The organism is Balneolales bacterium ANBcel1, from assembly GCA_029688905.1.
Lineage (GTDB): Bacteria > Bacteroidota > Rhodothermia > Balneolales > Natronogracilivirgulaceae > SLLW01.
In genome coordinates this window covers 173,015-230,685 of the sequence record JARULB010000005.1, presented here as the reverse complement: position 1 = coordinate 230,685, position 57,671 = coordinate 173,015, and the positions used below count along the sequence as shown (strand labels likewise).

Sequence of the window (57,671 nt, the reverse complement as noted above, 5' to 3'; positions counted from 1 at the left end):
CCCGGGCCGAATGGATCCTGACCAGGTACACACCCGCCGGAGCATCGGACAGGCGGATCTGCGTGCTGTTGCTGTTTACTTCCGTAGTGTAAAGCCGCTGCCCAAGTACCGAGAAGATGTCAATACGGTCTATGACCGCAGGAGACGTGACCGTGAAATTGCCAGGGGCGGGATTGGGGTAGATGGAAGCGAATCCTCTGCCGGTGGGCTGTCCTTCAACACGGAGCGTTACCCCGACCGGATCCGACCAGTTGGCCCCGGCCCTGACCCGGTAGCGGAAACCGTCAATGCCGCTGAACCCATCATCCGGATAGTAAGTAAAACTGCCGTCCTCCTGCAGCAACACAGCCCCGTATTCCGGCGGATGTGACATAACTGCCTGCATTCTGGTACCGTCCAGTGAAAGGTCATTGGCCAACACACCTGATTCAGCGGGAATAATGGTGGGGCCGCCGACCCCTGCCTCATAGATATCGGCATTGGCAACAGGATTTCCGGGAAGTACGGGCAAATACTCCTTCATGATACGATAGGACTCTTTCTGGTACGGCTCAGCCTCCAGAGCGTGATTCCACGGCGCCCATTTAAAACGGCCGGATGTCTCGGCGAAAAAATCGCCATATGAAATGGAAAGGGCGACACCATCGGAGGTACGGGTTTCGGTTTCTGCCGTATTGCGATCGTCGTGAAGTACCTGATGCCGGCTCGGATCTGTAATATTCAGCAGATGCCAGGGAAGCCGTATTTCGATACGGTCGTCAAAAAGCCGGACTCCGTCGTTGCTGGCGCGGGGAAGGTCGAGGCGGTTTATCCTGAGACTGCCAATATCCTGCACCTCATGCCCGGGATCATCGTTTTTCCAGCGTACAAGATTCCAGTGGCCGCCGTCCGATACCACAGAGCGGTACAGCTGATCGTCACCTGATACCCCATGCCAGATTCCGAACGTGTCGTAGGCTCTGGCAACAAGCAGCTCCGCCTTGTAATTGGTGATCATCAGGACAAATTCCGCCCGGTTTTCAACAGATACTCCATTGGGCAGCAGGGATTCGCCCAGGGAGCGTTCGTAGGTGTCCAGCCCCACCCATACAGTGTCGGATTCACCAATATGTGCCGGGATATTGAGCTGCAGCTTCAGGTAGGCGAAATCGGCCCCCGCATCAACACTTTCGACCGGACAGCCGTCGCAGAACGTTTCCAGTCGCGACAGCGGCGCATCCGGCTTGCGATACCCGATCAGCCCGAAATTTTGCTCGGCGGCAGCGGCATTGTGCCAGATGATCCGGCGTTCAATATCAAAGTCTAATGGATCGGTGATCCATGTTCGTTTGAACCACTCGTCTATCCAGGCAAACTGGATACCGCCGCCCGTGCCAGCCTGCGCGATATTCTTCAGGAGCCGCACATTCGCTTCTCCCTGCTCCCGTTCGGAATACCCTCCGTGGTGGATACCGTTATGGGCATACTGTGCCACTCCCCAGCTCGAAGAACCGCCGAATTCGGCAATAATAAGTGGAAAACGGTCATAATGACGATTCAGATGGGTGAGGTAGCCGAGATAGCTGTTCTGCCCCATGTGATCGTGAAACGGTGTGTATTTGGGGTCGCGGCTGATGTAATTCGGGTAATAGGGATAGGCGTGATAGGAAGCGAATACTCCGGCGGGAGCAGCACTGAAGTCCAGGTGGCGCAGCCTAATGGAGGCCATGACTTCGTGCTCGTTCCGCTCGAACGGATGGTTAAGCGGATCGAGTGTCGGCCAGCTTGAAACCGATACCGGCCGCTGTGTCTGGTAGTGATCCCACTCGAATCCGAGCAGATAGTCCATGCGCTCTACAATCCAGGTTTCGGAGGCATTCACATCTTCGATGGAGAGATATGTGCCACTAAAGGCCGTGTTTGAAGCATGGTTTTCGTTGGTGTAAAGAATTTCCTGCGGATGAATTTCCCGGCCGATGATATAGCCGATCACCCATTCCGATACATCGGCGGTGTAGTTGCCATAGGCTTTTCCCCGGCGCTCCGCGATCACCGTATCACCATGTACGCTGCGGATGTTTTCACGAATCTCCCCGTCAAACCGGTCGGTTAGAGTATAAAGGTCATTATTGTAGCCGGCCACCTCCTCTTCCAGCCATACGCCCTGAAACAGCAGCAGCGGATGGTTCGGATTGGCCTCATTGAAAACCTTCAGTTCTTCGTAGAACCTTGGAAAATGAAGAGTGTATATCCGCAGGGTATTGAACCCCGCATCGCGGATCTGCCGGAACCACTTTCGGTAATCCTGGCGGGTGGCGGCAAGCTGACCCGGAAAGGTTCCGGGCACGGCAACACCGAGATTGATTCCCTTGATGAAAAGCGGCGTATAGCTCTCGCCATTCCAGATCGTAATGTGTGTACTGTCGGTGGAAAAAGGAAAGCGCTCTCCCTTTTCGGTTTCTCCGTGATATGACCATGCCGGTTTCGTCAGTATCAAAAGGAAAAAGCACAGCGCGGGTACGAAGGAAACGGATTTCATAAAGCGATTGATAATCGTTGTAAGTGGCGGGTATGGTACAGCCACAAATGTAATGCCGGTTTGATGAAAGAAATCGGATAGCTGTAAACCAGACGGGAAATGGTTCAAAGCGGCATGGTTCCTGTGAAACGGATACAGTTATGGACTTGCAGGTCATGAAGAGTTTCCCGGGCAGGCTGTTCGAGCGGACTGGCTTCAGGAAGAATGTCCGAATCGCGAACGAAGATCCGAAATAATAACATACACTCCCGGCAGCAGGATCAGAGTGAGCAGGCTTCCGACGAGCAGCCCGCCGATGACCGTCAGCGCCAGCGGCTGAAGCAGTTCGGATCCCTCACCGATTCCAAGCGCCAGCGGAAGCATGCCGAACATGGTGGTGAGGGTGGTCATCAGTATCGGACGAAAACGTACCTCGCCGGCATTGATCACCGCCTCGATTACACCGGTCTCCTCACGGTTTGCTTCGATGAACTCGACCATCAGGATGGCGTTATTGACGATGATACCGACCAGGAAAATGATGCCGAGCAGCACCGGAGCGCTCAGCGTCAATCCGGTCAGCCATAGCATCAGGGCCACGCCAATCAGAGCGAACGGCAGTGAGGTGAGAATTACCAGCGGACTGGACAGCTTCTCGTACTGAACCGCCATCACAACAAATACAAAGAAAATGGCCAGCAATATGGCGAGCTGAAGGGATTGCGACGCCTCTTCGATGGCCTCCTGATCCCCTCCGTAGATGAGGCTGTACCCATCGGGTAAATTGTAGCCCTGCAGTTCTGCCCGGATGCGCTCGGCGACCTCTCCCATGGTGGCTTCATCCATATTAACGGTCGTATTAACCCAGACCACACGGATCTGGTTGAACCGCTCGATGTGTGCCGGACCGGTGGTCTCTTCAAACGACGCCAGACTGCCGAGCGGCATTGACCGGCCGTCGACATTGAAAACAGGTATGCGCGAAAGCCCGCTCGTGGTTCCGGTAACCTCGCGCGGCATACGTACCCTGACATTGTATTCAAATCCGCCTTCAACAAACCGGGTCGGTACCACACCGTCTACGGCATTGTGAATTAGTCCGGCGACCTGGTCTTCGCTCATACCGTGATTGGTTGCACGATCTTCATCCACCCGAATGAGCAGTTGCGGAATCCGGCCTTCGCGTCCAATCTGGATACTTCCGATTCCTTCGAGCCCCTCAATCTGCCGGTAAATCGACCGGGCCTCGGATTCCAGTATATCGAGATCCTGTCCGACCACACCAACAGCGATGTCCGTATCCAGCAATCCGGTTTGAACGCCCGGCAATCGTGGCCCCCGGATACGCTCCTGGACAAACGGCAGGCCGAGATCACCCGTTTTCCCCGAAAACTCCGAAACCCATTGCTCCGCCGAGTAGCCGCGCCGTTCGGATAACGGCACCAGTTGTACCGCCAGATCGATCATCCCGCCGCGAATGGAAAGCTGGCCACCGCGGAAATATCCACCGATGGTCATGTAAAGCGTCTCCACATGTAGCATGTCCATGATTGCCTCTTCTATGATATCAGCGGCTTCGTTGGTCGGTTCGATGGAGGTTCCCGCCGGCAGCACAAAACGCATGGTAATGCGCCCGTCATCAACCGGTGGAAGAAACTCCGTGCCCAGTCCGCGGATGACGTAAATGCTTCCTGCCAAAAGAATCAGGGCGGCGAAGATCAGCCAGCCACGACGGCGGATGGTAAAGCGAAGGAAACGGGTATAGATGCCGCGCAGCTTGAGAAAAGCACGGTTGAACAGGCGGATGGGGAGGGAGTTCGACAACCCGCTGCGCAAGTTACTACCGCCGAAGCGGGCCGACAGCGCGGGGACCAGGGTTATCGCGGCGAGCAGCGAAGCCAAAACGGCGAACGCGATGGTCAGGATCAGCTCCCGGAACAGAAGCGCCGCCAGGCCGGTTACCAGCAGAAACGGCAGAACGGCGGCCAGGTTGGTCATGGTACCGGCGGTGACGGCCGAAAGCACCTCCCGGGACCCTCGATGTGCGGCATCATCGGGTGAATCCCCCTCCTCGTGCTGCCGGCGATAGATATTTTCCAGCACCACAATGGCGTTGTCGATGAGCAGCCCGACGCCAAGCGCGAGTCCGCCGAGGCTCATGACGTTGAGGGTAAGGCCACTAATCGCCATCAGCAAAAACGTTGCGATAACCGCGATCGGAAGAGTCAGCGCGATGATGAGCGACCGGCGCAAACTGCCGATGAAAAAGAGGATGACGGTGATCGCGAGAATCCCGCCCAGAATGGCAGCAATACTGACTGAGCGAATGGAAGCGTTGATGAAAAACGATTCGTCGCGTGTAACCCGGTACTCCATGTCGGGGGTGATGAATCCGGACTCCTCCAGTTCACTCAGCCGGGATTTCAGCTGCGCGATAGTGGCCGATGTATTGGCCAGCGGTTGTTTCATGATGGAAACTTGCACGGCATCCTCTCCGTTGAGGCGTGCAAAAAGCCGCTGCTCGCGGTGGCTATCGCTGACATCTGCAATGTCGGAGAGCCGGATGTGCCCCGCGTCGCCCAACCGGATAAGGGTGTTTGCCACATCATTGGCCGACCGGTAGCGGGTTTCGGTACGCGCCATAATGTCGTATTCCGGTGACGTGATGTTTCCGGCCGACCGGTCCACGCTGCGCCCGCGAAGCAAATCGCTGATGTCGGTCAGGTTCAGTCCGTAGGATCGCAGCCGCTCCGGTTCCACGACAACGTCGATTTCCCGCTCTTTCCCGCCGGCGATGTCGATGGTTCCAACTCCGGGGATGGAAAGCAGTTGCGGCGCAAGCTGCTGGTCAACCCAGTCGCGCACTTCGATCGGCGAACGCACCGGTGAGCTGATGGCGAGCTCAAAAATCGGATCCTGCGACGGGTCCATCTTCATAATTCGCGGCGGATCGATTCCATCGGGCAATTCGGTTCGGGCCCGTTCAAGCTGACGCGATGCATCCTGCAGCGCCAGATCAATATCGGTGCCGTACTCGAAGAACATCTCGATATAGCTCCGTCCTTCCGATGCCCGACCGTGGATTTCGGTCAGGTTTTCGGTGGCGGCAAGATTGCGTTCCAGCGGACGGGTTACCTGCTCCTCAATCACTTCCGGAGTTACCCCGGGATAGTTCACGACCACCCGTACATGCGGGTAATCCACCTGGGGCAGTAAATCAACCGGCAGGCGACCGAAGAACAACAAGCCGAGTACTAAGACAACGGCCGAAATCGCCAGCGTACTGATGGGCCGCCGTATGGCAACCGATGAGATGCCGCCATAAGGGGTATCGGGCGAGGATGAGCGGTTTTCAGGCATGAACAATAAGTTTTGCTGTGATCAATGTTGCAGAGTTGAAAACGAAAATCAAAACAGAATCTTTAAGTGCGGTTTTGGAGTTGAGAGAATCCAGGAGGCCGGGGATGTCATAATCAAACCTTCCGGGACGGGGCCGGACGTTGCGTCCGTACAGCGCACGGGCTTACTGCCGAAATCCATGGCGTCGAAAGGTTCCGACCACCCTCACAGGCAATTCATCTTCCAGGGCATCGATATTGGCGGCGGCAACAACATCACCTTCTTCCAGGCCGGAAAGTATCTGCGCATAGCCATCGCGACGTATTCCGACGTCAACGGTTTGCAGGTGAACGATCTCTTCGCCCTCGTCAAGGACGAAGACCACATCCTCGCCGTTACGGTCAACTACGGCTTCGGTCGGTACCACCAGTGACGATTCCTGATGATCCGTGACGAAGGGGATGCGCGCAAGATATCCCGGCCGAACAACAGGGTCGCCGTCCTCCCGAAGTAGTTGCACTTCCACGGTAAACAGCCGGGACTCGGCATCGATGTCCGGGTAAATTCTGCGTATGCGGCCGTCAAACTCATGACCGGGGTAAACATCCAGCATAATATTGACACTCTGACCTGTTTCAAGCCCCTTCAGATCCATTTCCGATACGCCGGGACGTATCACCAGGTTGTTCAAATCCGCGATCTCAAACAGGCGTTCGTTTTCCGAAACACTGTTTCCGTTTTCCACCAGGCGGGAGGTGACAACGGCATCTCCGGGCGCGGTGATGCGGCCATAGTCAATGAGCAGCTCCAGGCGCTCGACATCGTTTCGGGCAAGTTCGTAATTGCGCCGGTCCGACAGATATTCGGCTTCGCTGATCGCTTCCCGCTCAAACAATCGCCGGGAGCGCTCGTATTGATCACGCGCTTCGTCAAGGGTCACCTCCGCCCTGCGAAGTTCATTCTGCTGCAGCCGGGTGTCGATACGTGCCATAACGTCACCTTTTTGCACCCGGTCTCCCTCCTCAAAATGGACCTCATTCACCAGGCCAGAAACTTGGGATGCAACGTAAATTCGTTGATAGGGCACTACTTCAGAGGAGGCTCTGAATGTGTGCGACAGATCTCGATATTCTGCGGTTGCTGTGGTGATGGAAGCGGGTCGAGCCTCTCCGATGCTGTTATTCGTGTCACTTGTACAGGAATGGAAAAAAAGAGGAACAAGTAACGCCATAAGGAACAGGCGGCTGCTATGCACGATTTTATGTGGTGCCATGTTTCGTGTTTCGAAATAGTTTGAAGGGTCTAAATCAGATTCTTCGTGAGTCATACCAATTGCAGAGCCGGGGCTTCTGGTAGATGTAAGGCTTCAAACCTGTTAACAAAATCGGCATGGATATAAATCCGTAACGGGCGAAAAAGACAGGGATGCATCGGTTTGCCGAATCCAAAGAGAAGGAGGCCGGATACAGGGACGAGAGAGAAGTGATGGCGTGAAGATTCGGCTTCCCAAGGTGCGAGGCCGGGGACAACCGGGGGGATGCGGTGAACAGTGGAGCCGTGTTTGCAGGCAGCCGCTCCGGGTAAAGTCAAATCAAAGCAAGCCGTACTTCATCAGCTCCTGGAGGGGGCGCTTGCGGATGTGCTCGCGGGGTTTAACCGTCAGCATTTTCAACACAAATTGAGGAAACACCGAAAGGTTCAGCTCCTCTCTGAGCCACTTGCGGCAACAGTTGGAGCTGATTACCGGCAACGCCATCAACCCGACCCGGTCACAGTTTCTGAGATGAATCATCATCTTCCCGAGAATATCGCCCGCCCGAATCCAGTTGTACCGGCTGTCTGTTTTGGTAGCAAGGATCAAAAAACGGTTTTCAAGGTCAAATGGCAGCGGCGTGGCCGGATCCGGCTCATGATTTTTAGTGAAGAAACGATCGGAGAAGAGTACTTCATCTTCAAATATCGTGTCATTTTCCACCGGATGTGCCCGAAGCAACAGGTTCAGGTTTTTGCGATGGTATTCGCTATCCAATTTCCTGCCGCAGCTTTCCGTGAAATAATTTTGAAATTTGCGATCCGGTCCGTCGTCGTGAACCAGTAATTCCGACTCTGCGGAGGTAGCTATTGAGGTTAAATCCTTCTGGATTTTCTTGATGCAGGTATCGGGATCCGGATGATTTGTGCTCTCCGGTTCGGATCCGTGTTGCGGCAAGCCATTTTTTTTGTTTCTGGACAACTCCACATAGGCGACCAGATTCTCTTCCTCGAAACGGGGAAAAAAGTCAAATTTCGGAACCCAGTCGTTACTGATAACAGCTTCGGCAAGATGGGAGACCAGCATGCCGCAGCTGGCGAGTTGCAGGCGGCCAAAGGGGTCGATGCCGGCCAGTTCCGGTTTTTTTTCCAGGTACACTTCGATGGTGTTTCCGCAAACCCTGAATTTCCAGGGCTGGGTGTTCAGCACCGAGGGAGCCCGACTGGCTTCATTTAATATGTTGGTGATTGCATGTTTCATTTCATGGACATGCGAACTGTTTTCCGGGGTGTTATTTCAACGTGACAACCGTTTGTGTCGGAGTCATTATCATGTTGAAAATACGGGTGAAATGTTATACTAATGTGAAGCGGTGCTTTCCGGCTCCTGAAGCACGAGAAGGTCAAAAAACACGGTTAGGTCTTCACGGGCCCTGATTAGCCCCCGAAGTGCGGTAGGGGGTTCTATGTCGAAATCGGGCATGGAGATCTCTTTGTGTCCCCTGACCCGATACCTGCCCTCTTCCTCTTTTCGGCCTTGTGTGACAAGAGAGACCTGCCGGTCTACACCGGCCACATTTAATACGCCGTTGATCATGAACGGGCTATAGCCGCCGTCAAAAAGAGAGTCGGGCATCGCCGACCCCTTTTCAATGGGTTCCGCCTGCTCAAATTCGAATGTGATGTAATCGTAGGTGTCCGATCTCAGGGCTTCGTACATATCGCGGTTCATGCGGGAATGGCCGCAATCAAAACTTTCTATAGGAATTTTCAGGTTAACATGCAGCCTGGCGGCATTTGGAGCCGCGTCGTTTCGGGTTGCGGAACCGGTATGTGACGGATTGATTACGACGCCGGATTCAGCTGCGGGTCCGGCCGGAGCGCTGCCATCGTGATCCCGGTTGTCGGGGAGATCCGGAAGTGATGGATCCGACGGGTTCTGCTCTTCCTCGGCTTCCATGTAGGCGGTACCCTGTATGGATCTGGCGACACAGTCGAACCGGTGCACAGAAGAGGAGCCCTCAATCCAGAGCCGGCTGCTTACATGTGTGTCGAAATGTATTTGGGATTGGGCCAGCCCTCTTGCATCGTATGAAAACCCGGATATCAGCACAAAGCATGACACTGCAATCACAAGGTGGGATATGCGGCTGGATAGACTCATAATCCGTCAGATTATTCGAGTACAAGTTCAAACTCTATGGTCATCTCGTCCCGCGAGCGGATGGAGCCAAGCACTGCGGTCGGTGGATCAATGCCGAAATCGGTCATCTTAAGATCCTGCGATCCGGTAACGGTAAACCCCCCGTTCTGGTTGGGCGTGATTACCACATCATGTTCCAGCTCAACCGATTCGCCGGCGGCCGATACGGTCCCCAGTACGGTGAGCTTGAATCCGGGATTATCGAGGACGACCAGCTCTTTTGCCTGAACAAGGCGGTAGGTGATTTCAGGATAATCGTCTTCTTTCAGGTAATCGTGCATGTTTCTGTTCATACGCCGGGAGTCGGCGTCGATATCCCCGACCGGAATACGAATGTCCACCTCATCGAACCAGGAGGCTTGCGCATCCGACCAGTCCGCGTTTTCCGGGATGGTTACGGTGATGTGACCCGTGATGGAGGTGACTTCTGCCTCCCAGTCTGTGACATTGGCAGAGCCGAAGATCGTCATGGACGACGCATCGGAGACGGTAAACGTTTGAGCCATAGACGGGGAAAGAAGTCCGGTGACGATGATCAGGAGGCCGGTCAAAGAGAAGCGGTATCGGGCTGAAGTGTTCATGGCAAAGAGTGTTCTGAAATGAGAAATGCGTAGTCGTATTAAAGTTGTTGCAGGTAGATAAAACAGGAAAGAGTTGGAGGGGAAATCCCGTTCCGTACTCTTTCCTGTTTCAAAGCAGATAATTCCAGTTAGAAGCTGATGACAGCTTCGAGCATTACGCCGCTGAATTCTGCATCCTGGCGCGGACCGAAGCTGAACCCGTCGTACTGCTGATTGACGTATTCAAGTTTGGCGAGGATGTTGTTGGTCATGAACCAGCCGCCACCGATGTTGATACGGCTGATTTCGATATCGTCACCGTTAGCCATTTCTCCGGTGACCAGGTTGTAGCGCCCACCCAGATAGAACTCTTCGGTGGGACCAAAGCGGTAGAGCAGCTCGGCGCCATACTGATTGAAAGTTCGTGTATCGGCTTCTGTTTCCCGTTTACCCGAAATGTTCTCGAACTTGCCGAAGAATTCCAGTCCTCTGTACTTGACGAAGGGGTTGATCATTATAGCGGTCATTTCGCCGCCAAGCGGTCCGCCGGGTGCAAAACCGGAAAGAGCATAGCCGGGATCAAGACGGCCGGTGTAATCATTATCCGGACCTTCGATGACGTTGTAGTAACGGCTTCCTGCGCGGTCGCCGGCATAGAGGTAAATTCGCTCGGCCTGGGAAGTGTGATAGATGGAGCCGGTGAGGCGAACCCGCAAGTCCGTGTCGATCTGACGGTCAAAGCCGAGTTTACCGACCAGTGAAGGGTTCGTTTCAATATCGGACTTCACGGTGCTTTGGTTCAGTTTCCCGTTGGTAACACCGATCATACCAATAAACCCGCGGTCGCGGTAGTAAATTTCACCACCGACTTCCGTTGTGAAAGAATCCATGATGTAATTGCCCACAAAGGGATTGTGAATGGCGGCACCGTTATCGGTTCTGCGGAAGTGGGAATCACCGTAATTGATTTGCATGTGCCCGACCCTGACAGTGACTTTATCCATCAAATCAGAAAGGAATCCTTCCTGGATGAAGTCGAGCCGGTCTATCTGCAGGTAACCGCCTTTAACCCAGGCTTCTGAGTGATGGCGCGAGGAGAGATACGTGCGCAGATGCATCCGAACACCGTTGTGCAGCTGCACATCAATGTCCAGGTTGGATGTGGCAAGATTAAAGTTGGATCCCAGGTCCACCAGCTCATCGGACGCGCCGCTTTGGGTGAGCGCCTGGAACTGCAAAGTGTTGGCACCGCCTATCCGGACGCGCAGCCCGTCAAATTCTACATCTGTTTCGGCCGGAGATTCAAACTGATTGACCCCGGTACGGTCATTGGGTGTGTAGTATTGGAGCGGACCCATATTCTGGGCTATTACTCCGGACGCGGAAAAAGTGAGAGCAAGCAGAAGAAGTAGCAATAGTTTCATGACATTCAAGTTTTCGTTAATTGAAAAAAGTGGAGATCTGACAACCCAACAGAAACCCGGGAAGGCGTTTAATGGCAGTACGCATCCTTCCCCGTCAGACTGTATTCAAGGTATATTGCAGCCCGCCAAGTTGTAATAGGCATTCTCCTGAAGTTTCAATAGGAACTAACCCTACGATGCATGTAGGGAAATTCCTTACAACTCTTTCACCCACTGAACGGCTTGCTGCAACAGGGTTGATCGGTCGTTGATATGCAGCTTTTCGCGGATTCTGGTTTTATAGGTATCCACTGTTTTGGTGGAAATGTGCATCCGCTCGGCAATTGTCCTGGTGGATTTGCCCTCTCCGATCAGTCGAAATACCTGGAGTTCCCGGTCGCTTAACGCATCCGATGGAGATGCGCTGGAAGCGTCGTGTCCAAGCGACAATCCCATCAGCAGTCTGTTGCTGATTTTTTCACTCAAATACAGTCCCCCGTCGGCGATGCGGCGAACGGCTTCGACGACCTGATCGCCGGCATGCATTTTCATCATGTAACCTTGCGCTCCTGCCCGGATGGCGCGTTCGGCAAAAAGTTCTTCTTCGTGGCGGGATACCACCAGCGCTTTGAGGCCGGTGAATTGTGACCGCAGGTTTCGGATCAGCTCCAGCCCGCTCATCCCCGGCAGGGATATGTCAATTATGGCCAGATCCGGGCGTTTTTCCTCCACCATCCCGATGGCTTCTTCAGCCGATGAAGCGATACCGACGACCTCGAAGTCGGCCTCTGCCTGCAGGGTCATTTCCATCCCTTTTTGCATCAGGGGGTGGTCTTCCACAATTATTATCTTAAAGGTCATGGCAGATGTCGGCTGAGGGTTGATGCTACCGGAGTTCGGTGTCGAATTGATACATGGAAACAGAGCGGGAAAGCATGCAGATCAATGTAACTCCTCCGTCGCTCCGGCTCTGTACTTCCAGTTTCGCGCCAATCAGCTGTGCCCGGAACTGCATGATATCCAAACCGGATCCCTTTTTCCTGCGCCAGTCATCCGAAAAGCCTTTTCCGTTGTCGGTAACTCGCAGTGTGGCATACTCTTCATTGGATTCAAGCTCTAGGGAAACAGTGTCGGCCAGGCCGTGTTTGACCGCGTTGCTGATGGCTTCCTGCGCGATACGGAACAGGTGCTCCACCACAGAGTTTTCATGGAATACCGGCGGAGTGGATTCCCGGAAGGTGCATTTAATGCCAAAGAGCCGCTCGGCATTGGCCGCCAGCCGTTCCAGGGATGTCACCAGTCCACGTACCTCGAAATCTACCGGCAGCAATCCCCTGGAGAGGTTGCGGGCGTATTCATCCGCCTCCCGGATCAATTGTGTGATCTCTTCAGCCTGTCGGATAGCCGACGAGTTCTCCTTTTGAAGCGTTGTTATCAGGCTTCGGCTCATCAGTCCGATGCCGGTCAGCATCTGGCCCAATCCGTCATGAAGATCCTGTCCGATGCGCCTGCGTTCATGATCGCTCGTTTTGAGAACTTCCTGTTCCAGCCTGCGTTGATCGGTAATATCCCGAACAATACCCGTAAACTGCCGGTGTCCGTCCGTATAAAACTCGCTAACAGCCAGATACAACGGGAACGTGGAACCGTCTTTACGGATGCCGGCCACTTCTCTGCCGCTTCCGATAATTTTTTTTATGCCGGTGGATTGATAACGGGACATGTGCCGGTCATGTTCCCGGCTGTAGTCATCGGGCATCAGCATGTTGATGCTGTTTCCAATCATCTCCTCCTGCCTGTAGCCGAAAATTTCCAGCGTGGCCTGGTTGACCAGGGTGATTCGCCCTCGTTCGTCGGTGGTGATGATTCCATCCACGGCGGTATCCAGAATGGCTTTTGCCCGCGCCTCGCTCTTCTTCAGTTCACGGTCTTTGGCAGCCCGGGAAAGGGCTCCGGCGAGCATATCTGAGATGGTTTTCAGAAAATCTATCTCCTGCCGTTTGAACTCCCTGGGTGAGCGGTCGTAAACGGCAAGGATTCCGCGCGATTGCGACTCGCCATGGATTCGGATGCTCATCCCCGACCGGAACTCCCGAAAGCATTTGCGGTCGAGTGGCGAGAAACGGGTGGATGTCTCATAATCGGCAACAGCAATTACGCCGGTCTGCTCGAGTGTCGCCTGAAGCTGCTCGTTCTCAATCCAGTTGGTGGATTCCAGCTGGTTCAGATCACAAAAACCGCATGCGGAAAAAAGCTGCCAGGAATCGGTTTCGGGCGGATTTTCCAGAATCAGGCAGCCGTCAACCTGAAGCACTTCCCTGATGAGCTCCGACAGAGTGCCGTATAGCCGTTCTGTTTTTTCATTTCGTAAAAAAAACTCGGCAAGTGTAGCCAGGGTCTTCTGCTGACGGCTTAACACTTCCATTGCGGAAATACCCTGAACAGTGTGATCCGTGGGTTGGATATTGCAGGAACTCATCGGGGTAAATGCGTGTGACAGGCGTGATGTTGGCAACGAGTCGCCGGGTCAGTCTCAGACAGATGCTCACAGTAATAGCAAGATAGGGCTATCCTGTTATTATTAAAAACGACTAATGAAATATGGGCGTCAATGCGCCCCATGCTATTTGACAGGCTTCAGAACGAACTGTCGGGTTTTCTGTTACGAGGTTTCCATTCGGCGGCACTCTCCGGCATGAAGGACTTTTATTGAAGAGTAAATTGGCTTATTATGGCACAATTATCGCTTAGAACGATCGGATCTTGTCATTATGGTACTTTCCAAAGCCTGCACTTATGGGATTCTGGCATCTCTTCACATCGCCCGGGAGCTGGACGGGAAAACAGGTTATGTCTCCATCGGGAGGATGAGCGACAATCTGCGCATCTCCTTTCATTTTCTCACGAAAATTCTCCAGCAGCTGACATCGGCCGGAATTCTGACCTCCATGAAAGGCCCCAAAGGTGGCGTGGCGTTGAAGCGCGATGCCGAGGAGATTACCCTGCTGGATATTATCATCGCCATTGACGGAATGAAAGTGTTTACCGAGTGTCTGCTGGGAATGCCCGGATGTGGAAGCGAAAAACCGTGTCCGGTTCACGACGAGTGGGCGGAGATCCGGGAGGATCTGTACAAGACCTTTCAGTCCCGGACCCTTGGAGAGACCGCACGCCGCATCAACGAACTCGACCTGCGGATTGCCCTTCCGGAGTTGTACGACAGTTGATTTTCATTCAAGTGAGCGAAGTTACCGGAGATTAGTACCCGGACTGTTTGGGAGAATGCTCGAGGCTTATTATTTAAGACTAACTTGTCCTATATTGTCAAAACATTATTTTTCTAAAGCAGAACCTGCCATGAACACCATCAGGAAAACCGAGGCAGGAAACCGACCAATTTTTAAATATTAGCGATATGATTGCAGCAGATAAGGAACTGGATGTTCGTCAAATGGAATGCGAAGAGAAGTTTCAAAACATTTTCGGAGCTTTCGATGCGCTGGAGGCGGGTGATTCATTTGTACTGATTAACACCTTCGACCCCAAGCCGCTGAAACAGCAGATCGAAATCCGCCGGGGAAATGGATTCAGCTGGGAGTATCTCGACAATGAACCGGGATATTGCCGGATTCGCATCGGAAAAACAGCGTAATCGGTCAACAGAATGAGTGAGCCAATTACCCTGAATCAGGAAAATCATGTTACTTCTGAGTATGATTCAGGTATAGAGCGCAATTCAGGCACAGCACGTAATTCTGGCAGGTCGCACAATTCCGGCACTTTACACAAATCCGGAGCAGCACTCAACTCCGGAACAGCTCACATTGCGGAAATCCGCAAAATTGTGGCCGGACGCCTGCGCGAAATCATCGATCCGGAAATCGGAATCAACATTGTGGATCTGGGACTCCTGTATGACATCCGGCTTGATGACGGTGTTCTGACCGTCAGTTACAATACTACAACCCCGGGATGTCCACTCCGTCGTTTTATTGAACAGCAAATTGTGGTCGCCGTCGCGAAAGTGCCCGGCACGGAAACATCCGAAGTGATTTTTTCCAACAATCCGCCCTGGAGTGTGGACATGATCGCCGAGCACATCACCCTGTTTCGAAAGCAGGCCTGACCAGTCTGTTCTCGTCATTGCCATTATTTTCTGTTCGCCTCAACTACCAATTTGTGCTTCATTCTGCCGCATCCCGGTCTTGCAACGTGACTTCGTTGCAGCGGCTGTGTGCAGTTCAACTACATCCGAAAAAAAATTATGAAACCGGCCTATACCAATCTGCTCTTCGGTTTGCTGATGGCCGGCGCGGCGGCGGGACTCCTCTCCGGCCTCTATAGCGGCCTGATGCTGTTCGGACTCCCTGTCCCCCAACCTCCCGTCCTCACCGGCCCGGCACACGGTCCGCTCATGATCAACGGATTTCTCGCGGCACTGATATCGCTGGAGCGGGCGGCTGCGATGGAACGCAAATGGACATACGCGGCACCAATCTCATTTGTGCTCTCAACCGGGCTGTTCATCGCGGGCCATATCCTCTGGAGCAGCCTCTTTCTGCTGACCGGCTCCTTCCTGCTGGTGGCGGTTCTTTTTCTGCTATGGCGACAGCATCCGTCCACCTGGCATATGATCATGTTGCTGGGCGGCATTTCGTTACTGATTGGAAACGCCGGTTTTGCACTTGGACTTTCCATTCCCGAACTGGTCGGATGGTGGATCGCATTTCCGGTACTCACGATTTTCGGCGAGCGCCTGGAACTGAACCGGCTGATGCGCCCTCCCGAAAAAGCACAGTGGATTTTTACAGGCCTCATTTTTCTGTGGATGGGTACGCTGGCCCTGGTTCATATCACGCGTTACACCGCCTGGATCGCCTCCGGAATCCTCCTGATTGTGATGGCCGGATGGCTGCTGAAATACGATATCGCGCGCCGGACCATCCGCACGGTGGAATGGACGCGTTTCAGCGCACTGAACATGCTGACCGCCTACGGCTGGATCATCCTCGCCGGCATCTTCGGACTCATCTACGGTCTGCCGTGGGCCGGCCCGATTTACGATGCCATTTTGCATCTCTATTTTGTCGGATTTGTTTTCAGCATGATTTTCGCCCATGCCGCCGTGATCATTCCCGCCCTTACCGGGCTCATCGTACCCTGGAGCCGGTATTTTTATCTGCCGTATGCGCTCCTCAACCTGTTTTTACTGGCCCGTGTGATCGGTGACATATTTTGGCTGCCGGAGCTTAGATCTGCCGGTGCGTACGGAAACGTTGCTGCCATATTGCTATTTCTGGGTGGGATACTGTCCCAGGGTGTAAGGAAAATAAAGGAACAACGTTGAAGCGAGTATGGTGTTGACAAATATATCATCCCTATTATGCGGATACTGTTTTGGAGCATACAATGAGCTTTATACAGGATACGGTTTCGTAAGGGATTATCCCTTTTAGGTTGAAAAATTTGATTTTGCAAGTCATTAAATGTACAATCATAATAACAAGCCGACTGGATTGCTGTACTACATGGACCAACGATTATAGTACACGATGGTTGCTGAAACTCCCATTGATGAGTAAGAGAGTCGATGCTTTGGGATGTTAAGCACACCGGTTACGTTTGGAATCTAGGCATCTACCAGTATCAAAGAGAAGTCAACCGGTATACAGGTAGATGTTTTGTGCATGATGGCGTTAAAGGGAAAAGTAGAAACGCCGAGAGTGAATACCTGGGGAAGCAGGTAACCAGCCGGAATACCGGATGATTCAGAAACCGTCGAAAATTTCCATCTTTTTGTGGAAATGCAGCAAAGTGGCCCGGACGTCACTAATCCTGTTGGTTTTTTTGACAGTGACTTCGGCGACAAGTTGGGCACAAACGATTTCAGAGCAGGACTCCCTCGCACTGGTTGCTTTATATGAACAATTGGATGGTGAAAACTGGAATGAACAGTCCGGATGGCTTGATGATCCGGTTAGCCAGTGGTATGGCATTGCACTTGAAGAGTTTGATGATGAATGGCGTGTTACAGGTATCCAGCTCTCGAACAATAACCTGAATGGGGATGGCGTAAGTTGGTTTGACCGGTTGTATACTGAGTCAATCGAGGTATTACAGTATTTAAAGCAGCTGGACTTATCCGGAAATCAAATATCCAACGATCCGGAGTATATCACGGAAAATTTAAGCGGGGTGACAAACCTGCAATATCTGGAGGAGGTCAAGCTTAGCGGGAACCGGGATCTCTACGGCGTAGCGCTATTATTTTCGGAATCGCCGGATTTGAACACTTTCTGGTTTGAAGAGACCCATATCTACGAAATTGATTTTGGTTCCTATTTTGAATGGGTCGAAGGTGTTGATGATGTGCGTCCGAGCGGATTGGTGGACGGGTCACCACCGGCACCCCGTCTAACACAACCTGCCAATCATGGAAGCAGTGTACCACAACCGGTTATGTTTCGCTGGCAGGAACTTATTGCACATCCACACATGGTCCCGATGCAACCGGCCGAAACATTCAGGGTACAATTGGCCGATGATGATCAGTTCGAACAGGTGCTGGCCGATACCATTGTGGACGGCTTGTCTGTCACGATTGACGTTTCACTGGAATCCGAGCAGGAATATTTCTGGAGGGTGCAGGCACAAAATGAAACGGGACCCGGAATTTGGTCACACACATTTCAGTTTCAACCGATGGACGACATGGACCTGACGGTCATCGAGAAGACCTGGGACGGATCGTCGGTTGCTGGGCTCAGCATGATTGGTGACAACTGGTTGTATTCCTTTAATAAAAACGGAGCTCCAATGTGGAATACTGCCACCGGTGGAGCCGTAAGCACAACCCCTGTAGTTGATGAGCTGAGCGGCCTGGTCATTGCAGGGATTGAAAACAGAAATGTGCTGGCACTTGATCGTTACATTGGCTCTACTGTATGGAGCTTTTTTGCGGATGCACCCGTGCGAAAATCTCCGGTCGTAAGTGCCGACAGGATTATGCTGGTTGTTTCTTCTGATGGCACGATATACGGTTTTGATCTTGAGTCAGAAGAAGATCCACCCCAAATCTGGGAGTACAGCCTGGACGATACGGTCACCGCCGGCCTTTCGTTGGGAGTGCCGGGTGTCGCGTATGCCGTGACCGGTCAGAATTTGATACAGCTGTTCTTTGACCATCAGGGGATGGTGGAAGGTTGGAGTCAGGAATTTGATGAGGGCCTTTCATCTTCTCCGGTAATTGATGCCTATAACCGTTTATACCTGGCCGATGAAAACGGTATTCTGTATAGTCTTGATGGCGAAACGGGTGAAGAGCTCTGGCAGGTAATGCTGCAAAATCCAGTTGTATCGACAGCAGCGCTGGGTGATGGTAAAGTTTTTGTTGTTGACAGTCAGGGCGAGGTTTATGCTGTCGATCAGAATGACGGAACAATCGATTGGCAGTTTTCCTTTACTGAAAATCCGTCGGAATCCATTCTATATGCCAACGGCGCAGTTTACATCGGAAGCGAAAGCGGGCCTGTGATCAGGGTTCAAATTCCGGAGTCAGTAGAAAAAGAACAGGGGCAGGCTACTGTATCTGCGGTAGCCCACTCTCCTTTATGGGCTACCGATAAAGGGAACAATCGCAGAACCGGAGTTCAGTCTTCGGATAATTTGATTACTTCCATCGATGAACCGGGACGTGCCGAGATACCGGAAAAGCTCAGTCTTCGACAAAACTATCCCAATCCGTTTAACCCGGTTACGGTAATTCGTTATGATCTCCCGGAAGCCGGAGAAGTCACCCTGGAGGTGTTTGATATGCTGGGCCGCCGGGTGGATGTACTGGTGAATCGACATCAGGATCCGGGGACGCACAGAATAAGCTGGGATGCGTCCCATCTGAGCAGCGGAGTTTATCTTTATCGACTGAATATTGGTGATGAGGTGCTATCGCGACGTATGACACTGATTAAATAGTTTTCGCAATAACCCCATTGAATCCTCACTTAACTGAAAGGCAGAAACAATGTGTGTTAACCGGGACGCGGAGGCTCCGCTTGTCCCGGAGTTTCTGCTATTTTCAATCTCACCGGCTATTCGCTCAAAATCCCCGCATGGTTGAGTTAGATTGTGAAGCCGGGTTTTCAAAGATGAACCGCTGAACGATTATGCGCTTGCATTGTTGTTACATATAAATATCTATATTTGTATTTAGTGATAACCAGCCTCAGTCAGTGAGCCAAACAGGAGCAGCAAGATGAGAGAGTTTTGGGATGAGCGATTTCTGGAAGAAACGTATGCATATGGCGAAGAACCCAACCGGTTTTTCCGGGAGCAGTTGGATACCCTGACTCCGGGTATGTTGCTGTTACCGGGAGAGGGTGAAGGTCGGAATGCGGTATATGCGGCAAGAAACGGATGGCAGGTGGATGCTGTCGACTGGAGTCGCTCCGGTAAGGAAAAGGCAGATAGATTGGCGGCGAAGCATGGAGTTGATATTCGCTATCATGTCACACCTTTTGAGGGTTGGGATACCAGGAATGATCGGTTTGATGTTTGTGGCGTGATATTTTTTCATCAGCAACCCGAAGATCAGGCACGGTCCGTTTGGAAAATGATCAATAGTCTCAAACCCGGTGGATTGCTGCTTATGGAGTTGTACGAAAAGGATCAGCTGGGGAGATCATCTGGTGGGCCTCAAAATGACGAACTGCTCTATACAAAAGACCAGGTGGCGGCGTGGCTCGACGGTATGGATGTCAGGCTGCTTGAAAAGCGGGAGGTTACGCTGAATGAAGGACGATACCACAACGGTCCGGCAAGTGTGATTCGAGTTATTGCCCGGAAGTAAAAGAAAGGCCGAAAACCTGTTCTACGTGTCGTCAATCCGTATCCAGCAGCTCCTCCATCTCTTCCATCAATTCACCGTAACGCGACCAGTTGCCGTCCTGCATGGCCTGGCGCATATCACGCCACAGCGACCGGAGCCGGTCAAACTGATCCACACTCACCATCCGGGCCTGGTCCTGTACAGGGAGCGGCTCTTCCATCTCGGCAATCAGCGCCTCTTCATCCGGAATGGTTTCCGGGGCGATTGACGGACCCAGGAAGTCGGCTTCATCACCAAAAAGATCCACAAGGGCGGCTTCGATGGTGGGTTGCATGGAAATATCGTCCCCGATGGCAACGATAACCCGTTGCAATTGCGGGATGTCGTCCCGGTCGGCGAGCAGAAATACGGGCTCCACGTACATGAACGAGTTGGCAACCGGAACCACAAGCAGGTTGCCGCGAATCACCCGGGAGCCGCGCTGATCCCACAAGGCGAGTTGCCGGGAGATCTCGGGATCCTGGTCGATCCGCGATTCGATCTGGGCCGGGCCGTAAATCAGGCGGTCTTTCGGCAACCGGTACGTCACCAATTCGCCGTAATGCTCGGGATCCGATCGGGCCGCCATCCAGGCGATCATGTTGTTTCTGCCCTCCGGGGTAAACGGGCTGATCAGCTTGAACTCCAGCTCTTCGTTCTCTTCACCCGGCAACCGTCCCAGAACGTAATAGGGCTCCATGAGAAGCCGTCGCCCTCCGTACTGTTCAAACGGCCTGCGCCAGCGATCCTCGTCATTATAAAAAACCCGCGGGTTGGTCATGTGATAGCGGCTGTACTGCTCCATCTGCACTTCAAACAAATTGACCGGGTAGCGGAAATGGTTATCCAGGCCCGGCGGGATGCTGTCGGCCCGCTGGAACAGGTCGGGAAAGATCGCCATATAGACGGCGATGACGGGATCCTGTTCGTCAATTACATAATAATCGACGGTACCGTCGTAGGCGTCGACCACGATCTTGACCGGGTTGCGGATGTAGTTGATTCTTCCGAAAGGTTCGGAATAGGGGAATTTGGAGGATGTGGTGTAGGCATCCTGGATCCAGACCAGCCGCCCGTCGTACACCACCAGATACGGGTCTTCGTCAAGTGTCAGAAACGGGGTGATGCGTTCGATACGATCCTGAACGCTCCGCCAAATCTGCAGGCGGCTTTCCGGGTGGATGTAGTCGGAGAGCAGGATATTGATGTCGCCCAGCTCCCATGCAAATAAAAGCCGGTAGAACCAGGAGCGGAACGGAATGCCTCCTGTGCCTTCATAATGGTGATAGACATTGCCGGCTCCGGCGGGGTAATGGAGCTCCTCGGTTCCGGAGTTGACGATCACATACCCTTCGCTCTGCTTGCCGTAGTAGATGGCGGGGTTGTCGATGGGGATGTCGGGATGGGTCACCGGCGGAAGGTCACGGGCCAGCATGAGGGGTTCGCCCTGCCGATTGGCGCGGGTAACCGGGCTCATCGCCACACCGTAGCCGTGTGTATACTGCAAGTGGCGGTTGACCCACGTATTGGATCCGTCGGGAAGTTGCGGGGCCAGTTCCCGTCCGGCCAGCATCACCTGTTGCTTTTGTCCGTCGATGATATAGCGGTCGATACCGATCGTATTAAACTGGTAGTAGGGCCGGATCTCCTGCAACTGTCGGTATGTCTGAATAAGCAGGCGCGGATCCCAAAGCCGGATGTTTTCGATAAGCGTTTGATTCTGACGGATATCGCCGGCACGCAGCGTATCGTCTGCGGGGTAGTCGACTTCGCGAATGCGGTCGAGCCCAAAAGCCAGGCGGGTCATTTCGATATTCTTCTCGATGTACGGGCGCTCGATCTCCAGTTCGTTGGGGTTAACGCGTAACTGCTGTACGGCGGAAGGCAGAACCAGGCGTCCTCCGATGAGTACCAGAACCAGCAGGATGGCGGTTCCGGCGATGACTTTGGTCATACGAACCCATCGGCTCAGCAATACCAGCAGCGCAAGCAGGATGGTCAGTATCGTCGCGATCCAGAGGGCGGGAAGCTCGATGGCCAGATGCGTGTATCCGGCTCCGAAGACGACCCCGTCCTCCCGGAAGAGCAGTTCGTAGCGTGAAAGATAGAAGCTCGCGGAAAGGGAGAGCAGCCACAGTCCGAGATTGACTTTAATGTGGCCCAGAACTCCGGGCTCGGCGCGCAGGCCTTCGTTGGGGCGGGCGCTCACCATATCGGTTGCAAAATAGGCTACGGCAAGCAGCAGTGTTGTGATGAACGTGAGAGCCGTAATCGATCCCTGCAGCAGTGAGAGCAGGGGAAGCTGAAACATGTAGAAGCTGATGTCCCTGCCGAAAACCGGATCAACGGAGCCGAACGGCTGGGTCCAGAGGAAGCGAAGCGCATCGTCCCAGCGGAACATGAACGCAAGAGCGAAAATTAAAGCGATAAACAGGGCCAGAACAGTTGCGGCGTTACGTATCCATTTCTGTTGCCGCTGAGCGGGAATGGCGAGATTGAGGCCTGCGATGATGGTACCGAGAAACCGGGAATCGCCCAGTTTTCGGGCCAGGTAGCGGAAGTTGATCACCAGATACACGGCGGCCAGCAGAAACGCGGCGAAGAACAGGAGGATCCGGGTTCCTTTAAGGACCCGGAAGACCTCGGAATACCCGAGCTCCCGCAGCCAGAGCCACTCCATGATCCAGCTGGACGAAATGATCAGCAGTATGACGGGTATCAGTATGAACAGGGCAATACGAAGGATGCGCATGGGGTTATGTAGATCTAATGGAATCTGTAATGGCCGCGGACCGATGACCCGGTATGGGCGGAATCCGGCGGTATCGCCAATGCGTTCCGGCCATATTGTTTACATGCCGGACTCAGATGGCGCAAGATGCGGGAATACGTACCCAAGTTACGGGGATTTACGGCCGGATCAATGATATACCGTACCGGTAAAATACGTGACCTATGACGGTGAATGCAAGGTTTTCGGCAGGTCAGGGATTGCCTTTCTGCTTTTCCATGGCCTCCTTGAGGGAGGTTTCATGCGTATAGAAGCGTCCCCATTTGGATTGTGGATCGTGTGGTGTCAGCAGTGAGACTACAATCAGCACCAGAATGGACGCCGAAGCAGCAGGCAAAATAATGTATTGTTCATTGAGCAGTTGTTCGCCGGTCATATTCACGAGCACCGCGTTGGCAATGGTAATAAACAGGGTGATGCCCATACCGGTAGCGATGGAGGCAACCCCGCCGGCCACCGTCACCCGTTTCCACAGAAAAGCGGCCAGCAAGGCGGGTGTGAGTCCGGCTCCGACCATCGTATACGCCGTAAGGGCCATGGCCAGAATGGTTTCGAACTGGGTAAGCAGCAGGTAGGCCAGCAGTCCGAGCAGCACGACCATCGAGCGCTGCACAACGATAATCAGCTTGCCGTCGGCCGAGGGGTTGATAAACCGCTGGTAAATGTCACGGGTCAGATTTGTCGAGGGCGTAAGCAGAAAGCTGTTTCCGGTGGAGGTGATGATGGCAACGGAGGCCATGATGAGCAGGAGTCCGACCACAAGCGGCAGTCCGACCTCGGTTCCGTAACGGGCCGTGTGGAGAATGATCCGCTCCGAGTCGCCACTGGACAGGAAAAACTCAGAGGCGGCAGGCAGCGCGTTGAAGTGGCTGAATGCGAAAATGGCCAGCGATGCCAGGGCGGTTTCCACGATGATGGTTCCGACAACCCACCACATCACCGCTGATTTTGCTGACTTCTCATTGCGTGCCGAGAAAAACTTCTGGTACATGTTGGATTCACCCAGAAGCAGGAAAAACGTCGGGAGGAAAATCCCCATTGCCCACCAGAAATTATTGTTGCCAAATACGGTGAAATAGGAAGGATCCAGGGTGGCGGTGAGGTGTTCGGCGCCACCAATATGGATATAGACCAGGGGTACGGCAATGATTACGGCCACGGTGATCACCGCGCCATTGATGATATCCACCGAGACAATGGAGAGCATGCCGGCGAAAGCGGTGAAAATGACGATGAAGCCCGCGGTAAGCAAGACCCCCTGCCATTCCGGTACACCGGCAACCAGGTCGAGTACAAAGCCCCCCGCACGAAACTGATAGCCTACGATGGTCGTGTAGGCGATGACAATCACGATTGTTCCGAGAATTCTGGCCCACTTGTTATAGCGGAGCTCCAGAATGTCGGGCACGGTAAACTCGGCGATGCGCCTGACACGGGCGGCCAGGAAAAAGACGATGACGATCGCGACCCACGCTCCCGCCGCCATCCAGAGTTCGGAAAAGCCGATGTTGGCGGCCAGGCCCGCGCCTGCCAAAAGGCTTCCGGAACCCATCCAGGTGCATAGCAGGGTTCCGACCAGTTTGGGCGTCGAGACCGAGCGGCCGGCTACCATGAAATCCTCCTGGTTTTTTACCAGGAAACTCTTCCATATCGATATGGACATGAGCAGTATGAGATAGCCGATTACGACAAAGAAAAAAATCACAAAGACCTCCGTGTGTTCGTCAGGCCGGATACGTTCCGGCGTTTCGCCTGTTGAAATGGTAGAGGATGACACATTGGTACCCCCGGCTCGCGAGGCAAGCCCAGTCGCAGATAATAAATGAATGCGGGGTTATTCACAAGAAAATGTAATTCCGGAGCGGGATATTACCGGAACACGAACGGGGATCCGGCACGTATCCCCAGGCTCAGGAGATGGGCGCTCTCCGGTTCGGCGGGAATGCCGCTGTCATGAAGATACTCATAGGAGAGCACAAACCGGAACTCACCACCGCTGCGCGGAAAGCGCCATCCGACCGAAGCCGAACGATTCAGGCGCAACCGGTCTTCCATATTGATGAGCTGCAGGCGGGTTTCGGCGAAGGGACTTGTTTGCTCAGGATTCTGGTGCCAGTGCATGTGCAGGGTGGCCGTATTCTGAAGATCGTTCCAGTTCGGCCCGGCTTGTTCAAGCTGACGTGGAGTGCGGCGGTCCCAGGTAATCACGTAATGTTCGAACCCCGCCATCATCATCAGGTCGTTTTGATGGAACAGGCTGACCGGATGCTGATAACGCAGGATCATGCTGCTGAATATAAGTGAGCGTTCTCTGCCGATATCGAGATTGTCGATATCGTGCTTGCAGCGGTGCATGAAGCCAAGCTGCAGGAAACCGGGAGCGATGCGCGTGGTGTAGAGAAGTCCTTCCTCCCAGAAAATGGCCCTCGGGTTGAAGTTGATGTCGTTGTGCGGATCGGCGATGAACTGGATTTGGCCGGTCAGCAGGATGGAAGAGCTGTCACCCTGTCGCCAAAGCTCCACATAACCTCCGAGATCCTGATACCAGAGATGATGGTCGTCACTGCTGTGTGCAACTACTCCGAAACCCGCCCAGCCTCCGAAGGTATGGAAGGCGCCACTTACGCCATCTGCAAGATGGGTGCGGTCGTCGAGGAGCGGATTGATGATCAGGGATCGTGCGGCATGGCGCTGGGCTTCTACTTCCGGTGCAAATACAAGAGGCATCAGCAAAAGGAGAAAAAAAACGGCGGGCCGGATCCTGCCCGTGGCGCTGGGTTGCGCAATTCTATGGTGCACGAAGGGCTGTTTTCCGTTGCTTCCGCCGGACCATGATTCAAACCTTTCGGGCGGCGAGGAATGTCCAGGCCTCAAGGAAAGATGGTATGAAAACCCGTTGTTCAACAAAACTGGAAAAATGTGGATTAAGGGCATTCCGGATATCGCGCATGATGTCATCGCGTGCAACACCGGTCTCTTCATCAAACGGACGAGTTCCGCAACATTGCATGTTGAACATTCCGCCCGGTTTGAGGCTGCCGGCCACCTTCTTCATCAGCCCGCTCAAAAACTCCGCACGCGTTTGTCCCTCTCTGACCGGATCGATAGTCAGGTCGTAAATCACGCTGTCCAGCTGATCCAGGGTCTCCATGTAGTCAAACACGTCACCGGTAATCACCTCGGCTTTGGGATGGTCGAACGCATCTCCGCAAAGGCCGGGCAGATACTTTTGCGACAATCGCATGACTTCCTCATCGATATCGATCATCACCGCTTTTTCCAGTGCTCTTGACTGCTGGCGATCGATCTCGAGTAGCTCGTAGAGGACGCCGCCATCGCCGCCTCCCAATATGGCAATACGGCCGAAGGTACCCATGATAACAAGAGGGCTAACCATGGCCACGTTGTAGGACCTGTCCGATTCCGAGATCTGCAAATCGTTGTCGATGACAAGCTGGTGACCGAATTTTTCATGATACCGAATTTCGATCTCCTGCCACGGGCTGGTTGTCCGGGTGATGATTCTGGATTCGGTGTCATTCACTGCTTTTTGAATGTCAGCCATGTGTCTGCGGATTTTGAGTGTTGCGGTATGGCAGTCCGATCAGCTTCGGTATGGCATAATGCGTTGTTGTGATAGCTCGCAGTCTGACTGTCCTTATATTTATGAGAATAACAATTTTTGCAGCCGGCACCGTTTAGTACGGAAAAGGTACGAAAACTGTAAAAAAACGCATGAACCGGAGTGAGGTGTCCGTGCGGGTTTTGTGCGTATCGGACCGCTTCGTATTTTCCTTTCCCTGTATTGGATTACCAATGCGGAACCTTTCCAATTGACTGAAACAGAGCCATGACGCAAATGACAGAATCCAGTAACCCGGTCATCCGGCAAAAACCGGCCATTGCAGCCATCGCCACGGCTCTGGGAGAGGCCGGGATATCAGTGATACGGGTGTCCGGCGAATCGGCGGTCGAAAAGGTTTCGCAGGTGTTCCGGGGCAGGGATTTAGCGGCTCAATCCAGTCATACGGCTCATTTCGGGCGTATTATTGAGGCAGACCGCCTGATTGACGAAGTGGTTGTGACGCTCTTCCGGTCTCCGAAATCCTATACCGGTGAAGACACGGTCGAGATCTCGTGCCATGGAGGCGTTCTGGTCACGCAGGAAGTGCTGGAGGCGTTGCTGCGCACTGGAATTCGTCATGCCGAGCCGGGCGAGTTTACGCAGCGGGCGTTTCTGAATGGCAAAATGGAGTTGTCGCAGGCGGAGGCGGTGGCCGATATGATTCATGCCCGGAGCCGGAGAGCGGTTGAGGCGGCAAGCCAGCAGCTGGAGGGAGCACTGGGCGAGCATGTCAGGGCGTTTCGCCGCCAGATTATCGATGCCACTGCCATGGTGGAGCTGGAGCTCGATTTTGTGGAAGAAGATGTGGAGTTTGCAGACAAAGCGCAGCTTCAAAAGTTGTTGAATGAGGTCGACCGGGAGATCGGTAAGCTGCTGGAGACGTACGAGGCCGGCCGGCTGGTGAAGCATGGCGTCCGGACGGTGTTTGTTGGACGCCCGAATGCGGGCAAGTCCACACTAATGAACACGCTGATCGGCAAAGAGCGGGCGATAGTGTCCGCTACGGCGGGCACCACCCGCGATGTGATCGACGCTGACTGGAGTTACGGGGGACTTACGTTCACACTCACCGATACCGCGGGCCTGCGCGAAACCGCCGATGAAATTGAATCGGAAGGCGTTCGGCGGTCGGAGTCGGCTGTCGGCGGCGCCGACCTAATTATCTATCTCAAGGATGTCTCCGAGCCGCCGGATGCCGAAGAGGAACGCCTGCTGAAGCGCATCATGGAGCGGGCTGCCGGAAAAGCGTTTCTGAAAGTGGGCACGAAAAAAGACCTGGCCGGCGATGATCCGGACGCGGCCATTTCGGAACGCTGGTGCGATCTGGTCATATCTGCGGTGGACGGCAGCGGGATCGAGGAACTGAAAAAGCGAATGCGGGCCACCGTGCTGCAAAACCGCGACATCGATACCGGCAAGCTGCTGGTTACTTCTTCCAGACACCGGGACGGACTGGAAAAAGCCCGTCATCATGTGCGTGAAGCGCTTAAGGCACTGGACCGGGGCCTGACCGGCGACTTCCTGGCTATCGATCTGCGGGCGGCATTGAACGAGCTGGGAACCATCACCGGCGAAATCACTACCGAAGATCTGCTCGACAGTATTTTTTCCCGGTTTTGCATCGGCAAGTAGGCCGCTTGTATCTCCGGTACCGATCGGCGGGCGGGAAAAACGGGCGCCGGATTACTCCGTCAACCGCTTGATCATGCCGTTGAATATGAAGTAGTGAAACGGCAGCACCAGATACCAGTAAAGCCGGCCCCAGAGCCCTTTTGGCCGAAAGGTCGCTTCCTGAATCAGGGTGTCGCCGGTGATGCGGAACTCAAGCCAGGCCTCGCCGGGCAATCTCATTTCCGCGTAGAGCAGCATCCGCTGCTGCTCCCTGTCGGCCAGGAGCACCCGCCAGAAATCAAGGGTGTCTCCGGCCTTTATATCTGTGGGTGAGGTTCGGCCCCGGCGCAGCCCGACACCGCCGAACAGTTTGTCGAAGAAACCGCGAAAGTGCCAGAGCCAGTCGGCATAATACCATCCGGTTTCACCGCCGATATGCCAGATCCGGGAGAGTACAACATCGGGCCGATTAATCCGTCGCTCTTTGCGGTCCTTGAAGCAGCCTTCGGTCGGAACCTGCACATGTTGCGACAGGCGGCTGGACAGGCGTCCGCTGATAAGGGAATCTTTCCAGCTCGACAGGATGGCATTCTGGTCTATTTTGCGGAATGCCAGGGAGACCGCTTTCCGGTAGGAAATGGGTGTGATATCCAGCATTTCGGCCAGGCGGTTGTCCCGGCAGGTGACATCCACTTTCATGCTGTCGACAAGTTTTACGGCAAGCGAATACGACGTGGAGGTCATGAAGTAGAGCCAGTAGGAAGAGAGCTGCGGGGAAAGAACCGGAACGGAAATAATCAGCCGCCGGAGTCCGCGCACTTCGGCATACTGTTCAAGCATTTGCCGGTAAGTAAGCACATCGGGTCCGCCGATATCAAAATTGGCGTGGAAGGTCCGCTCGTCGCAGAGTGTTTTTTCCAGAAAACGGAGTACGTCGCGGACAGCGATGGGCTGGGAAAGGGTTTTAAGCCAGCGGGGAGCGATCATCACCGGCAGTTTTTCAACCAGGTCGCGGATAATTTCGAACGAGGCACTTCCCGAGCCGATAATGATTCCGGCACGCAGCGTGGTTGCGGGGTAGTTCCCATCCGAAATAATGTCTTCTACCTGCTTGCGCGACGCCAGGTGCCTGGAGAGGTTCCGGTCGTTGATGATGCCGCTCAGGTAGATGACATGCCTGACGGAGGTCCGGTTCATGCAGTCCCGGAAGTTGCGGGCCGCCTGCTGTTCCAGGTCCTGGAAATTGCCGGAGCGAGACGACATGGAATGTATCAGGTAGTACGCGGCTTCAATATCCTGGGGAACTGCCGATAATGATTCCGGATTCAAAAAATCTGCTTCGACCACTTCCACCTGATCACGGAGGTCGGGATTCAGGCTGAGGCGGTTCCGGTCACGTACGCAGCAGATCACCTGATGTCCGTTTTCAACGAGTACGGGCAGAAGCCGCTTCCCGATGTAACCGGTTACGCCGGTGAGTAAAATTTTCATGGCAGATTGTGTTTGTAATGATATCGGGACATGCCGTACGCACGGCAACCGCGCTTTCTATGATACAACTGGAAATCATGCGCTATCGTTTCTGGGTGGAAGGAGTTCAAGGACAGGCATAGCAACATGTGCTGATGGTAAAAAGGTGATGTCACAATTTCAAAAACCGGGTGTGTTTTGGCAGCCTTCGGCACGGGGGTATTATGGTAATGTAAATTGTAGTATGTTGAGATCAATGGATGTTGGGGAAACCATCAGGAGGCAGCCAGGAGGCAGCGATTATGAAACATGAATATGATCTGATCGTGATTGGAGCAGGTACAGCCGGCCGCACCGCAGCCGGGCTGGCCGTGGAGTTGAGCGCCAAAACACTTCTTGTCGCGGAAGAGGCCGATCATGAGGCAGGCTTTTGTGCCGGGGTATTACCCGGCAGGATACTGCTCCATCAGTCGGAATTGGCCGCATTGAGCAGGGAAGCAACCTATGAGTCGGCACGAGTGAAGTTCCATGAGATCCGGGAAAAGATCAACAGCATGGCAGGCCGGCTTCCGTCATTAGTGGAGAGAGGAGTAGAGCTGGAAACCGGGTCGGCATCGTTCAGAGATGCCCGGACCATAGCCATCCGCAGGAGTAACGGAGCCATCCGTAACGTCACAGCCCGGTATATCATCATTGCGAGTGCAAGCCGTCCGTATATACCGGCGATACCCGGTATTGGCGATACTCCTTACCTCACCAATAAACCCATATTTGCACAATCGGACCTTCCCGAAAGCATGATCATTGTTGGTGCGGGTCCGGCCGGTACGGAGCTGGCTCAGGCGTGCCAAAGGTTTGGAACGGCTGTTTCGCTGGTGGATATGGCTCACTTCATTCTGCCGCTGGATCCGCCGGAAATGACCTCCATCCTGCAGAAAAAGATGGAGGAGGAAGGGGTAGCGTTTTTCCTGGGATGCTCACCCGAGTCGGTTCAGGGAGATGAGCACCGGATAATAATGAGGCTCAGAAACCAGGGGAAAAGTATGCGCCTGGAGGCCGAAAAGCTCTGTCTAGCAACCGGGTGCCAGGTTTTTCCGGAAGAGTTGAATTTGAAAAAGGCCGGGATCCGCTACAACAGCAACGGCGTGCTGGTCAATACCAACTGCAGGACCAATCTTCACCATGTGTATGCAGTCGGGGAGATTACCGGCAGGTTTCAACTGACCCACATGTCCGATTACATGGCAAGAGTCGCGGTTTCAAACGCGCTGCTTCGGCGGCCGGTTGGCATGGATACGCGCGCAGTGCCATGTGTAACCTACACCCAGCCGGAGATAGCCCATGTGGGAGCATCGAGGGAGCAGCTTGAACGATCCGGTGTCCGGTTCGAGATCTATCGGCTGCCCTACAGCGAAATTGCCCGTGCGGTTACGGATGATGCGGATGAAGGCTGGATTGTTGTATATGCAAAGAAATGGAGTGGCAGGATTCTCGGTGTTGACATCATAGGAAAACAGGCAGGGGAGTTGATCAGCCAGTTTTCATTGGCCATGAAGCACAGAATATCGTTACGGAAACTGGCCGATGTTATTTATCCCTGCCCGACGTACGCCCATGCTACAGGCCGGGTCGCCATGCAGTGGTATGCCAAAATCCGGAGCTACAAACTGTACCGCTGGATTCGCAGGCTTTTTCGATTCAGGGGACCCATTCCCGATCTGGAGAATCCCGACCGGATCATTTGACACCCTGGGAAGGGTTGCGTAAGGTAGCTTCCGGGACCGGGCCGGCAGGTCGCTCGAATCCCTGATGCCTGTCGGCAGAGGTGAAGTGCTATTTCCGGACTTGCGGCCAAGGCCTCCGGAATGCAACCATGTCACGGCCGCTATTATACAACGTGAACCCGTATCGGTTTTTTTTTAACTTGTGATCGCTGGCAGCCGGTGGCTTTCATATGATTGCTGCAGCCGGTTCTTCCTGCTACAGGCTATCCCAAACCCAAACCGGATTCATCATGAATGAAAAAATTTGGACAATCCTGGCTGTAACCGTACTGGTTTTGTCGCTGAATCTGCAGCCGGCTAAGGCGCAGCTGTTTGATTATGGCATCAAGGGAGGGGTTAACGCATCCAAACTTTCGGGAGTAGACGATTCCGATTATTTGTCGGGATTTCATTTCGGCGCTTTTGTCACAATTCGTCCGCCCATGTCACCTGTAGCCATCCAGCCGGAACTGATTTACTCGAGAATCGGAACCGAAGGATATGGATTGGCAGGCGGGGAAACATCGCTTGAAATCGACTATGCCCAGATTCCGGTGCTTATAAAATACTATGTGCCGCTGCCCGGACCGATTAACCCCCATATCTTTGCCGGGCCCTATGTCGGCTTCAAGGTCGACAGCAAATGGTCTGTGAATGAGCCGGTAAATGGCGGTGACGATAGTTTCATGGATGATCATATCCGTGATACGGATTATGGGTTCACCGCCGGACTGGGTACGGAGATTGATCTGATGGTCAGCTCCATCCACCTGGATTTTCGCTATAGTCATGGCATACGCAGTGTATTCAAGGGCGAGCTGGACGATGGGGAGCAGCACCGGGTCTTTACACTGACCGCCGGCTTTGCGTTTTAGCCGGACGGGTTCGATGCTGCATGCGGCGACAAAGTCGGTACTATCTCTATTCCAGGGATTTGCCCGAGTTAACCATTTAAGTCCAAACAACACCTGTTTTGCCTGAACAGTCCGGTGCGCTTGAGAAGGCGTATGAAATTCTGACCATTGATGATGAGAGGGCTTGCCGGAGTATTCCGGACAGCGCCTGCCGCGAAGTTCCGGGAAACTTTTTCCTGAACACCGGTAATGGAGCGCTGACCAAATTGGCCGAACAGATTGCCAGTCCCTCGCTGGTTCTGCCCTGGCTGCTGGGTGCCATGGGTGCACCCTCTGCACTTGCCGGGTTTCTGGTTCCCCTGAGCAGGAGCGGTTCATTGCTTCCTCAACTGCTGGTCTCGTCACGTATCCGAAGATATGCCCGGCGTAAATATTTTTGGGTGGCCGCAGGCTATGTCCAGGCACTGGCTCTGCTTCTGATGATTCCGCTGGCTCTGTTAGTCGGCGGCCTTTGGGGCGGAATCGGGGTGTTGCTACTGCTTGCGATATTCAGCATGGCAAGCGGAGTGGCGTCGGTCAGTTTCAAGGATGTGATGGCAAAAACCATTCCCAAAGGCAAGCGTGGTACCCTGCTCTCCATCCGGGCAACCGCAGGCGGGGTTCTTGCTCTTGGTGCCGGTGCATGGTTGATGATGGCCGGAGGCGATGACGAACCCTTGTGGTTTTACGGAGCTCTGCTTGCCGGAGCCGCAATGTTATGGATTGTTGCGACTACATTATTTGCTCTGATCAAAGAGTACCCCGGCGCCACGGATGGTGGCCGTAATGCCATTGCCGAGGCAAAGAAGGGGTGGTTTCTGCTGAGAGAGCAACCGGGATTCCGCAATTTCGTGATCGCACGAAGTTTGCTGCTGGGCGTTCCTCTGGTCGTCCCGTTCTACTCTCTTTTTGCCAGAGACCTCGGAACCGGCCTCAGCGGCCTGGGCCTGTTTGTCATGGCGAACAGTCTTGCAATGGTTCTGAGCAGTTATTTCTGGGGACGCCTTGCCGACAGGTCCAGCAGACACGCGATGGCTTTTGGCGGCTTGATTGGTGCCTTTGCGGCGTTCATTGTTCTGGTTTTGGGAAGTGCTATGGGTCAGGGTTATACGGCTTGGTGGCTTTCAGCTGTCATTTTCATTACCGGTTTTGCCCAGGCGGGGACACGGCTTGGGCGCAAAACCTATCTGGTGGATGCCGCCCCTGAAGACGAACGTCCGCTGTATGTCGCGGTAAGTAACACCCTGGTAGGGATCCTTTTCCTGTCGTCGTCCGTCATCGGAACTTTTTCTGGAATTATCGGTGTCCGTGGAGTTATATTCATGTTCGCATTGATGATGGTCGCGGGCTCCTTTTTTGCATTGCGCCTGCCGGATTCAGGAAGTATGGTCGCTGAATCCAAATCATAAAATATAGCAATCAAAATTTGGCAAAAAGGCACGATAATTGCTGTTTAAATCCTGATGGTTGTGCATTCAGGATGATTTTTTAACCGCAATAACAGGCTAACTTGTGCCGGGCTACTCGAAAAAATCTGATACACGTTCCGTCAGGGATAGACTGTACACATAAGTTTTATGGCAATATGCTGAAAAAGGGCACAAGGCGAATGTGCAGCAAAGGACTCCGTGCGAAACTGGTTCTTGCTGCTGCTGTGTTTGGTGCATTTTTTTTGGGGATTGGGGCATCCTGTTTTGCGGCATATCAGGATGCGTTCAAAGATGATCTGAGGTTCCATCATCTTACCACGTCGGAAGGACTCTCCCACCCGTCGGTCAGGGCGATCTACCAGGACCGGTCCGGATTTATGTGGTTTGGTACCAACATCGGCCTTACCCGCTACGACGGGTTTGAAATGACCATTTACCGAAACGATGCCGAAGATCCCTACACTATCGCCAGCAATGCCGTTTCGGTTTTGCTGGAAGACTCCCGGGGGTATTTCTGGGTAGGAACCCAGGGGGGCGGCCTCCATCTGTATGACGAAGCCAGGGACCGGTTTTTGCGAATTCCCGACAAGAGTGATGATACTCATTCTTTGCACAATAGTACGATTCTGTCACTGAATGAATGTAGCGACGGCTTTATCTGGATCGGAACATACGATGGCATTTATATGGTTAAACCCGACCAGAGCATCGAAAAGCTGGAATTTCCCTCAGGAGCTGCTCTGTCTAACCCCGCCGTAAGCTCATTCGAAGAAGACGGGCAGGGGCGAATTTGGGTGGGAACCCAGGGAGGCCTTAATATTATCGATCGCGACCGTGAAGACATCACCCCGCATCATCATGATCCGAACTGGTCGGGCCGCATCTCCTCCGATCACATCAGAACTCTATACAGGGATCATCACGGTACTATGTGGATAGGTACCCAGGGAGGCGGCCTCGTCTTTTTCGATCAAGAGCGCGAGACATTTGTTCCGGTGGCAGAGGATCCCCGGCACCCGGCTTTTTCAGGTGACGAAGACATCCATACGATTTCCGAAGACAATGAAGGCAAATTATGGATTGGAACGGCACAAAAAGGGCTCATACGTATGGATTCGTTGCGAACCCGGTCTGTCGCTTTCCAATATCATCCAGATGACCCCTACAGTGTTAATGAGGGGGTTATCTACGATGTTTACGAAAGCCGTGACCAGATTCTCTGGGTTGCGACACAGGCAGGCGGTGTCAGTTACCTTGACCAGGGCCTGTACTATTTTGAGCACTTTTCCCGGGGGCTCGGAGGGAGGCAAAACCTCAGCAATAACCTGGTGTGGTCTTTTGCCCAGGATGATGCCGGTGATATCTGGATTGCCACGGCTGGAGGGCTGAACCGGTTTGATCCGGTGACCGGCACATTTGAAACCCTTACTCACGACCCCGATAACCTTCAATCAATTCCTGCAGATGTCCTGATTCATTTGCATGTGAATGAAGAGGGGCTTTGGATGGGTACCCTTGCAAATGGAGTCAGCCTGATGGACACGGAAAGCCGTACTTTCCGCCACTTTCGGCACGACCCCGACGATCCCTACAGCCTGAGCCATAATGATGTATTTCGAGTTTATGAAGACTCCCGGGGCGCCATGTGGTTCGCCACCAACGGCGGAGGAGCGAACCGGCTGGATCCGGATCGAACGCGTTTTACCCGGTACCTCGCCGATCCTGCCGATTCCAACAGTATCGGCAATAACGATGTCCGGTCGTTTCACGAGTGCAGCCGCGGAGAGTTCTGGATCGGCACCTATTCCGGCGACCTGACCCGCTTCGACCGGGAAACCGGCCTGTTTCACCACTATGAGATTAACGAGGGGCGGCGGTACAGAAGCAGTGTGATTCAGGATTTCCGGGAGGATCGAACCGGCAGGCTCTGGCTGGCCACCCGGGGAGGCGGTCTCCTTCTGTTTGACCGGGAAGAACGGGCCGTAAGCCGGTCGTATACGATTGATGACGGCCTGCCCGGAAACATGGTCCATGCCATTCTGGAAGATGATCAGGGGCTGTTATGGCTGAGTACCAACAGCGGCCTGGCCCGGTTTAACCCCGAAAGGGAAACGTTTCAGCATTTTGATGAGACCGCCGGTGTGCAAAGGAGTGATTTCTACAAGGCATCCAAACTGAAAGATCGAAACGGCTACATGTACTTCGGCGGATACAACGGTTTCAATCGATTCGATCCCCTTAAAGTGGAGCTCCGCGATGATCACCATCCTGTAATTTTTGCCGATTTACAACTGTTCAACCGCTCCCTTCCCATTGGCGGAGACTCCCCGCTTCAGGAGCAGATCAACCTCCTTGATACGCTGGTAGTTTCTCACGATGCCTCTATGCTCACGTTCCGGTTTTCGGCCCTCAATTTCAGTGCGGTAAAAGGCAACCATTTTGCCTACATCCTGGAGGGCTTCGACAGTGACTGGAACTATATCGGGAGTCAGAGATCGGCTACCTATACGAACCTTAACCCGGGTACCTACCGCCTGCGCGTGATGGCAACCAACAACGACGGCATCTGGCCGGAGGAGGCCCGCGAGCTGGTGCTCATCGTGACGCCGCCCTTCTGGCGTACCGCATGGTTTATGGCCGCTTCCCTGCTGTTCCTTGTGCTGGCTCTGTTTACCGGTTATCAACTGAGGGTGCGCGCCATCAATATTAGAAACCGCAAACTGCGCTATCAGGTGGCGGAACGGACCCGCAAACTGCGGGAGTCCAACCGTACCAAAGACAGAATACTGTCAATTATCGCACATGACATCAATAACGTAGCCTTCGGGATCGTGGGATTTGTGGAACTGCTTAACGAGAGCGTTCAGAATAACAATGAAGAGGAGATCAGAGAGTATTCCGGACGCCTGAGTCATTCGACCTTCCAGTTTCAGATCATGATCCGGAACCTGCTCAACTGGTCGAGGTCGCAATCCGGCCGCATCGATCATCATCCGGAAACAATCGGCCTTTCCGGCATTATAGAGGCTCATATCAGTAATGAAGCATCCAGGGCAATCGGGAAGTCCATCCAGCTCTATTCAACGGTGAGCCCGGAGCGCGAAGTGATGGTGTACGCCGATCGCAACCTGCTTTCGGTAGTATTGCGAAACCTGATTAATAACGCGATCAAATTCACCCACGAAAACGGGAGGGTTGAAATCTCGGCGGAAGAGAAGGAGGACTGTGTGGAAATTGTGGTTTCGGATAATGGAGTCGGTATGAGCCCCGATCAGATCGATCAGGTGTTGAATGCCTCCATACCGACCTCAACCAGGGGCACCAACAGTGAAAAAGGAACCGGACTGGGGCTGGCCGTAGTGAGAGATTTTATCCGCATTAACGGGGGAAAGCTTCGCATCGAGAGCCAGCCTGGGAAAGGAAGCCGCTTCTTTTTTACGGTTCCAAAGCCGGAGAAGCAGGCCGTGAGCCACTAAGTGAGGCGTTACTTATGGACTTAATCCACCGCCTCTATGCATCCGTAAAGATCATAGGGCTCGGCATCGGTGATGCGCACCCGGCAGAACCGGCCTGCCTGCAACCGGGCCGGCGAGAAGCCTTCCACCGCGTCGTGGATGATGACTTCATTGTCAACCTCCGGCGTATCCCATTCTGTTCGGCCATAGGCCACACCGTCTTCCATCCGGTCGATCAGAACCGGCAATGAGCGGCCCACGAGCGCCTGATTGTGTTCAAGCGATATCTCTTCCTGCAGTGCCATCAACTCCCGGACCCTCCGCTGCTTTTCCTCTGCAGGTACCGGATCTCCCAGTTCCCAGGCAATGGTCGCCTCCTCCTGCGAGTAGGCGAAACAGCCCAGGCGTTCGAACCGGATTTCCCGGACGAAATCCAGCAACTCTTCAAAATGTCCGGCGGTTTCCGTCGGGTAACCCGCAATCAGCGTTGTGCGAAGCCGGATGCCGGGAACCGCCGCCCGGATTTCATGCAGCAGCTCGCGCATTCGTTCGCCGCTCATGCCGCGCCGCATCGACTTGAGCACCTCGGTACTGGCGTGCTGAACCGGCATGTCGAGATAGTTGCAGATGTTCTCCCGATCGCGGATGACCGGAAGGATGTCCATGGGGAATTTTGCCGGATAGGCGTACTGTAACCGGATCCAGTCGAATCCGACATCCGAAAGCCGCTTAAGCAGGTCCGCGAGCGAGCGCTTTCCATAGAGGTCGAGTCCGTACCAGGTCAGATCCTGCCCGATGAGAACCAGTTCGCGCACCCCCTTTGCCTTCAGTTTCTCAGCTTCGATGACAAGCTCATCGGCAGGGCGCGAGACATGTCCGCCCCGCATGATGGGGATGGCGCAAAAGGAGCAGGTGTGATCGCATCCCTCTGAAATTTTAAGGTAGGCGTAGTGCGAGGGGTTGGTCAGCATTCGCTCTCCGATCAGTTCCTTGCGGTATCGTCCGCCCAGCTCGTGCAATACCCCGGGCAGCGATGTGTGGCTGCTTCCGAAGTATTTATCCACTTCCGGAATATCCTTCTGAAGATCTTTCAGGTAGCGATCGGAGAGACACCCCATCACCAGCAGGCGGTCCAGTTTGCCCTCTTTTTTCAGTGACACGCCCTCCAGGATATGGTCGATCGACTCCTGCTTGGCGTCTTCGATAAAGCCGCAGGTGTTGATCAGCAGGATGTTGGCCTCTTCGATGTCGGAGACAATTTCAAATTCATTGGCTTTTGCCTGGGCGATGAACACCTCGGAATCGACCTGGTTTTTGGAACAGCCGAGCGTATCGACGTAGATGCGTGGAAGTCGGGTTTGCATAAATGGTTGTAATGCAGGAATAAACAGGGGTGTGATGGTTCCGGGATGCTGATGATCTTGGCGGCAGAGACGAGCGGGGAGCCACTCGTGGCCGGCAGACGGCTCAAGCCTTCTTGCGTTGTGTGCAGTACCTGTGGAAGGCCCCGAAAACACACTGGGCACAACCTCTTAATTTAAGAAAAACATCGTTCAATGGCTTGATTATCTTCTGATCCGCCACTCCATCGGGTGGTAATTATTGAGGCGGCTGCCGATGTTTTTAAGCCAACCGAGCGGCAGGCCGTGGTATGTTGCCAGTTGCCAGCCAGTTGCGGTATCACCGGACACCGGCAGGGTTTCTCTGCGCAGGAAGGCCTGTGCCTCCTCGAGTCCGCACCGGAACTGCGGGAGCCGGTGTGCTGCCATGCGGATGTCCAGGGCCGCTGCCGGTGACGGGCGAACAGCATCCCGGATGATTTTTCCCGCTTCGGTGCCTGCGTAGACCACCGACAGGGATGAGGCCAGCATATGCAGGTGTTCCATATGGCTGCTGCGGATGTGATGCAGGCGGTCGCTGATCTGGAACCAGGCCAGGTCGTCATCTTCAAACCATGTTGTGGCCTCTGCGGCGGCATGGTCGGACGCATCCAGGATGGCCGGAGCATGTGCGCGGGGACGCCGCGCGTGTGCGCTTGTGCCTGTTGCCGGTTTGCGGATGAGTGAGAGAAAGAACCCTTCTCCGCTGGTGCGGTGCGGGTAAAAGCCGTATCCGGTAACCGGGCCATCCGAAATTTCGTGGATACTGTCTGCGGCACCGGAGGAGTCGCCTGGAAAAGTGAGGGGCACCGATACGCACTCCCCGCCTGTTTTATTCAGCAGCCAGGCGATGTTGCGTTCATTTTCATCGGGGTTGAAGGTGCAGGTGGTGTAGACGAGGTGTCCGCCGGGTGCGACCGCTTCCCACAGTTCGGTGAGTATGGAGCGTTGCCTCAGGCTGCAGTGTGCGGCGTTGTCGACACTCCATTCGGAACGGGCGGATGGAGTCTTTCGGAAGAGCCCCTCACCGGAACAGGGGACATCCGCAACCACCAGGTCGAAGTAGCTGTTGAGCCGGGTAAAATGACGGCTTTCATTACGGGTGATAACCAAGTTACCGGTCCCCCATTTGATGCTGTTTTCCAGCAGTGCCGGGATGCGGGAACGGATCACTTCGTTTGCTACCACCAGCGACCGGGGGAATTGCGCCGCGATCAGGGTGGTTTTTCCCCCGGGGGCGGCACAGGCGTCCAGAATCAGGTCGCTTTTCTGACGGATGGCGGGCAGGTTCAGTACATGTTCGAGGAACATGGAGCTGGCCTCCTGCACATAATAACCGCCTGCGTGAAATACCGGATCGCCGGTAAACGAGGGGCGCTCGCGCAAATAACGGCCGTTCCGTGACCAGGGCACGGGACCGGAGGTCAGAGAGAACACCGGAGAGATGACCCGGTCACGGGGTGAAGCGCCGCTGCCGGCCGGGTTTGTTACCGGTACCGGTTTATGAGGATTCAGGCGGATGGAGACAGCGGGAGCCGTTTCAAGAGCGTCCAGAAACGCGTCGTGATGCTCCGGGATCTGGCGGCGGATACGTGCGGTGAACGCTTCCGGCAGTGCGGGTTGTGTGTTTTGTGATGATGGCATAGCGGAGTTCCCGGATCATTTTGGTCCGGGGCCGGGTGGCAGGCCGGCCTCGGTGTCGCTCATGCCCCAGCCGGTATGGCCCTCTCTGCCCCGGTCGAAGTAGCGGATGGTCGGATATGCGAAGGAGATATCATCATGTTTGGAAAACTCGGTAAGCACATCCTCCCAGATTTGCTGTTCGGTACCGCGACGTGTCCGCGGATTGGTCAGGTACCGGATGGTCAGTGAGATGCCGAAGTCCTTGACATCGGTATAGACGGTGGGCGTCAGAATTCGGTAAGTAATCAAATAGGATCGTGCCGCCCGGCGAAGCTGCTGTTTGGCTTCGTCGGAAATATTGGCCGTATGGCGGTCGGCAATTTTCTGTAGCAGCATCTTGGCTTTCTTCCAGTTGCTCTCCATGCTGACGCGCACCGGGAGCTCATTCCATATAAACTGAAAATCGGCGGTGTAGTTGGCGATGTTCTCGGTGAACACTTTGTGATTGGGGATATGGATAACCCGGCCCGTGCTCTGGTCGGCATCCACCCAGTTGCCGATTTCCATCAGGCTGAATTTGAAAATCCGCTGGTCGATCACATCGCCGCTGACGCCGGCGATATCGATTCTGTCTCCGATCTCGAAGGGCTTGCGCCACATCAGAAAGATCCATCCTGCCAGGTCGGCCACCGAATCTTTCAATGCGATGATGAGGCCGGCGGACAGGAGCCCGAGAAACGTTGCGACCGACTGGAAGCCCTCAAACCAGGTCCGACCCAGTACCAGCAGTGCAATGAATACCAGGAAACGCGTCAGGTACTTACGCCATTTGTAATGCAGCTCCGGATCGCTGGATTTCCGGTATACGATACGCAAAACCACAGTCCGGAACAGCCAGAAGCCGAAAATGAGCACTATGGAAAACAGCAGATTTTGTGTGAACCCGTGGCTTAGATCGGCCAGGTCGGCTACAGCCCTGGTAATGCGGTTCACGATATGAAAGTCCTGCTGTGCCATAATGATTGTCCGGAAAAATCGTTACAATGATGTGACTTTCGCGTTTGATTTCAACGCATAATTGGGTAATTTACAAATCTTACCATGGTAATAGTAGCGATAAAATTATGCTTTATACACTGACAATCATTCTTATTACGATCATTTCGGTTCTGATGGTCATTGTTATTCTTCTGCAGGCCGGTCAGGGACAAGGGCTTTCCGGTGGTATTGGCGGCGGTGGTGGAATCGGCGGCGGTGGCGCCAACATGATGGGTGCGCGCCGTACGGCGGATTTCCTCTCCAAGTCGACATCGGTTCTTGCCGCAATGTTTTTGACTCTGTGCGTACTGGCCAACTTCTTTATCGACCGGGAGACCATTGATCAAAGCACGATCCAGCAGCAGGGGATGCCGGTACAGACAGAGGATTTCGGAGCGCCGGCAGAAACGGCTCCGGCTTTGCCGCCGCAGCAGGATGACGCGCCTCCTGAAGAGTAAGGAGCACGCAACGTCATCATAACGAAACAAGGATCTTGAAGGCCATGCCGCTTTTGGTGGTGTGGCTTTTTTTTGTCGCGGCCTCCGGCAACCTTGCCGTGCAAGGGCTTATGGCGGAAGTTTCGGCGGAATCCGGAGAAGGACGGGGAGGAGGTGCAGCGCAGCGGGGCTATTTCATTTTTGGCTGGATGAGTTCCGGTCCGTTGTTGGCGGTGTTGTTGGCCCGGGTGCTGACCCGGAACGCCGACATTTCATCCACCGGATAGGGCTGCATCAGGGGTTCCAGCGCTTCGGGTTCCGAGATCGCCGGATCCAGCCAGATATCGTAATTTTCCTTGCGCAAAAGAACCGGCATGCGGTCGTGCAGCGGCTGCATGAGCGCGTTTGCTTCGGTGGTCAGGATGGTATACGTATGCAATTGATCTCCGTCTTCGTCGATATGTGTTTCATAGAGGCCTGCCATGCCGAACAGGTCGTTCTCCAGCAGACGCATATAAAACGGAATTTTGTTTCCGCCTCCGAAATCCTTCCATTCGTAGAATCCGTTGGCGGGAATGATACAGCGCTTGCGCTGAAAGGCATTGCGGAAAGAGGGTTTTTCCCTGACGGTCTCGCTGCGAGCGTTGATCAGCGGCTTCCAGTCGGAGCGGTCCTTGACGAAGGGAGGTACGAGTCCCCACTTCAGTGCGCCAACGGTGCGCTCACCGATGCGGGGTGTTACCACGACCGGCCTTGCGGATCCCGGGGCAATGTTGTAATCCGGTTGCAGCAGCTCCTCATCAGGAACCGACACATCAAATTGCTGTTCAATGGCTTGTTTATCCGAGTAAAGAGTATATCTTCCGCACATATAGAGGGCATCCCTGGTCTGTCATGGGTGATGTTTGCAGCGGTTGTCCGGGTGAAACACGCCCGCTCGCTGCATCAAGTTTTCAAGATACATCGTTTTATTCCAGATTCTATATCCTATGAAGGTTTTTGAGACTGTTTTCGTTTCTTCGGACGGCCGGATTCGCGCCGGCTGGCGTCTCCTGATTCAGATCGTTCTCTCCCTGATATTCCTGATTCCGCTCTCCCTGCTGGCGTCCCAGGTCGGCGGCAGAAACCTGCAGATTGTTGCCGGCGGCATCGCCATCACACTGGGGGTTTGGGTCTCCGGGTGGATGGTTGACAAGCGACCGATCCGCGATTTTGGTCTCAGGATAACCGCCGGATGGTGGAAAGAGTGCGGGATCGGTTTTTTGATGGCCACGCTGGTTATGTCTGTGATGGTATTGATCCTGTGGATGGCGGGATGGATCGAGTTCGCCGGCTACGGATGGGAGCGCAACTCGGCCCGCGGTTTCATGGCGGTATTTGGCGGCTATCTGATTACCATGGCGGTTGTCGGCTTCTATGAAGAGCTCTGGTCGCGGGGGTATCAGCTGAAAAACCTGACCGAGGGTTTTTTCACCGGATACAACAGAAATAGCGCCGGCATCATCGCCATCGGCATCAGCTCCCTGGTATTCGGGGTGCTCCACATGTCCAATCCCAATGCCACAATGTTCGGGATGGTGACGATTGTGCTGGCCGGTATCATGCTTGCCATACCCTACGTAGTTACCGGTCAGCTCGGCTACTCTGTAGGGATACATTTTGGATGGAATTTCATCCAGGGAGGGGTTTACGGGTTGCCGGTAAGCGGCATTCCGTTCCGGCAGTCGCTGTTGCAGGCACAGGTTACCGGTCCCGATCTCTGGACGGGCGGCCGATTTGGTCCCGAAGGCGGTATCATCGGCATTATCGGGGTGGTTCTGCTGGTAGTGGTTATCGTGCTTTGGCTCCGCCATCAGGGCCATACACTGAGTGTCTCGCCCAATATAACCCATCCTCCTGATTCCGGCAGGTATTAACTTTGGCCGGTTAATTTCTTATATTACAAGATTCTTTCAACAGCTTATGAGTAAAAAAATAAGCCATTATCAAAAACCATATTTAATATTTTGTCATTTGATCAATTCAACCTCCATGAAGAGGTATTAAACGGATTGCGGGACATGGGTTTTGAGAAACCCACCCCAATTCAGGAAGCATGCATTTCCCTGATTCTGCAAGGCCGGGACGTTCTGGCCTCCGCTCAGACCGGCACCGGCAAAACGGCCGCATTCGCCATCCCCGTGCTTGAGAAACTTTCCGAGAAGAAAAAGCAGAATAAAGAGGGTATCCGGGCACTGGTGATCACACCTACCCGTGAACTGGCCGGACAGGTCGACGAAGCCTTTTTTGCCATCGGTTATCATACCGGACTAACGACTGCTAAAGTTTATGGCGGCGACGACTGGTCGCGCCAGGAAAAGGCGCTTTCCCGCGGCACCAACATCATCGTTGCAACGCCGGGACGCCTGCTCGACCACATGAAAATCCACGATGTCGACTTCAGCAATCTCGATTTTCTGATTCTCGATGAAGCCGACCGGATGCTGGACATGGGGTTCATCCCCGATATCACCCAGATTGTCAGCAGCCTGCCCAAAGAGCGTCAAACACTGCTCTTTTCGGCAACCATGCCGCAGAAAATCGCACAACTCGCCCGGAAGATGATGAAAAACCCGGAGCGTGTGAATATGGCGCCATCCAACAAGGCCGCCGAAGGTGTAGCCCAAAGCATGTATTATGTGGAGGAGCGTGAGAAACTGCCGCTCGTTCTGCATCTATACGAAAAGGAAAAATGGCCGTCGGCAATCATATTCATGTCGACCAAACGGGCGGTTGACAAACTGACCCGTGAGCTCAACAGAAAAGGGGCCAACGTGACCAGCATTCACGGCGACCGGACCCAGGCCGAGCGGGAAAAAGCGCTGGAAAGCTTCCGAAAAGGGGAGTATCGCGTTATTGTGGCAACGGATGTGATGTCTAGGGGTATCGACGTGGTGGGTATTTCCCATGTGATTAACTTCTCGGTTCCCCACGATGTCGAGGATTATGTGCATCGAATCGGCCGAACCGCCCGCGCCGAGGCAACCGGTGACGCCGTAACGCTGGTTTCGGGTCAGGATCGCCGCTATATGGAGAGTATCATCCGCGGCATGGATTCCGAAATCAGGAAAATGGAGGTGCCCGACGAGATCAGCGGAAAAGCAGGTGGACAGGATCAGGATGAAGAACGCTCATCGGACGGCAACCGGCGCAGGGGACGCGGACGTGGCCAGGGCCGGCAAAAGCCGGAGCGAAAGGATGCATCCGGTGACAAAGACAAATCCCGCTCCGGTAAGGGCAGGCCACCTCGCGGCAAAGATGCAAAAGCCGGCAAAGAAGATTCGGGTACGCAAAACGGAAAGCCCGTGTCTGAGGATGAAGCCGCCGGAGCACCGGCCGCCGGTGAAAAGAAATCCGGCAGTGGCGGCAGAGAACGCAGTCAGGGTGGCCGCAACACCCTTCAGACAAGCAAACAGGGCACCGATTCGGGCTCCGATGATGCTGCAAAAGGGCGGGATTCCGGTGGAGATTCCGGAAACAAGGACTCCGATGGCCGTCCCAAACGACGCAGAGGCAGAAGAAGGCCGGGTGGAAATCGCCGCGGCAAGGATTCCAAAAGTCGTTCCGAGCGTGCCGGCAAGGATCAACCGGATCCTCAGCAGTCCCGGCAGGCACAATCACAGGATGATGGAAGCAGCCGCCAGGAGGACCGATCCGGCAAGGGACGCCGCGGACCGGCCAGGGGGGGCAAAGGCGAAGGAGGTTCTCAAAAAGGCCGCCGCCGTGGACCCCAACGCGGCAAGGAGGGTTCCTCAGGCCGTGCACCATCCCGTGGAAGGCAGAAGTCGTCATCCAAAGACGCCGAACGCAGGGAGCTCTTTGATAATATCACCTCCCCCGACATGGATCGCGTGAACAAGTCCGTTGAAAAAAAACGGGGTGTCTGGAGCAAGATCAAGAACATATTCGGAAGTGATTAGCGGACAATTAAGGATAACCGGATGATAACCAGGTCAAAGCGGCAGCCCTTGCGATGAATATCTATGCAGTGATCATATTGGCGGCCCTGGCTGCCGATTATCTTTTGAACCTCATTTCCGATCTGCTCAACCTGAAGGCACTTCGAAAGCAGATGCCCGATGAGTTTGGCGATGTCTGCGACGAGGAGAAGTATCGCAAATCGCAGGAATACACGCGGGTTCGGACCCGATTCGGACTGATTTCGGCCACCTTCAGCCTCGCCGTTCTTCTGCTTTTCTGGTTCGCGGGCGGCTTCAACTGGGCCGACCAGCTGGTTCGGGAACTGGGGTACGGTACCATCGCCACCGGGCTGCTTTTTATCGGCATGCTACTTCTCGGGCAAAGTATTCTCTCGCTTCCGTTTTCGATCTACAGCACGTTTGTCATCGAAGAGCGGTTCGGTTTCAACAAGACCACTCCCCGAACTTTTGCAACCGATCTGTTGAAGGGGATGGTGCTGGCGGTGCTGCTTGGTGGTCCGCTTCTCGCAGGGGTGATCGCCATCTTCGAATTTCTGGGAGCAGAGGCATGGCTCTACGCCTGGGTGGTGGTGATCCTGTTCACTCTGTTTGTGCAGTTTATCGCACCCACCTGGATTATGCCCCTGTTCAACAAATTTGAGCCACTCGAAGACGGGGAGCTCAAACAGGCGATTCTCGATTATGCGGAAAAGGTGTCGTTTCCGCTTCAGGGAATCTACACCATCGACGGATCCCGCCGGTCCGGCAAGTCCAACGCGTTTTTTACCGGCTTCGGGAAAAACAAACGCATCGCTCTGTTCGACACGCTGATCGAAAACCACACCGTTCCGGAACTTGTGGCGGTACTGGCCCACGAAGTCGGTCACTATAAAAAAAGGCACATCCCGAAAAATATGATCATCGGGTTTTTACAGACCGGATTGATGCTTTTTCTGCTCTCTCTCTTCATCCGGATACCCGGTCTGCATGAAGCGTTTTTCATGGAAGAGATTTCGGTTTATGCCGGCCTGCTCTTTTTCGGTCTGCTGTATGCCCCCGTTGAAATGCTGCTATCCATTGTGATGCAGATCGTTTCCCGCAAGCATGAGTTCGAGGCCGACCGGTTTGCCGCCGAAACGACAGGCGAGCCGGAAAGCATGGTTTCCGTACTGAAGAAGCTGTCGGCCGACAATCTGTCCAATCTTACGCCGCATCCCTTCCATGTGTTTCTGAACTATTCTCATCCCCCTGTGGCCGAGAGGATTCAGGCGATACGTTCGACGGAGGACAGCTGATCAGCGCACCGGTCAACCGAACAGGATGTAAACGATTACCACCGATGCGATGATGCCTGCCAGGTCGGCGATCAGTCCGGTCTGCACCGCGTATTTCACCCGGCGAATGCCTACCGCGCCGAAATAAACAGCCAGCACATAGAACGTGGTTTCGGTGGAACCGAACATGGTGGCCGCCATTTTTACGAACAGGGAATCCTCGCCGTACGCCGCGACCATATCGGCCAGGACGCCGACGGAACCGCTGCCGGTAAGCGGACGAAAGATCGCCATCGGGAGCACTTCCACCGGAAACCCTACCCAGCCCAGTGCCGGACCGAGTGCCGCCATGAAGAAGTCCATGGCCCCGCTTTCACGGAACATGCCGATGGCGAACAAAATGGCGACCAGGTACGGGATGATCCGCACACCTATCTGGAAGCCCTCCTTTGCGCCATCCACAAATACTTCGTAGACAGGCACTTTCTTGACGAGGCCGTAAAGCGGAATAAATACGATGATCAGTGGCAGAATGAAAGCGGCTATGGTTTGCATGAATCAGGCCTCGCTTTTTTGTTCAACGGGGATGTTTTCCAGATGCGGCTCTTCCGGATGGAACCGCTCGTAGATTTTGGCGGCAGTGATACCGACAATCAGCGAAATGAGCGTTGCCAGCGCCATGCTGATGACCAGCTGGTTGACACCGGTGCCGATCAGGGCCACGAGTGTGGCGGGTGGCAGCAGCTGTACGCTGGCGGTATTGACGGTGAGCAGCATGCATTGGGCGTTGCTGGCCCGGTCCTTGCTCGGATTGATTTTCTGAAGTTCCTCCATCGCCTTGATGCCGAGAGGTGTGGCCGCATTCCCCAGTCCGAGCATGTTGGCCGCCATGTTGAGGCTGATGATCCCGTGAGCAGGATGCGATTTGGGGACATTCGGAAACAGAAAGCGGAGGAATGGCTGCACCAGGCGCACCAGAATGTAAACCAGTCCGCTTTTTTCGGCGATTTTCATCAGGCCCAGCCATAACGCCATCACCCCGATCAGGCCGATGGCAAGCGTGACCGCAAATTCGGCCATGTTGAATGCCGCCGCCGTAATGGCCCGTAATTTTACATAGCGCACTTCCGGCAGGACGATGGCGGCCCGGCCTGTTTCCCGCTCGAATCGGGTCACCTGCGCCAGCATTTCTGTTTCTGTGGAGGCCTCCTGGTTTTCGGCCACCCGTTGCCAGTGTTCCGGCATCCCGTCGCTCACCGTAATCACCAATTCCCGGTTTTCGGCATCAAGAGGGCGCCATACGGCTTCAAACGTTCCTTCGTGATCCGGAATTGAGAACCGGACCGACTGTCGCTTGCCGGGATCACCGTTCTCCGGGAAAACGATTTCCACATTGTGAATCTCTCCGTTTCGGTAGGTATCCTGGATGAGGTCGCTGGCATCCTGGGTCACGGCAAACAGGAGGCTGATGATGATGAGGCCCGACCAAATGTAGTTTAGCATGGCTCCGGTTGTAGGTTGGAATAAATCTGCAAAGATGTTTTTTTTGGGGAATTCATCGAAAAAAACGTGCAACTTCAGATAAAGGCAAACGGTTGCCGCCGATTTGGTGTCTTACATGAAACATCCATGGCCGATAATTCGGCCACTCAAGCGCATGATTAAAACCGGTGATGTTATTCTATCTGACATTATGAATCAAAATTTTTAAACAGATAAAAACAGTTACCATCAAAGGTATTACAAAAAAAAGTTATGAGTAAGCAGGAAAAGCAGAAGCAAGCCGGATGGCATCCGGAAACACGGGCGATCCATGCCGGATGGCACCCCGAAAGGCCGGGGGATCCGGCTGTGCCCGGCTGGGAGCCGGCAACCATTTTCAGGCATCCCGAAGCCGGACTTTCCGCTGATAGCTGGAGTTATACGCGCCTCGGAAACCCAAACCGGGAGCAGCTGGAACAGACCCTGGCATCTATTGAAGGCGGCCGCCATGCCGTCTCGTTTGCCTCCGGGATGGCGGCGGTACAGGCGGTATTTCACCTGTTATCGCCCGGCGATCATGTGCTTCTTCCGGAGGATCTGTACCACGGGGTACGCAACCTGATTCGCGATCAATATGCCCGATGGGGCTTGTCCTTTGATTTTGTGGACATGGCTTCCGTCGATGCCGTAAAAAACGCAGCAACGGACAGAACGAAACTGCTGTGGATGGAGACTCCGTCCAACCCCATGCTCAGGATTTGCGACATCGCTGCCTTGTGCCGGATGGCGCGCAGCCAGGGTTGGCTTACCGTAGTGGACAACACCTGGACTACCCCCGCTATCCAGCGTCCGCTCGAATTGGGAGCCGACATTTCGCTCTATTCGACGACGAAATATATCGGCGGCCACAGTGATGCGCTTGGGGGCGCACTGGTGTTAGGTCGCGCCGATGCCGATAACGGCACAAGTACCGATACCGTTACCGCCAGCGCTGATTCCGGAAAAGCACCGGAAACGTCTGCGGAAGAGTCCGACCGGCAGGAGCAGCAGCAGGATCTTTCCTCCGGATTCTCCGTTTCGGAGCTTGAGGCCCGTTTCAGAACCTGGCAGGCCCAGGCCGGAGCGGTTCCCTCTCCGTTTGACTGCTGGATGCTGACGCGAAGCCTGAAAACGCTCTACGCCCGGATCCGGACCCAGTCGGCCAACGCACAGATTGTCGCGGGTCGGCTGCTTGCCCATCATGCCGTTGAGCGGGTCTTCTACCCCGGCCTGAAGGATCATCCCGGACGGGAGATCGCATCCCGGCAAATGGATCTTCCCGGGGCGATGATCTCATTTCAGGTGAAGGGCGACGCCGAAGCTGCCCTGGGCGTTGTTAACGCCTCCCAGGTTGTGATTGCGGCCACCAGTCTCGGGTCGGTGGAATCCACCTGGGAGCACCGCAAAACCAGTGAACACGCCGAAAGCCGTACACCCGGGAACCTGATCCGGCTCTCGGTGGGCATCGAACACCCCGAGGATATCTGGAAGGATGTGGACCAGAGTCTCAAAGCCCTTTTTTGAGTCACGGGCCAACGACGCGGACCCGTCTCTGCAAATCTGAACGATTTTCAATAATTTGAAGTCATATGTGACGTAACCAGTTTTTATATTGTCAGGTCATCTCTCTGAAATTCTAACCTCCGGATACATACCGAAATGGCACGAGTTGAAGTTACCATGCCCAAAATGGGCGAATCAATTATGGAAGGAACGGTCGTTGAGTGGTCGAAAAGTATCGGCGATTATGTCGAGCAGGACGAAACCCTGCTGGAAATTGCGACCGACAAGGTGGATTCGGAGGTTCCGGCCCCGGAAGCCGGAGTATTGGTGGAGATTCTTGTCGATGAAGGTGAAACGGTAGAAGTAGGGGCACCCATCGCCGTCCTGGAAACGGATCCGGATGCGGCCGAAGGGGTAGCGTCCGGTGAATCCTCCACAGGCGATGAATCCGCAGAAGAGGCTTCCGGCCCCGGTGAAGCAGATAGTACGGCGAAACCGCCCAAAGACAGCACTTCCGGTGGCAATGGCAAGGGCGGAGCAGACGCGGCATCATCGGCAAAAGAGGATGATTCGCAGGTCGGCAGCGGATCCGCGAACGGGGTGGATGCAACCGATGCACCCGACCGTGACGAACAACAGGGTGCCGGGTCCGATTCACAGCAAGAACCGGTTCCGGTCGCCAAAGGGGATACCCCGCCGCAACGCAAGGGCTCGGACGGCCGATTTTTCTCACCGTTGGTGCGGGCCATCGCCAAAGAGGAAGGGATCTCGCAGGAGGAACTGGAATCGCTCGAAGGCAGCGGCAACCAGGGCCGGGTCACCAAGCAGGATGTGCTGGATTATGTACAGTCCGGAAGAGCGGCCCAGCCATCCGGCGACTTGCACAAGGCAACCGGAAAGCAGGGCACGGCCGCCGTGGATGCCGGCGAGATATCTCCCGTGTGGCCGAAAGAGAATGTGGAAATCATCAAAATGGACCGTATGCGAAAGGTGATTTCCGAACACATGATCCGTTCCAAGCAGACCTCCGCTCACGTCACAACATTCGCCGAGGCGGATGTCACCCGGCTGGTGCAGTATCGTGAGAAACACAAAGACCGCTTCCTGCGGGAGCAGGGCTTCAAACTGACCTTCACCCCGTTCTTCATTGAAGCCACCATCCGGGCGCTGCGCGAGTTTCCGATGCTTAACAGTTCGGTGGACGGGGACCGGATCCTGCTTAAAAAGAATATCAACTACGGGCTTGCCGTCGCTCTCGGAGAAGCCGGAAAAGGCGGCCTGATCGTTCCCGTCATAAAAAATGCCGGGGAAATGAATTTGCTGGGCCTGGCAAGGTCCACACACGACCTGGCCGTAAAGGCACGCGAGAAGAAGCTGTTGCCGGACGATCTTGCCGGCGGCACCTTTACCTTCACCAATTACGGCAGCGTCGGTAACCTGATGGGAACACCGATCATCAATCAGCCGCAGGTGGCCATCTTTGGAACGGGCATGATACAGAAGCGGCCGGTGGTGATAGAGGTGGATGGAACGGATACCATCGCGATCCGCCATATGGTTTACCTGAGCATGAGCTATGACCATCGAATTATTGATGGCGCTATGGGTGGCGCTTTTGTGCAGCGCGTCAAGCAGCTGCTGGAAACCTTTGATGTAAACCGCACCCTTTGAAACTGGCGCACAAAAAAATTGAAGTCCGGAAGAGTGTAACGAATTGGCGGTCGCAGGGGCTTAAAATTGCACTTGTGCCAACGATGGGAGCCTTGCACGAGGGGCATTTGTCGCTCATCCGCCAGGCCCGGGAGCACGCCGACCATGTCGTGGTTTCTGTGTTTGTCAACCCCGTGCAGTTTGGCCCCGGAGAGGACTTTGACCGGTATCCGCGTACTCTTGCCGCCGATGTTGAGCAATGCCGCAAGGAAGGCGTATCGCTGGTATTTGCCCCGGACAGCAACGAGATGTACGGAGCGGGAGACGACCGGGTGGAGCCTTATATTTCCATCGGGATCGCTCAGATGAACCGGCACCTGTGCGGCGCGACCCGGAAAGGCCATTTCGAGGGGGTGTTGCTGGTTGTCAACAAGCTGTTTAACATCGTGCGCCCGAATGTCGCGGTATTCGGGCAGAAAGACATCCAGCAGTGGTTCGTAATCCGCCAGATGGCCGAGGAATTCGACCATGGCATTGAAATTCTGATGGGGCCGACACTGCGAGAAAATGACGGACTGGCCATGAGCAGCCGGAACCGCTATTTGACCCCGGAAGAACGAATGAAGGCTTCCGGGTTGTTTCAGGCATTGCAGCGGATATCAAAAAAAGTAACGGCTGCCATCCGGGATGCCGAATCGGGCCGGAGGCGGGTTCCCGTGGACTCGTCCATGCTTCAGGCCGAGGCCGAAGCCCTGCGTGAAAATGGCTTTGATGTTGATTATCTTTCTTTGGTATCCACACCCGATTTGCAGCCCGCCGCCGTTATAGAGGTTGGAAGGCTGTATGTCATTGCCGTTGCCGCCAGGCTGGGTAACACCAGACTTATCGACAACATATTGTTAAATACCAGGAAAACCGCCGATCATGATGCTTGAGATGTTCAAATCCAAACTCCACCCGTTAACCGTAACGCAGGCCGACCTGTATTACGAGGGGAGCATCACTATCGACCAGGAGTTGCTGGAGACGGCCGGTATTCTGACCTACGAAAAGGTGCAGGTAGTCAATATCAACAACGGCTCGCGGCTCGAAACCTATACCATTCCAGGCAAGCGGGGAAGCCGTGAAGTGTGCATGAACGGTCCGGCCGCACGACTCACCAACGTGGGGGATCGCATTATCGTCATCGCCTACGCGCGCATGACCGAAGAGGAAGCCCGCGAGCACAAGCCGCGGGTCGTCCTTATGGACGGCAAAAATAACCCGGTGAAAGTGACAGACGAATCGGTCGCCGGGTTTCGCTATAATCCGGAGGAGGCATCCTGACCAGGGCTCCTTCAACGCGTCCCAAGCACATCCACAAGTTCAGTATTTCCGCCTGATCCACCCCCCAGGGTTTGAAACGCCGTTACCCAGGCTGCCGTCCGGCAATCGCTGTGCTTCGGCAAAAAGCGATTCGCGGCTCTGACAAAGACATGCGAATCTGCCGGCTGCCGGTATCAGGCTTCCAGATAGTCACCAAGCAACTCAAAGAAGCGGGCGGATGTTTTCATGCCGCGCTCGAAATCCTTGAGGTGGAAATGCTCGTTGGGTGAGTGGATGGAGTCGGAGTTGAGGCCAAAGCCCATCAGAATGGTTGTCGCGTTCAGTGTTTTGGCAAAATCGGCGACAATCGGGATGGAGCCTCCTTCGCGCGCGAACAGTGCCTCTTTACCGTAGACATCCTGAAAAGCCGCTGCGGCCGCTTTCAGTCCGTAGAAATCCAGAGGGACCAGCACGGCATGGCCGCCATGATGCTCCATAACCTTGATTTCCACTCCCGACGGTTTAATTTCATGCAGATAGGATTCGATCTGCCTGTAGACCTCTTTCGGATCCTGGTCGGGCACCAGGCGTGTGCTGATTTTCGCGTTGGCGCGGGCCGGCAGCACCGTCTTCGCCCCTTCGCCCTGATATCCGCCCCAAATGCCGTTCACGTCAAGTGACGGGCGTCCGCTCACCCGCTCGAGCGTCGAATACCCCTCTTCACCAAATTCGTGTTGGATGTCCAGCTCCCGGTTGTAGGCCTCCTGGTCGAACGGCAACTGCGCGTAGGCTTCCCGCTCTTTTTCGGTGAGAGGCCTGACGTTATCGTAAAACCCGGGGATTTGCACTACCCCCTTTTCATCCTTCAGTTTGGCAATCATTTCGCAGAGCGCGTTGACGGGGTTCTGGACTCCGCCGCCGTAAACCCCGGAGTGAAGGTCGCGGTTGGGGCCGGTGACTTCAAGTTCCAGATACATCAGTCCGCGTAGGCCGTATGTGATCGACGGGGTGTCTTTTGCGAACATGGCCGTATCGGATACCAGTACCATATCGCATTTCAGCCGTTCCCGGTTCTCCGCAAGAAACGGAACCAGGCTCGGCGAACCGATCTCCTCCTCCCCTTCAATGATGAATTTGACGTTGACCGGAAGCTCGGTGCCGGTCTTCAAAAACGACTCCACAGCTTTGATGTGCGTGAACGCCTGGCCTTTGTCATCGCTGGCGCCGCGTGCGTAGATCTTGCCGTCGCGGACAGTCGGCTCAAACGGCGGCGTCTGCCACTTTTCGAGCGGATCCGGCGGCTGGACGTCATAGTGGCCGTAAATCAGAATGGTAGGCTTGTCGGGACCAGCCTTCAAATACTCCCCCAGGACGATAGGGTGCCCGTCGGTCTCTTCGATGGAGACGTTATCCATCCCGATGGCTTCAAGCTGACCGGCAAGAAACCGGGCGGCGAGCTGAACATCGGTTTTGTGTTTCGGGTCGGCGCTGATGCTCGGAATTCGCAGCAACTGAAACAGCTCTTCGCGAAAGGTGTCCTGGTGGCTCTGGAGATATTCAAGGGGTGTACTCATAAAACGATATGGTTTCTGTGCCCGGACCGTTTGAAGCCATGTTCAAAGGCCGTTGGTCACGCAGTGTCATTTGTTGTTTGGCAGTGACGCCGGTTTTATTTGCGGGGAATGATGCCGGGTCGAAGTTTTTAAAGAATTTGCAGCGCTGAATCGGGAACCCATCCGGTGATTCCGTTTCTCAGGCGTATGTAGGACCAGCCGTCGTAACGGCCGCCCGACCTGACGTGTAAGGTAACGGTATACGCTTCATAAGCCAAATCGACCACCTCGTTTTCTCCGGTTTCGGATGAAGCGGATACCTCCGGCAGGGTATTGGCGGAGGTATCGGTGCGGGCTCCACGTGACTCTCCGGCAAGTTCCGGCTGCCGGTTCTCATTGCTGCCGTTCCGTGATCGTTCTTCCCGGTAGGTGACGGTATGGCCTGCAGGTTCGCCCGGCCGGGGTTCCTGGTAGAGCGGAACGGAATCCGATACCACCACCGCCTGCCGGTATCCCTGGGCGGCCCAGTGAATGGACACCGTTGTCAGCAGCAGCAAACACCCCGTGATCGCTGCAAAACCGCCGGCCCTGGCGAGCCACCGGCGGGTAGTGTCCGTGCCGAACGGCATTTTTCCGGAAGCCTGTTCCGAAGCCGTTCCGCCCGTTGGAAAAAACAGCCATCCTGCCAGCAGAGCCATGACTCCGGTATTGATCAGGAATAAGCTCCAGAACACCCACCATCCCCGATTCATACCGAAAAGGAACCAGTCGATGAACGCGTACCATGGCAGATACGGAATGAAAGTGCCCCGGTTGCGCATCTCGGTCTCGATAAACTCCATGCCGGACTCGGCCCGGTGCCGGGTTTCCCGAAACTGCGCGCTCTTCTGAAAGTAATAAGAAGCCTTGCCCAGCGAGTCAAGGTAGGAATAACTGAGAGCCATGTTGAAAAATAGGGGCCCGGCCGCATATCCTCTCGACTCAACTTCCCGAAACACTTCCAGAGCGGCGGGGTAATTTTGTTCCTCCATCAGAAAAATTCCCCGGTTAAACAGGGATTGCGGGTTCCCGCTGTTGTCGGAGGAGGCTTCAAGCGCGTAACTTCCGGCAGGCAGCAAGCCCAAAAGCAGCACGATTGCGGCAAGTCGCAGGCTGTACCGTGCGGCTGCTGAGGGGCTGGGCTGGTTTCTGTGGATGTCCCTCATAACTGGATTTTGAGTTGCGATATGAGGTTGCGGGCTTCGGCCAGGTCGCCGGCTGCGTCTGCCGGGGAAGGATCGGGTGCGTACCGTATGGTGGCGCATTTATTCAGCAGGCGCAAGATCCGGTCGCAGAGCGGCCGTTCCACATTTCTGCTGCGAAGCTCATCAACAAGCTGCTTTTCAGTAAAACCCGCCGCAGGGAGATCCAGACGGTCGGTGATAAAATTGGTTACTGCTTTGTAAATAATCCGGTACAGGGTTTTGGCGTCGGAGGCGGCCGAAACACTGTCCAGGAGGGATGTGGAGCGGCCCAAAGCCTGTTCATATCTGGAGAAGCGCCGGTCGGAAGTCAGTTTTTGCCGGTATTGCCGGACCCGGACGCCGTAGAGGAACAGGGCCATGGGAAGAATCAGGGCCAGCCAGAACAGCCAGGATCCGTAAAAAGCGGCGGGGGTGGATTGGGTCCAGGCAACCGAACCGCGTGCGGGGGTAAGGCGAAATTCATCGCTGTGAGCAAGCATCACGCGGGCATTCGGATCCCGTACCACTTCGAGGGTGAGTTCGGGCAGCTGGTGCGGTTCGTAGCGCCGGGTGGCATCGTTGTAAATGTGGATGGTAGTTTCCGGTATGGTATAGGTGCCGGCATTGCGGGCGATAAGCACATCGCGGAACTGTTTGGTTCCTGCCATTCTGGGGGCTGAAAAATCCCGCTCGACGATCTCTCTTGGTCGGTGGGTATCAAAACTGACGGGGTACTCGTAGACCGGCCGGGTTATGAGTCCGAGGTTGCCCGTACCGCTGATCTCGGTGATAACATCCACAGCTTCACCCAGTTTCACCCGATCCTGACTCAGGGTTCGGTTGATGGTAAAGCGGCCGAGCGCGCTGATCAGCTGCCCGTCGGCTGGAGGTGCGGGAGGCGGGAGTACGCGCATGGTTATGGGAGAGGTTTCAAGCCGTATTTCGCGCTGGCGGCCAAATCCATCGAAAATAGAGCCGAACCCGCTCTGCTGACTGCTGCCGCTTTGTCTCACCGAAGCCCGGATGCCGTACGAGGGCACAGTCAGCTCCCCGCTTCGGGTTGGAAACAGAGCGTAACGGGCAAGAACCGCCCTTCGGTAGGATTCGCCCTGCAGTACCACCGATTCCGGGCGCCTGGTCTGACTTTGATTCAAATCCTCCCGCCAAAAGCCCTCGGTTTGCCAGCTCTGTGCAATATTGAAATTTCTGACTTCGATATTCTCTCGAAAATAGAGGACGACTTCTGCGACAATCTGCTGGCCACGCACCGGCCGCTCCTCACTCAGTTCCATATCGAGGAAAATATCGGGTTGCTGCGAACGAGCCGGGCCCGGTCGCTGCGATTCGTCATCGCCGGGGGCGCGGATGATGACCGTCACCGGCCGTGTTGCATACTCGGTGCCGTCGACGTCAATGTAAACCTCCGGGATCTGAAATGCGCCGGAATCGGCCGCCTGAATGGTGAAGCTGTACCGGTAGGTCATCCGGGCCACGCCGTTGACCAGCGAGTAGCTGGTGCTGGTACTCGGTACCGTTGACAGATAGCGCATTCCTTCAAGCTGCGGCAGTTCGGGACGCGAAAGGTTCCGGGGCTCCCGGCTCTGAAGCTCAACATTGAGTGTAAACCTTTCGCCGACAACAGGATTTGCGTTGGATACCGAAGCCGTGAGCCGCACATCACTGGCCAGGGCGTGTTGCTGCGGGATTAACAGCGGGGCCACAGCGACGAACAGAAGAAATGCCAGGGTTGCTGCCGGGGAGAAACCCGCGTTGTGTGTTATGCGCTCACCAGTCTTTCTCATGCGGGTCCACCGGATCAAATTGGCGTTTCTTGAAATCCTTGATCAGGTCTTTTTCAATCTGCTCCAGCGCATTCATGATGTCTTCGGCGTGATCGAGCTGTTCTCTGGAGATTTCCGGAGGACTCCCGTCCGGCTGGTCTTCCTGATCGGGGGATCCTTCCGCCGGTGTGGGCTGCTGGTCGGGTTGCTGATCCTGCTCACCGGAAGCGTCGTCCTGTTCGGGAGTCTGACCGGCTTCGGGCTCCGGTTG

General features: G+C 54.6%; 43 protein-coding genes (2 of these 43 running past the window's edge). 19 read left to right on the top strand and 24 right to left on the bottom strand.

What is annotated here, in order from left to right; translation table 11 throughout:
* The 9 genes from QA596_08715 to QA596_08675 all read right to left on the bottom strand — a co-directional run.
* Positions 1–2,518: the 5' portion of an Ig-like domain-containing protein gene (locus QA596_08715; protein ID MDG5767542.1), read on the bottom strand. Its footprint begins 35 nt before the window's first position; only the first 2,518 of its 2,553 coding nucleotides appear in the window; its start codon is at positions 2,516–2,518; its stop codon lies beyond the left edge, outside the window.
* 195 nt (positions 2,519–2,713) lie between these two features.
* Positions 2,714–5,857 carry an efflux RND transporter permease subunit gene (locus tag QA596_08710; GenBank protein ID MDG5767541.1) on the bottom strand — a complete coding sequence of 1,048 codons (3,144 nt, stop codon included), beginning with the start codon at positions 5,855–5,857 and terminating at the stop codon, positions 2,714–2,716.
* A 163-nt stretch (positions 5,858–6,020) separates the two neighbouring features.
* Positions 6,021–7,109 carry an efflux RND transporter periplasmic adaptor subunit gene (locus tag QA596_08705; GenBank protein ID MDG5767540.1) on the bottom strand — a complete coding sequence of 363 codons (1,089 nt, stop codon included), beginning with the start codon at positions 7,107–7,109 and terminating at the stop codon, positions 6,021–6,023.
* A gap of 318 nt (positions 7,110–7,427) precedes the next feature.
* Positions 7,428–8,348 carry a hypothetical protein gene (locus QA596_08700; GenBank protein MDG5767539.1) on the bottom strand — a complete coding sequence of 307 codons (921 nt, stop codon included), beginning with the start codon at positions 8,346–8,348 and terminating at the stop codon, positions 7,428–7,430.
* 99 nt (positions 8,349–8,447) lie between these two features.
* On the bottom strand, positions 8,448–9,251 hold the full coding sequence (locus tag QA596_08695; GenBank protein MDG5767538.1) for a YceI family protein: 804 nt from the start codon (positions 9,249–9,251) through the stop codon (positions 8,448–8,450).
* An 11-nt stretch (positions 9,252–9,262) separates the two neighbouring features.
* Positions 9,263–9,871 (bottom strand): YceI family protein, encoded by a 609-nt coding sequence (locus QA596_08690; protein MDG5767537.1) that lies wholly within the window; start codon positions 9,869–9,871, stop codon positions 9,263–9,265.
* A gap of 128 nt (positions 9,872–9,999) precedes the next feature.
* Complete coding sequence (locus QA596_08685; protein MDG5767536.1) at positions 10,000–11,274, bottom strand: hypothetical protein; 1,275 nt, start codon at positions 11,272–11,274, stop codon at positions 10,000–10,002.
* 195 nt (positions 11,275–11,469) lie between these two features.
* The gene (locus tag QA596_08680) at positions 11,470–12,114 is read right to left on the bottom strand and encodes a response regulator transcription factor (GenBank protein MDG5767535.1); all 645 of its coding nucleotides are present in this window, start codon (positions 12,112–12,114) and stop codon (positions 11,470–11,472) included.
* A 25-nt stretch (positions 12,115–12,139) separates the two neighbouring features.
* Positions 12,140–13,678, bottom strand: coding sequence for a PAS domain S-box protein (locus QA596_08675; protein MDG5767534.1), 1,539 nt, complete (start codon positions 13,676–13,678; stop codon positions 12,140–12,142).
* Between the two features lie 346 nt (positions 13,679–14,024).
* On the opposite strand from QA596_08675, the gene QA596_08670 reads away from it, so the two are divergent.
* The 6 genes from QA596_08670 to QA596_08645 all read left to right on the top strand — a co-directional run bounded on the left by QA596_08670 (position 14,025) and on the right by QA596_08645 (position 20,098).
* The gene (locus tag QA596_08670) at positions 14,025–14,480 is read left to right on the top strand and encodes an Rrf2 family transcriptional regulator (GenBank protein MDG5767533.1); all 456 of its coding nucleotides are present in this window, start codon (positions 14,025–14,027) and stop codon (positions 14,478–14,480) included.
* 188 nt (positions 14,481–14,668) lie between these two features.
* Positions 14,669–14,905 (top strand): DUF2249 domain-containing protein, encoded by a 237-nt coding sequence (locus QA596_08665; protein ID MDG5767532.1) that lies wholly within the window; start codon positions 14,669–14,671, stop codon positions 14,903–14,905.
* Positions 14,906–14,917: 12 nt separating this feature from the next.
* A complete protein-coding gene (locus tag QA596_08660; protein MDG5767531.1) occupies positions 14,918–15,379 on the top strand; it encodes a metal-sulfur cluster assembly factor in 462 nt (153 codons plus the stop codon).
* Positions 15,380–15,517: 138 nt separating this feature from the next.
* The gene (locus QA596_08655) at positions 15,518–16,600 is read left to right on the top strand and encodes a hypothetical protein (protein ID MDG5767530.1); all 1,083 of its coding nucleotides are present in this window, start codon (positions 15,518–15,520) and stop codon (positions 16,598–16,600) included.
* A 506-nt stretch (positions 16,601–17,106) separates the two neighbouring features.
* Positions 17,107–19,224 (top strand): PQQ-binding-like beta-propeller repeat protein, encoded by a 2,118-nt coding sequence (locus tag QA596_08650; GenBank protein ID MDG5767529.1) that lies wholly within the window; start codon positions 17,107–17,109, stop codon positions 19,222–19,224.
* A 280-nt stretch (positions 19,225–19,504) separates the two neighbouring features.
* Positions 19,505–20,098, top strand: a complete 594-nt coding sequence (locus QA596_08645; protein ID MDG5767528.1) for a class I SAM-dependent methyltransferase — start codon at positions 19,505–19,507, stop codon at positions 20,096–20,098.
* Between the two features lie 31 nt (positions 20,099–20,129).
* Here QA596_08645 and QA596_08640 read toward each other — a convergent pair whose 3' ends face one another.
* From QA596_08640 to QA596_08625, 4 genes are all read right to left on the bottom strand, one after another.
* On the bottom strand, positions 20,130–22,868 hold the full coding sequence (locus QA596_08640) for a UPF0182 family protein (GenBank protein ID MDG5767527.1): 2,739 nt from the start codon (positions 22,866–22,868) through the stop codon (positions 20,130–20,132).
* A 232-nt stretch (positions 22,869–23,100) separates the two neighbouring features.
* A complete protein-coding gene (locus QA596_08635; GenBank protein ID MDG5767526.1) occupies positions 23,101–24,684 on the bottom strand; it encodes a sodium:solute symporter family protein in 1,584 nt (527 codons plus the stop codon).
* A gap of 92 nt (positions 24,685–24,776) precedes the next feature.
* Complete coding sequence (locus tag QA596_08630) at positions 24,777–25,634, bottom strand: hypothetical protein (GenBank protein MDG5767525.1); 858 nt, start codon at positions 25,632–25,634, stop codon at positions 24,777–24,779.
* Positions 25,635–25,743: 109 nt separating this feature from the next.
* Positions 25,744–26,472 carry a hypothetical protein gene (locus QA596_08625; protein MDG5767524.1) on the bottom strand — a complete coding sequence of 243 codons (729 nt, stop codon included), beginning with the start codon at positions 26,470–26,472 and terminating at the stop codon, positions 25,744–25,746.
* A 285-nt stretch (positions 26,473–26,757) separates the two neighbouring features.
* Between QA596_08625 and mnmE the strand changes: the two genes are divergently transcribed.
* Positions 26,758–28,164, top strand: a complete 1,407-nt coding sequence (gene mnmE / locus QA596_08620) for a tRNA uridine-5-carboxymethylaminomethyl(34) synthesis GTPase MnmE (protein MDG5767523.1) — start codon at positions 26,758–26,760, stop codon at positions 28,162–28,164.
* Between the two features lie 51 nt (positions 28,165–28,215).
* On the opposite strand, the gene QA596_08615 is transcribed toward mnmE, so the two are convergent.
* Positions 28,216–29,634, bottom strand: coding sequence for an SDR family oxidoreductase (locus QA596_08615; protein ID MDG5767522.1), 1,419 nt, complete (start codon positions 29,632–29,634; stop codon positions 28,216–28,218).
* 281 nt (positions 29,635–29,915) lie between these two features.
* On the opposite strand from QA596_08615, the gene QA596_08610 reads away from it, so the two are divergent.
* The 4 genes from QA596_08610 to QA596_08595 all read left to right on the top strand — a co-directional run bounded on the left by QA596_08610 (position 29,916) and on the right by QA596_08595 (position 37,175).
* On the top strand, positions 29,916–31,358 hold the full coding sequence (locus tag QA596_08610) for an NAD(P)/FAD-dependent oxidoreductase (protein MDG5767521.1): 1,443 nt from the start codon (positions 29,916–29,918) through the stop codon (positions 31,356–31,358).
* A 269-nt stretch (positions 31,359–31,627) separates the two neighbouring features.
* Positions 31,628–32,251: a porin family protein gene (locus QA596_08605; GenBank protein ID MDG5767520.1), complete on the top strand. Its 624-nt coding sequence runs from the start codon at positions 31,628–31,630 to the stop codon at positions 32,249–32,251.
* A 98-nt stretch (positions 32,252–32,349) separates the two neighbouring features.
* On the top strand, positions 32,350–33,678 hold the full coding sequence (locus tag QA596_08600) for an MFS transporter (GenBank protein ID MDG5767519.1): 1,329 nt from the start codon (positions 32,350–32,352) through the stop codon (positions 33,676–33,678).
* 200 nt (positions 33,679–33,878) lie between these two features.
* Positions 33,879–37,175 (top strand): two-component regulator propeller domain-containing protein, encoded by a 3,297-nt coding sequence (locus QA596_08595; protein ID MDG5767518.1) that lies wholly within the window; start codon positions 33,879–33,881, stop codon positions 37,173–37,175.
* Between the two features lie 20 nt (positions 37,176–37,195).
* Here the strand turns inward: QA596_08595 and rimO are convergent, their stop codons facing one another.
* The 3 genes from rimO to QA596_08580 all read right to left on the bottom strand — a co-directional run bounded on the left by rimO (position 37,196) and on the right by QA596_08580 (position 41,173).
* Positions 37,196–38,518, bottom strand: a complete 1,323-nt coding sequence (rimO, locus tag QA596_08590) for a 30S ribosomal protein S12 methylthiotransferase RimO (GenBank protein MDG5767517.1) — start codon at positions 38,516–38,518, stop codon at positions 37,196–37,198.
* A 201-nt stretch (positions 38,519–38,719) separates the two neighbouring features.
* Complete coding sequence (locus tag QA596_08585; GenBank protein MDG5767516.1) at positions 38,720–40,177, bottom strand: hypothetical protein; 1,458 nt, start codon at positions 40,175–40,177, stop codon at positions 38,720–38,722.
* Between the two features lie 15 nt (positions 40,178–40,192).
* The gene (locus tag QA596_08580; protein MDG5767515.1) at positions 40,193–41,173 is read right to left on the bottom strand and encodes a mechanosensitive ion channel; all 981 of its coding nucleotides are present in this window, start codon (positions 41,171–41,173) and stop codon (positions 40,193–40,195) included.
* Positions 41,174–41,280: 107 nt separating this feature from the next.
* Between QA596_08580 and secG the strand changes: the two genes are divergently transcribed.
* Entirely contained in the window at positions 41,281–41,652 is a 372-nt protein-coding gene (gene secG / locus QA596_08575) for a preprotein translocase subunit SecG (GenBank protein MDG5767514.1), read from the top strand.
* A gap of 169 nt (positions 41,653–41,821) precedes the next feature.
* Here the strand turns inward: secG and QA596_08570 are convergent, their stop codons facing one another.
* Entirely contained in the window at positions 41,822–42,502 is a 681-nt protein-coding gene (locus QA596_08570) for an SOS response-associated peptidase (GenBank protein ID MDG5767513.1), read from the bottom strand.
* A gap of 118 nt (positions 42,503–42,620) precedes the next feature.
* Between QA596_08570 and QA596_08565 the strand changes: the two genes are divergently transcribed.
* The 3 genes from QA596_08565 to QA596_08555 all read left to right on the top strand — a co-directional run bounded on the left by QA596_08565 (position 42,621) and on the right by QA596_08555 (position 46,885).
* Positions 42,621–43,547 (top strand): type II CAAX endopeptidase family protein, encoded by a 927-nt coding sequence (locus tag QA596_08565; protein ID MDG5767512.1) that lies wholly within the window; start codon positions 42,621–42,623, stop codon positions 43,545–43,547.
* A 90-nt stretch (positions 43,548–43,637) separates the two neighbouring features.
* Complete coding sequence (locus QA596_08560; protein ID MDG5767511.1) at positions 43,638–45,590, top strand: DEAD/DEAH box helicase; 1,953 nt, start codon at positions 43,638–43,640, stop codon at positions 45,588–45,590.
* Between the two features lie 53 nt (positions 45,591–45,643).
* Positions 45,644–46,885 carry a M48 family metallopeptidase gene (locus QA596_08555; protein MDG5767510.1) on the top strand — a complete coding sequence of 414 codons (1,242 nt, stop codon included), beginning with the start codon at positions 45,644–45,646 and terminating at the stop codon, positions 46,883–46,885.
* A gap of 12 nt (positions 46,886–46,897) precedes the next feature.
* On the opposite strand, the gene QA596_08550 is transcribed toward QA596_08555, so the two are convergent.
* Both QA596_08550 and QA596_08545 read right to left on the bottom strand, forming a co-directional pair.
* Positions 46,898–47,419 carry a nucleoside recognition domain-containing protein gene (locus QA596_08550; protein ID MDG5767509.1) on the bottom strand — a complete coding sequence of 174 codons (522 nt, stop codon included), beginning with the start codon at positions 47,417–47,419 and terminating at the stop codon, positions 46,898–46,900.
* Between the two features lie 3 nt (positions 47,420–47,422).
* On the bottom strand, positions 47,423–48,367 hold the full coding sequence (locus tag QA596_08545; protein MDG5767508.1) for a nucleoside recognition domain-containing protein: 945 nt from the start codon (positions 48,365–48,367) through the stop codon (positions 47,423–47,425).
* 252 nt (positions 48,368–48,619) lie between these two features.
* Here QA596_08545 and QA596_08540 point away from each other — a divergent pair, with 252 nt between their 5' ends.
* The 4 genes from QA596_08540 to QA596_08525 all read left to right on the top strand — a co-directional run bounded on the left by QA596_08540 (position 48,620) and on the right by QA596_08525 (position 52,864).
* Positions 48,620–49,909, top strand: coding sequence for a PLP-dependent aspartate aminotransferase family protein (locus QA596_08540; GenBank protein MDG5767507.1), 1,290 nt, complete (start codon positions 48,620–48,622; stop codon positions 49,907–49,909).
* Between the two features lie 135 nt (positions 49,910–50,044).
* The gene (locus QA596_08535; protein ID MDG5767506.1) at positions 50,045–51,559 is read left to right on the top strand and encodes a dihydrolipoamide acetyltransferase family protein; all 1,515 of its coding nucleotides are present in this window, start codon (positions 50,045–50,047) and stop codon (positions 51,557–51,559) included.
* Positions 51,556–52,473 carry a pantoate--beta-alanine ligase gene (gene panC / locus QA596_08530; GenBank protein MDG5767505.1) on the top strand — a complete coding sequence of 306 codons (918 nt, stop codon included), beginning with the start codon at positions 51,556–51,558 and terminating at the stop codon, positions 52,471–52,473. Before QA596_08535 ends, panC begins: the two co-directional genes overlap by 4 nt.
* Positions 52,463–52,864 carry an aspartate 1-decarboxylase gene (locus tag QA596_08525; GenBank protein MDG5767504.1) on the top strand — a complete coding sequence of 134 codons (402 nt, stop codon included), beginning with the start codon at positions 52,463–52,465 and terminating at the stop codon, positions 52,862–52,864. Before panC ends, QA596_08525 begins: the two co-directional genes overlap by 11 nt.
* A 173-nt stretch (positions 52,865–53,037) precedes the next feature.
* Here QA596_08525 and QA596_08520 read toward each other — a convergent pair whose 3' ends face one another.
* The 4 genes from QA596_08520 to QA596_08505 all read right to left on the bottom strand — a co-directional run.
* Complete coding sequence (locus tag QA596_08520) at positions 53,038–54,417, bottom strand: dipeptidase (protein ID MDG5767503.1); 1,380 nt, start codon at positions 54,415–54,417, stop codon at positions 53,038–53,040.
* 128 nt (positions 54,418–54,545) lie between these two features.
* Positions 54,546–55,601, bottom strand: coding sequence for a tetratricopeptide repeat protein (locus QA596_08515; protein ID MDG5767502.1), 1,056 nt, complete (start codon positions 55,599–55,601; stop codon positions 54,546–54,548).
* Entirely contained in the window at positions 55,598–57,421 is a 1,824-nt protein-coding gene (locus QA596_08510) for a BatD family protein (protein ID MDG5767501.1), read from the bottom strand. The genes QA596_08515 and QA596_08510 overlap by 4 nt, the downstream gene beginning before the upstream one ends.
* Positions 57,405–57,671, bottom strand: the 3' end of a protein-coding gene (locus tag QA596_08505; protein MDG5767500.1) for a tetratricopeptide repeat protein. It continues 453 nt past the right edge of the window; the window shows 267 of its 720 coding nt (coding positions 454–720); its start codon lies beyond the right edge, outside the window; its stop codon occupies positions 57,405–57,407. The genes QA596_08510 and QA596_08505 overlap by 17 nt, the downstream gene beginning before the upstream one ends.

Coding starts and splice junctions, on each gene's coding strand:
- QA596_08565 (MDG5767512.1), top strand. CDS start 42,621: ATGAAGGTTTTTGAGACTGTTTTCGTTTCTTCGGACGGCCGGATTCGC.
- QA596_08550 (MDG5767509.1), bottom strand. CDS start 47,419: ATGCAAACCATAGCCGCTTTCATTCTGCCACTGATCATCGTATTTATT.
- QA596_08615 (MDG5767522.1), bottom strand. CDS start 29,634: ATGAAAATTTTACTCACCGGCGTAACCGGTTACATCGGGAAGCGGCTT.
- QA596_08660 (MDG5767531.1), top strand. CDS start 14,918: ATGAGTGAGCCAATTACCCTGAATCAGGAAAATCATGTTACTTCTGAG.
- QA596_08625 (MDG5767524.1), bottom strand. CDS start 26,472: ATGGCTGACATTCAAAAAGCAGTGAATGACACCGAATCCAGAATCATC.
- QA596_08645 (MDG5767528.1), top strand. CDS start 19,505: ATGAGAGAGTTTTGGGATGAGCGATTTCTGGAAGAAACGTATGCATAT.
- QA596_08700 (MDG5767539.1), bottom strand. CDS start 8,348: ATGAAACATGCAATCACCAACATATTAAATGAAGCCAGTCGGGCTCCC.
- QA596_08670 (MDG5767533.1), top strand. CDS start 14,025: ATGGTACTTTCCAAAGCCTGCACTTATGGGATTCTGGCATCTCTTCAC.
- QA596_08570 (MDG5767513.1), bottom strand. CDS start 42,502: ATGTGCGGAAGATATACTCTTTACTCGGATAAACAAGCCATTGAACAG.
- QA596_08545 (MDG5767508.1), bottom strand. CDS start 48,367: ATGCTAAACTACATTTGGTCGGGCCTCATCATCATCAGCCTCCTGTTT.
- QA596_08695 (MDG5767538.1), bottom strand. CDS start 9,251: ATGAGTCTATCCAGCCGCATATCCCACCTTGTGATTGCAGTGTCATGC.
- QA596_08580 (MDG5767515.1), bottom strand. CDS start 41,173: ATGGCACAGCAGGACTTTCATATCGTGAACCGCATTACCAGGGCTGTA.
- QA596_08685 (MDG5767536.1), bottom strand. CDS start 11,274: ATGAAACTATTGCTACTTCTTCTGCTTGCTCTCACTTTTTCCGCGTCC.
- QA596_08525 (MDG5767504.1), top strand. CDS start 52,463: ATGATGCTTGAGATGTTCAAATCCAAACTCCACCCGTTAACCGTAACG.
- mnmE (MDG5767523.1), top strand. CDS start 26,758: ATGACGCAAATGACAGAATCCAGTAACCCGGTCATCCGGCAAAAACCG.
- QA596_08540 (MDG5767507.1), top strand. CDS start 48,620: ATGAGTAAGCAGGAAAAGCAGAAGCAAGCCGGATGGCATCCGGAAACA.
- QA596_08585 (MDG5767516.1), bottom strand. CDS start 40,177: ATGCCATCATCACAAAACACACAACCCGCACTGCCGGAAGCGTTCACC.
- QA596_08555 (MDG5767510.1), top strand. CDS start 45,644: ATGAATATCTATGCAGTGATCATATTGGCGGCCCTGGCTGCCGATTAT.
- QA596_08535 (MDG5767506.1), top strand. CDS start 50,045: ATGGCACGAGTTGAAGTTACCATGCCCAAAATGGGCGAATCAATTATG.
- QA596_08510 (MDG5767501.1), bottom strand. CDS start 57,421: ATGAGAAAGACTGGTGAGCGCATAACACACAACGCGGGTTTCTCCCCG.
- QA596_08705 (MDG5767540.1), bottom strand. CDS start 7,109: ATGGCACCACATAAAATCGTGCATAGCAGCCGCCTGTTCCTTATGGCG.
- QA596_08675 (MDG5767534.1), bottom strand. CDS start 13,678: ATGGAAGTGTTAAGCCGTCAGCAGAAGACCCTGGCTACACTTGCCGAG.
- QA596_08520 (MDG5767503.1), bottom strand. CDS start 54,417: ATGAGTACACCCCTTGAATATCTCCAGAGCCACCAGGACACCTTTCGC.
- QA596_08630 (MDG5767525.1), bottom strand. CDS start 25,634: ATGCCTCTTGTATTTGCACCGGAAGTAGAAGCCCAGCGCCATGCCGCA.
- QA596_08610 (MDG5767521.1), top strand. CDS start 29,916: ATGAAACATGAATATGATCTGATCGTGATTGGAGCAGGTACAGCCGGC.
- rimO (MDG5767517.1), bottom strand. CDS start 38,518: ATGCAAACCCGACTTCCACGCATCTACGTCGATACGCTCGGCTGTTCC.
- QA596_08605 (MDG5767520.1), top strand. CDS start 31,628: ATGAATGAAAAAATTTGGACAATCCTGGCTGTAACCGTACTGGTTTTG.
- QA596_08655 (MDG5767530.1), top strand. CDS start 15,518: ATGAAACCGGCCTATACCAATCTGCTCTTCGGTTTGCTGATGGCCGGC.
- QA596_08515 (MDG5767502.1), bottom strand. CDS start 55,601: ATGAGGGACATCCACAGAAACCAGCCCAGCCCCTCAGCAGCCGCACGG.
- QA596_08680 (MDG5767535.1), bottom strand. CDS start 12,114: ATGACCTTTAAGATAATAATTGTGGAAGACCACCCCCTGATGCAAAAA.
- QA596_08665 (MDG5767532.1), top strand. CDS start 14,669: ATGATTGCAGCAGATAAGGAACTGGATGTTCGTCAAATGGAATGCGAA.
- secG (MDG5767514.1), top strand. CDS start 41,281: ATGCTTTATACACTGACAATCATTCTTATTACGATCATTTCGGTTCTG.
- QA596_08710 (MDG5767541.1), bottom strand. CDS start 5,857: ATGCCTGAAAACCGCTCATCCTCGCCCGATACCCCTTATGGCGGCATC.
- QA596_08690 (MDG5767537.1), bottom strand. CDS start 9,871: ATGAACACTTCAGCCCGATACCGCTTCTCTTTGACCGGCCTCCTGATC.
- QA596_08640 (MDG5767527.1), bottom strand. CDS start 22,868: ATGCGCATCCTTCGTATTGCCCTGTTCATACTGATACCCGTCATACTG.
- QA596_08595 (MDG5767518.1), top strand. CDS start 33,879: ATGTGCAGCAAAGGACTCCGTGCGAAACTGGTTCTTGCTGCTGCTGTG.